Raw genomic sequence first — 57671 nt, 5'->3', positions numbered from 1 at the left:
CCCGGCAGCCCCCGCTGTCGCCCCGTCGGCGCCATTGCCGATCAGGGGGCGTCCCAGCAGCGCGTTGGTGGGGGCGTTGATCAACGCCAGCAAGCTCTGCTCCAGGCTCTGCAGCGGGGAGGCGCTCGCGGCCTCGGCCGCGGCGTATGCAACCGCACCTCCGCCCAAAACCTGCACAAATTGGCTATGAAAAAGTGACGCCTGGACGCTGATCGCTTGATATTCCGCGGCATGCAGGGCAAACAACTTTGCGATGCCCGTTGACACCTCGTCGGCGGCAGCGGAGACCAAGTTAGTCACGAGGGGTTCGGCCGCCGCGTTGGCTACGCCAAGTGTCGAATGGAGCGCGGCCAGATTTTCGGCTGCGGCACTTAGCAATTCAGGGGTGGCGACAACGTAGGACATGGCTGCTCCGATGACCTAGGACAACTCGTGCGCCCCCACCCTCGACGCATGTGCTTGCCGAATCGTATCTGCGATCGGAGCGAAATGTTAGCCCATTTCATTTGCATTTATCCGGCACCCCTAACGGGCGAGTTGGTGACCGAACAAAAGCGTAGATTTGTCAATCCCGTAGGCAATTGCGCCATATTTGGTCAATTTCGCCAGCTCAACCGATGAGCGTCGCGAGACCTGACGACGGACAAATATATAGAACGTATTTAATTTCCCAACCGGCGAAGTCGGAGGCGCTGACCCTGGTCTATGCGTATTGCGGGCGCACCGGGTCGGCCCGGCTCGAGTGGGTCCTGCGGGTGTCCTGGCAGCAGGGCGCGCGAATCGCACGCACTCCCGACAGGTGAGCCGCGTCAACGTGCTGCGCGCCCGTCGGGGCAGTCCGCGCCCAGCGTTACGTGAACGTGTGGGTCAGCGGTTCTGGAAATTGGGCTTGCGCTTTTCGGCGAACGCCCGCGGACCTTCCTTGGCGTCGTCGGACAGGAACACCTGAATACCGATCTGGGTGTCCAGCTTGAATGCCTCGTTCTCGTGCTGTCCCTCGGTTTCCCGAATGGTGCGGAGAATCGCCTGGACGGCCAGCGGTCCGTTGTTCTCGATGATCTCGGCGAGCTCGAGGGCCTTGGTCAGCGCCTGACCGTCCGGGACGACATGCCCGATCAGACCGATCTCTTTGGCCTCGGCGGCGGTGATGTGCCGTCCGGTCAACAACAGGTCGCAGGCCACCGTGTACGGGATCTGGCGCACCAGCCGCACGGCCGAGCCACCCATCGGGTAGAGGCTCCACTTGGCCTCCGAGATCCCAAACTTGGCGCTCTCGCCGGCGATGCGGATGTCGGTGCCCTGCAGGATCTCGGTGCCCCCGGCGATCGCGGGCCCTTCGACGGCGGCGATCAGCGGCTTGGTCAGCCGCCGCCCCTTGAGCAGAGCGTCGATGCGTGACGGGTCGTAGCTGCCGTCCTTGAAAGAGTCACCCGGCGGTTTCTGGGTTGCTGCCTTGAGGTCCATGCCAGCGCAGAAGTAGCCACCAGCCCCGGTGAGGATGCAGCAGCGGATGTCGGGATCGTTGTCGACGCGGTCCCATGCCTCCACCATGATTTGCATCATTTCCGTGCTCAGCGCGTTGCGCCGGTGGGGTCGGTTCATGGTCACGATCAGCGTGTGACCGCGTTGCTCGATCAGGGCGTCCGGTCCGGCGTCGTTTGCTGGAGCCTCGGTCACGGTTACCGCCTCTCGCTCGTCATTGGGCATCAGCTTGTCAAGAAATGTAACACGTTCTAATTTGGTCCCGTGGCCCTGAACATTGCCGATCTCGCCGAGCACGCCATCGACGCTGTGCCTGACCGTGTCGCCCTCATCTGCGGCGACGAGCAATTGACCTACGCCGAGTTGGAGGAGAAGGCCAATCGCCTCGCGCACTACCTGCTGGAGCAGGGCGTGCAGAAGGACGACAAGGTCGGACTCTACTGCCGAAACCGCATCGAGATCGTGATTGCGATGTTGGGCATCATCAAGGCGGGCGCCATCTTGGTGAACGTCAACTACCGCTATGTCGAGGGCGAACTTCGCTACCTGTTCGACAACTCCGACATGGTGGCGCTGGTCCACGAACGCCAGTACTCCGACCGGGTGGCCAACGTGCTGCCCGACACCCCCAAGGTCAAGACGATCCTGGTGGTGGAAGACGGCAGCGACAAGGACTACCAACGCTACGGCGGCGTGGAGTTCTACTCGGCGATCGCCGACAGTTCGCCCGAGCGCGACTTCGGTGAGCGCAGCGCCGACGCCATCTACCTGCTCTACACCGGTGGCACCACGGGCTTCCCGAAGGGAGTGATGTGGCGCCACGAAGACATCTATCGAGTGCTGTTTGGCGGAACTGACTTCGCGACAGGCGAATTCGTCAAGGATGAATACGACCTGGCCAAGGCTGCCGTGGCGAATCCGCCGATGGTCCGGTATCCGATTCCGCCAATGATCCACGGCGCCACTCAATCTGCCACCTGGATGTCGCTGTTCTCCGGCCAAACCACCGTGCTGTCGCCAGAATTCAACGCCGACGAGGTGTGGCGAACGATTCACAAGCACAAGGTGAATCTGTTGTTCTTCACCGGTGATGCGATGGCGCGGCCGCTGCTGGATGCTCTGCTGGCGCATCAGGAAGCTGGGAACGAGTACGACCTGTCTTCGCTGTTTCTTTTGGCGAGCACTGCCGCGTTGTTCTCGCCGAGCATCAAGGAGAAACTCCTTGAGCTGCTTCCGAATCGGATCATCACCGACTCGATTGGCTCGTCCGAGACCGGATTCGGTGGCACCAGCATCGTCGCCAAGGGTGCCCCGCACAGTGGCGGTCCGCGGGTGAGCATTGACCACCGCACCGTCGTCCTGGACGAAGACGGCAACGAGGTGAAGCCCGGCTCGGGCGTTCGCGGGTTCATCGCCAAGAAGGGCAACATTCCCGTCGGCTACTACAAGGACGAGAAGAAGACCGCCGAGACGTTCAAGACCATCAACGGAGTGCGGTATGCGATTCCGGGTGACTGGGCCGTGGTCGAAGAGGACGGCACCGTCACGATGCTTGGCCGTGGCTCGGTGTCGATCAACAGCGGCGGCGAGAAGATCTATCCGGAGGAGGTCGAGGCGGCGCTGAAAGGTCACCCCGACGTCTTCGACGCCCTGGTGGTCGGCGTGCCCGACCCGCGTTACGGCCAGCACGTGGCCGCCGTCGTGCAGCCCAGGGAAGGGGCGCGTCCGTCGCTGGCCGAACTCGACGCCTTCGTGCGGTCGGAGATCGCGGGATACAAGGTGCCGCGCAGCTTGTGGTTTGTCGACGAGGTGAAGCGGTCACCGGCCGGCAAGCCGGACTACCGTTGGGCGAAGGAGCAGACCGAGGCGCGGCCAGCCGACGACGTGAATGCTGCGCACGTGGCGACGGGAGCCTGACGCGATTTCGTCGGGCGGGACGGGCGTTTTCGTCAAGCAGCGTTCGGAAGCGCCCGCTGATTTCTTCGGCTGGGAAGCCGCAGGCTTGCGATGGTTGTCGAGTGTGCCCGGTGGCGTGCCGTGCGCGCAGGTTCTGTCCGTGGACGCCACCAGCCTGACCCTGCGTCGGCTCAGTGCGACGGCGCCGACCTCGGAATCGGCGTTCTTATTCGGAAGCCAATTGGCCGTCACGCATGACGCGGGCGCGGCGGCGTTCGGCGCAGGACCCGAGGGTTGGGACGGGCCGGGGTTCTTCGGACCGTTGTCGCAGCCGTTGCCGATGTCGCTTCGGCAACACCGACGTTGGGGCGACTTCTACGCTGCAGAGCGCCTTGTCCCGATGGCGCGGCTCGCGGCACCGCGGCTCGACAATTCGACCTGCACGGCGATAGACGCAGTCGTGACACGTTGCCGCGCCGGTGATTTCGACGATGATGACCCGCCGGCCCGGCTGCACGGAGATTTGTGGAGCGGCAATGTGATGTGGACGCGGGACGGTGTCGTGTTGATCGACCCGGCAGCGCACGGCGGACACCGCGAGACGGATTTGGCGATGCTGGAGCTGTTCGGCTGCCCTTATTTCGACGACGTGATTACCGGATACCAGAGGGTGCGGCGGCTGAAACCCGGCTGGCGCGAACGCGTGGGACTGCATCAGCTGTTCCCGCTCCTGGCGCACGTCGTGCTGTTCGGCGGCAGCTATGCGGGGCAGACTCATGCGGCCGCGCGGGCCGCGCTGGACGCCTGACCCCGCGACGCCCGCACCAGCCCTAGCCCGGATTTTTCGTGAAACGTTGTGAGTTTCGGGGTGTAGATATGCGAAAGTGCCTGTCCTGCAAGGAATAATTGGACTTCTCTACGGGTTCAGTCGTTCCAGCGGGAAGGCACCTCGCAGGTGAAGAATATCGCGGTCGGGTCGCGGGTGAAAGTTTCCGCCGACGGTTATGGTGTCGTGTCGCATGCCGGGATGGCCATGGTGCGTGAGCTCGCGGACCGCAGCGGGTTATCGGCGCAGGTCACCGCCGCGTTGGCAGATACCTACCGGGGCCCGTGGGTGTATGCGCCCGGGGAGGTGTTCGCTGATCTGGCTGCCGCGGTCGCCGATGGGGCGGACTGCATCGACGCGGTCGGACAACTGTGCGGCGACCGTGAGCATGTCCTGGGTGCCAAAGCCTCCACGACCACGATGTGGCGGCTAATCGATGAGCGCATCGATGCTTCGCACCTACCGCGGGTGCGTGCCGCCCGCGCAGCGGCCTGGGCCGCCGGCGCCGCCCCCGCACCGGGTGGCTGGTTGCACATCGACATCGACGCCACCCTGGTCCTCGATCATTCCGATAACAAGGAGAAGGCAGGGCGACCTGGAAAAGACCTACGGTCACCACCCGCTGCTGGCCTTCGTGGACCGCCCCGAGATCGCCGGCGGGGAAGCGCTGGCCGGCCTACTGCGCCCCGGTGGCGCGGGCTCCAACACCGCAGCTGACCACGTCAGTGTCCTAGCGCAGGCACTGGCCGGCCTGCCGGCGCGATGGCGGCCGGACCCCGATCATCGCGACGACCCCGACAAGCCGGCGGTGCTGGTGCGCTGCGACACCGCCGGGGCCACCCACGACTTCGCCGACGCCTGCCGCGCCGCGGGCGGGGTTCTCCTTCGGCTACCCCGTGGATTGGCGGGTGCAGGACGCTGTGGACACTCTCAACATCGGGCAGTGCTGGTATCCGGCGATCGACACCGACGGTGGTATCCGCGAGGGCGCCTGGGTCGCCGAGGCCACCAACCTGGTCAACCTGTCATCGTGGCCGGCGGGGACCCGGCTGATCCTGCGCAAGGAAAGGCCCCATCCGGGTGCGCAGTTGCGGTTCACCGACGCCGACGGGATGCGGGTCACCGCGTTCATCACCGACACACCGCCCGGTGTGGTCGCCGGCCAGGTGGCAGGTCTGGAACTACGCCACCGCCAACACGCCCGCGTCGAAGACCGCATCCGCGAACTCAAAGCCACCGGCCTGCGCAACCTGCCGTGTCAGGCATTCGACGCCAACGCCGCCTGGCTGGAAATCGTCTTGGCCGCAGCCGATCTGGTCACCTGGTGCCAGCTCATCGGATTCACCGGCCACCCCGGCCTGACCCGTGCCGAGATCGCTACCTTCCGCTACCGAGTCCTGCACGTCGCAGCCCGCATCACCCGCGGCGCCCGCCGAACCCGACTACGCATCGACGCCACCTGGCGATGGGCCGCAGCCATCGCCACCGCATGGCAACACATCCGCACCGCCTTCGGTTGACCGACAACCCAGCTGACCAACCGAGCACGAAAGACCACCGGCCCTGGGAAAGCCCGCCAACCCGGCGACACGGGACAACCCCAACACGCCCTAAACCACACAAACCCCAGACACCACGCACCCCATCGCCAAGTCCGACCGAAATCACCCTCGACGAAAAATCGAGGCTAGACGCCGCCACCCCCACAAGCGTCTACAGTCAGTGCGCGATGACGATCGATGTGTGGATGCAACATCCGACGCAGCGGTTCCTGCGCAGCGACATGTTGGACTCGCTGCGGCGCTGGACCGGTGGCTCGATACCCGATGCCGACATCCCCATCGACGCAACCATCGCGTCCATGGACGCGGCCAACGTCGATATCGGCCTGCTCAGCGCCTGGCGCGGCCCGAACGGCCAGGACCTGGTCTCCAACGACGAGGTCGCCGAATGGATCCGGTTGCACCCAAAGCGGTTCGCCGGGCTGGCCACGGTCGACCTGGATCGCCCGATGACGGCGGTGCGCGAGTTGCGCCGGCGTATCGCTGACGGATTCGTCGGCCTGCGCATCGTGCCGTGGCTGTGGAACGCGCCGCCCACCGACCGCCGCTACTATCCGCTGTTCGCCGAATGCGTCGAATCCGGCGTGCCGTTCTGCACCCAGGTGGGCCACACCGGCCCGCTGCGGCCGTCGGAAACCGGACGGCCAATTCCCTACATCGACCAGGTGGCCCTGGACTTTCCGGAGCTTGTCATCGTGTGCGGTCACGTCGGTTACCCGTGGACCGAGGAGATGGTGGCCGTAGCGCGCAAGCATGAAAACGTCTATATCGACACCTCTGCCTACACCATCAAGCGGTTGCCGGAAGAGCTGGTTCGCTTCATGAGAACGAGTACCGGGCAGCGCAAAGTGTTGTTCGGCACCAACTATCCGATGATCGCCCATTCGCACGCGCTGGAGGGTCTGGACGGATTGGGGCTGAGCGAGGACGCTTGTCGTGACTTTCTGCATGGCAACGCCGTGCGCGTTTTCAAGTTGACCCGTTAGCGAAAGGTGCAGAAGTGAACGGTGCGCAGGCTCTGATCAACACCCTGGTCGACGGCGGGGTCGACGTTTGCTTCGCCAATCCGGGGACCTCAGAGATGCACTTCGTGGCCGCGCTGGACACCGTCGAAAAGATGCGCGGCGTGCTCACCCTGTTCGAGGGTGTCGCGACCGGGGCGGCCGACGGCTACGCACGGATCGCCGACCGCCCGGCGGCGGTGCTGCTGCACCTTGGTCCCGGCTTGGGCAACGGTTTGGCCAATCTGCACAACGCCCGCCGCGCCCACGTGCCGATCGTGGTCGTCGTCGGCGACCACGCCACTTACCACAAGAAGTACGACGCCCCACTGGAGTCCGACATCGATGCGGTCGCCGGCACCGTTTCGGGATGGGTTCGCCGCACCGAATCCGCCGCCAACGTCGGTAGCGACACCGCCGAGGCAATCGCGGCCAGCAGGTCCGGTCCCCAGGTCGCGACGTTGATCCTGCCGGCCGATGCGTCCTGGTCCGAGGGTGGGCAGCCCGCCCCGTTCCCCGGCGCCGAGCCGGTACCTGCGGACTTCGACGTATCGGCGGCGGCCGCGCTGCTGCGATCCGGCGAGCCGGCGACAATCCTCATCGGAGGAGACGCCACTCGTGGACCGGGATTGGCCGCCGCCGCTCGCATTGCCCAGGCGACCGGAGCGCGGTTGTTGTGTGAGACCTTCCCGACGCGGCTCGAGCGCGGCGCGGGCGTGCCCGCCATCGAACGGCTGGGGTACTTCGCCGAGGCGGCCGCGGCCCAACTGGACGGGTCCAAGCACCTCTTGCTGGCGGGAGCCCGGTCACCGGTGTCGTTCTTCGCCTACCCGGACGTGGCGAGCGATCTGGTACCCGCCGGCTGCGACGTGCACACGCTGGCCGAACACCGCGGTGCCGCGGTGGCGTTGGTTGCCTTGGCCGAAGAGGTGGCGCCCGGTACGACGGCGCCGCTCGCCCCCGCATCCCGTCCGCAGTTGCCGACGGGCCCGCTGACGTCACTGAGCGCCGCCGACGTGATCGGGGCGCTGTTGCCGGAGCGGGCGATCGTTGTCGACGAGTCCAACACCTCTGGCGTGACGCTCGCGGCGTCCACCGCCGGCGCGCCTGCACACGACTGGTTGACCCTGACCGGCGGGGCGATCGGTTACGGGATTCCGACGTCAGTGGGCGCCGCCGTCGCCGCACCGGATCGTCCGGTGCTGAATCTGGAATCCGACGGCTCGGCGATGTACACGATCTCGGGCCTGTGGACCCAGGCCCGGGAGAACCTCGACGTCACCACCGTCATCTACAACAACGGCGCCTACGACATCTTGCGGATCGAGCTGCAGCGTGTCGGCGCGGGCTCCGCGCCCGGGCCCAAGGCGGTCGACCTGCTTGACATCAGCCGTCCCACAATGGATTTCGTCAAGATTGCGGAGGGCATGGGTGTTGCCGCACGTCGAGTCACCACCTGTGAAGAATTCGCCGAGGCGCTGCAGCAGGCCTTCGCCGAACCCGGACCGCACCTGATCGACGCGATCATCCCGTCGATCCTGGGCTAGTCCAGCGACGGTCCCGTGACGGCCAGCCCGTCGGAGTGGTTGAACAACCACTCCGTCAATGTGTTGAGCACTCCCACGCCGGTTTGGAAAGTATCGGCCTCGGCCGCCATGGCCACGCCCAACACGCCCAATTCTGTTGGCAATATCCCGAATTGGCGCACCAGATAGCCATCCTCCACACCTGGGCCCCAACCGCCCTTGGCGGCAACGCCTTTGGCGGCCAGTCCCCACTGTTGTTCGGCCACAAGACGGTTCATCAGGTCGAGGACAACGGCGGCATCGGGAACACCGGCCAGGTTCGCGGCGAAGCGCGCTTGGTCGCGCAAGGCCCACTGCGTTTGCCCAAATGGCGTGTAGCCGGCGCGAAGTCGCCGTGATTCGACGACGGTGGTCGAGTCGCCGCCTTCCCGAAGGACGGCTTGCACCTGCCGGGCCGCTTCCGTCGGGTCGCCCAATTGCGACCACAAGCTCTCCGATGCTGCGTTGTCGGATTGGCTGATCGCCTTGACTGCCAAGTCATCCGCTCGCGACGGGTCGTTCCGTAGTGCCGCGATGGCCAACGGGACCTTGATCGTTGACCATGCGACTCCCACCGACCAGGGGCCCAACGAGCGGACCTCATCGGGATACGCGATCGCGACGCCGATGGTGGCTGGGACTCGTGCGGAGAGCTCGTCAAAGCTCGCCTCGAGCGCACGGTGCAGGCGTGGGGCAGTCATGTCCCGCCTGAGGTTAGTACCAAGCGGGCGCGGCGCTCAGGCGGCAATCGATCGACGCCAGATCATGCAGCGCTCTTCGGGCCCGGCGACGGAATCAAGGGGTACCACCGACCCCGGCGGCGCCACCGGTACCCGCACCAGAACCGCCCGTGCCACCGGTGCTGCCGATGTTCCCGCTGCCCGTAGTAAACGTGCCGGCTCCACCTGCGGTGCCCAGGTTCCCGCTTCCGGAGGCGCCGCCGCTACCACCTTGGCCGCCGAGGCCGCTGTTGCCTCCGTCACCGCCGTCCCCATCGGTCGCACTTCCAGCGCCTGTGCCTTTGGCCCCGCCGTCACCGCCGGTACCACCGGTGCCGCCGGCGCCGCCCACACCACCGGCGCCACCGGCACCGGCGCCGCCGCCGCCTGACGCGCCGCCCGCGCCTCCGGTGCCGCCTAAGCCACCAGCGCCGCCGATGGCCCCGTTGCCGCCGTCACCGCCACTACCGGCATTGCCAGTGACTGCGCCCGAGCCGCCGTTGCCGCCGCCCCCGCCAACTCCACCGGTGGCACCCTTTCCGCCGGCCCCGCCGGCTCCCGCGTCGCCGCCCGTGCCGCCTTTGCCGCCGCCAGGGGCACCGGCGCCACCTTGGCCGCCCGCGCCACCGTTCCCGCCTGCGCCGGCAGTGAGGGAGCCAATTCCGCCGTTGCCGCCGTTGCCGCCGTTGCCGCCGATGGACGTTCCGCCGGGACCGGGTGCAAAGGCATCTCCGCCGTTGCCACCAGCTCCGCCTGCGGTGCCGTTGCCGGTGATGCCCTTGCCCTCGACGCTGAAGTTGGTCGCGTTTCCGCCGTCTCCGCCGCTACCGCCAACCGCCTTTCCGTTTTCGCCGGATGCGGTAGCGTTGCCGCCGGCGCCACCATTGCCGCCGCCGCCAAAGTTGCCGCCGTCCCCGCCGTCGCCGCCGTCTCCACCGTTGGCCGTACCACCCTTGCCGTTGGCCGTAGCCGCGCCACCCGCGCCGCCCGTGCCACCGGGGGCGAACTGCCCCCCGGTCCCGCCGTCCCCACCATTACCGGCGTTGGCCGTGGCGTTATCGGAATTGTCCGTCGCGGCGACGCCAGCTCCGCCCGTTCCGCCCTGTTGGAAGATGTTGCTGTTCGGGTCACTGACGCCCGTAGCCCCAGTTCCCCCAGGGTTACCGGGGTTAGGCAAGCCGGTGGCAGCGGTGGAGTTTGGAGTGATCGGGAAGTTGACACCGTCGGCGCCAATCCCGCCGGCCCCACCTTTGCCGCCGTTGCCGCCGTCACCGCCCTTGCCCGCATTACCTGGCAGGCCGACACCGCCGGGACCACTGCCGGGTGTACCCCCGAAGCCCTGAAAGCCGCCGTCGCTCCCGTTGCCGCCGTCACCGCCGGCCCCGCCGTTGGTTGTACCGATCGGGTTCATCGGTGTGATTTGGGTGCCGTTGGCACCGTTGGCGCCGTCGCCGCCATTGGCGCCGTTTCCGCCGTCGCCACCGTTGCCGGCGTTGCCGCCCTTGCTGTTGCCGCCGCTCCCAGCCCCGCCATTGCCCCCCATCCCGCCAGCACCTGCCTGGCCGGCATTGCCGCCATCACCGCCGGCGCCGGTTACCCCTGGTAATTCGTTGAAGTTGCCGTTAGCGGCACCAGTGCCACCGTTTCCGCCGGCACCAGCGTTGCCGCCAGTTCCGCCCTTACCTCCGGTGCCACCGTTGCCGCCGTCATTGTCGCCGCCAGTGCCGCCAGTGCCGCCGGTGCCGGCGCTGCCACCAGTACCGCCGGCGCCGCCGCTGCCGGGGCCGATGTCGATGGTGCCGGAAGCGCCGGCGCCGCCTTGACCACCTTTGCCACCGGAACCGCCAGCGCCGCCTTGGCCGCCCGTACCGGCAATACCACCGACCCCTGCAGTCCCGCCGAGCCCGCCGGTTCCACCGATTCCGCCGTTGCCGCCCGTGCCACCGGCCCCACCGTCGGGAGTGATCAAGACACCGTTGTCCGGGGTGACGGCATTGCCGCCGTTACCGGCCAGGCCGCCCGACCCTGCCGCGCCGCCCATGCCGCCGTTGCCGCCATCGCCGCCCGGGCCACCGGCATTGCCACCTGCGCCACCCGCGCCGCCGGCCGCGCCGTCACCACCGTCTTGGCCGACACCTCCAGCGGGCGCCACATTCGTGCCGGTCGCGCCAGTGGCGCCGCTGCCGCCGTTGCCACCGGCGCCGCCCGTGCCGCCGGCACCACCACTGCCACCCTTGCCGCCGTTGGCGCCGTTAGCCCCGCCCGCGCCGCCGTTGCCACCCGCACCCCCGACGACACCATTGGCGCCGGTACCGGCGGTGCCCGAAGCGCCGGACCCGCCTTGACCGCCGGTCCCGCCGTTTCCGCCGTCGCCGCCCTTGCCCAGGCTGCCCGCGGTGCCGCCGTTGGCCAGTCCGCCGGCACCGGGTGCGCCGCCCGCACCGCCATCTCCGCCGGCGCCGCCGATGGCGAGGGCGGGATTGGTGCTGTTGTTGCCGCCGTTCCCGCCGGCGCCACCGTTTGCGCCGTTGCCGCCGGTGCCCCCGGTCCCACCGGTACCGCCGGGACCGCCCGCGGCGCCGCCGTTGCCACCGGCACCACCCGCACCGCCGGTTTGGCCGGCGCCGCCCTCCGTGTCGACGTTGCCGGCGTTGTCCGTCCCGGCTGCGCCGGCACTGCCGTTGCCGCCGTTGCCGCCGTTGCCGCCGTCGCCGCCGAAGCCCTGGGCGCCCACATTGCCGCCGCCGCCAGTGCCGGCCGCGCCGCCGGCTCCGCCCACGCCGCCGTTGCCGCCGTTGCCGCCGCCGCCCCCCGCGTTGCCGTTGCCGGCGGCGTTCGCGCCGTTGCCGCCCAAACCACCTTTGCCGCCGGTGCCGCCCTGGCCGCCCGTGCCGGCGATGCCGCCGGGTACCGCGGCACCGCCCTGGCCGCCCTGTCCGCCGGCACCACCGGCGAAACCGTCTCCACCCTTGCCGCCGGCCATAGCAGCGTTGGCGCCGTCACCGCCGGCGCCGCCCGCGCCGCCGGTGCCACCGGTGCCACCGACCCCCAGGCCACCGGGGGCGCCCGCACTGGTGAGTAAGCCACGGGTGCCCGCAGCTCCACCCGCACCCGCGGTGCCGCCAATGCCGCCGGTGCCGCCAGTGCCACCGATACCGGTGGGATTGTCAGCACCATGGCCGCCCGTCCCACCGGTGCCGCCTTGGCCGCCCTGGCCACCGGCCCCGGCGTGTCCGTACAACACCGGGCCGGCACCGCCGGGTCCGCCATTGCCGCCCTTGCCGCCGGCCCCGCCGGTGCCACCAGCGACCATGGGGTTGTTGGAATCGAAGCCGGCCCCACCGTCGCCACCTTGGCCGCCGGCTCCGCCGTTGCCGCCGTTCATGAACAAACCACCGGCCCCGCCGGCGCCACCGTTACCGCCGTTGCCGGCCACGCCGCCGCCCAGCGCGCCGGGACTGCCGATCCCGCCGGCGCCCCCGTTGCCGCCCGCGCCGATGAATACCGCGCCGTTGCCGCCGTTCCCGCCTTGGCCGCCGGTACCACCTCCGGCGCCGCCGATGCCGCCGGTGCCACCCACGCCACCGCCGCCGAAGAACGTCGAACCGTTGCCGCCGTTGCCGCCCGTGCCGCCGACACCGCCCATGGCGCCGGTTCCACCCATGCCGCCCGCGCCGCCGCCGCCGAACAGTAACCCCGCATTGCCGCCGTTACCGCCCCGAGCGCCGCCGTCGCCGCCTTTGCCGCCGTGCCCGCCGTTACCCCACAGCCCCGCCGACCCACCGTTGCCACCTGGCTGTCCCGGGTCGCCGTCCGCGCCGTTGCCGCCGCTGCCGAACAACCAACCGCCGTCCCCGCCGTTGCCGCCTGGCGTTGTTGCGTTGGCGCCGTTACCGATCAGCGGGCGGGACAACAGCGTCTGCAGGGGCGCGTTGAACTGGTTCAGGAACGACTCGAGTGGCGACACGGCGGCCGCCTCGGCGGAGGAATACACCGCGGCGCCGCCGGCCAACGCCCGCACGAACTCGTTGTGGAAGGCCGCAGCCTGTCCGGCCAGCGCCTGGTAGCCCCGACCGTGCTGAGAAAACAATGCGGCGATTGCCGCCGACACTTCGTCGGCGGCTGCGCTCGCCACTGACGTCGTCGAGGCCGCCACGGCGGCGTTGTGCGTGGCCAGCGATGCACCAATTTGGCCGACATCGGAGGCAACGGATGCCACCAGCTCCGGCGCCACACTCAAGAACGACATCTGGCACCTCGCAGACGCTTTGCCGCCCGGGTGTTACTCGGACGTGGTCGATGCAATCGGTAGTCGGATCGTATCGCCGAATCGGGCGGCCAACCCAGCGAATCGGGCCGAAATATTACATAGTGTTCAGCAGTCGTCGTCAGCGGCGGATGGACCACACCGGATCAGCGCATTCGACCCCCTCGGCGGACAGTTGGCGCTTGAGCACCTTGAAAGTCACGGTGCGAGGAAGTTTCGGGCTGATCCGAACATAGGACGGCCACTGCTTGGGTCCCAGGTCGGGTTGTTCGGCCAGAAAGGCCCGAAACTTGTCGGCATCGAACTCGGCGCCCGGCGCCAAAACCATTGCGGCCATGACCTGGTCACCGACAGTTGGATCGGGCACGGCGTACACCGCCACTTCCACGGTGTCGGGGTAGCGCAGCAGCACCCGCTCGATGGGTGCGGCGCCCAGGTTCTCGCCGTCAACCCGCATCCAGTCGCCAAGTCGCCCAGCAAAATAGGCGTATCCCTTTTCGTCGCGATACGCCAGGTCGCCGCTGTGATACACCCCGCCCGCCATCCGCTCGGCCGACGCGGCCTCGTCGTTGTAATAGCCCTCGAACCGGCCCGCGCCGGCGGTATTGACCAGCTCACCGACCACCCCGACCGCGCACTGCTCGCCGGTCTCCGGGTCGACGATCTGCACTCCGTCCGGCAACGGGCCCAAAGCACCGGGCGGTGTATCCGGTGTGCGGGCGATCGCCACTCCGCCCTCGGTCGATCCGAAGCCGTCCTGGACGAGGCAGCCGAATCTGCGGCCGAACTTCTCTATGTCGCTGGGCACCCCTTCGTTCCCGTACACCGCGCGCAACGGATTGTCCGCGTCGTCGGGGAGTTCGGGCGTGGCCAGGACGTAGGACAACGGCTTGCCGACGTAGTTGGCGTAGGTCGCGCCGTAACGGCGGACGTCCGGAAGAAATTGGGACGCCGAGAATTTGCGTCGCAGCGCCAGTGAGCCCTGAGAGGCGAGCGCGACTGCCCACCCGACCAGCACCGCATTGGAGTGGAACAGCGGCATCGACACGTAACAGACGTCGTCGCGGCCAAGGTCGAAGCGCTGCGCCATGGTGGTGCCGGCGATCGCCACCTTGCTGTGGCTGCACTTCACCGCCTTGGGATCGCCGCTGGTACCAGAGGTGTAGATCAGCATGAAAAGGTCCGTCGGCGAGGCGGATTGAAACTGCAGTTCCGCATCTGGCGGTGGGGCATGTGCGGCGACCTCGTCGGCCCAGACGTTGGAGTCGACGTTCAGGTGCTCGATACCGTCCAACGGCGCCGCCGAGCCCGAGTCGGCAAGGACCACTTGGCAATCGGCGTGTTCGATATCGCGGATCAGCGCCGCGCCGCGGCGCACCGGGTTGAGGCCCACCGGCACGATGCCCGACATGCCCGCAGCCACCAGCATCGCCGAGAAGAACGGCGTGTTCTGCAGCAGCACGCCGACGTGTGGGGGACGGGCGGGGTCAAGGCGTGCGCGCAGCGCCGCGGCGATCGCCGCGCCGTGTCGCAGGTGGTCGCGCCAACTGGTGAACGAGTCCTCGAAATAGACACCGCGGTCGTCGATTTCGGCCAGCGGCACCAACAGTTGGGTGACGGTAGGGTCTGTGCTCACCGCGGCCCTTTCGTCGTATCGAGCGTCACGCTGGTGTGGCACCCGAGCCCCGCCGCCACGCTGGCGTGACGCTCGGCATCGCTCAGGCGACGCCCGCCGGCGCTCAGGCCGGCGTCTCCGCCAGTTCCCGGCCGATCTGGCGCAGCTGGCCGGTCGCGCCACCCAGCGCGAACTCGGTTTCTTTGGCTGCCAAAAAGTATCGGTGCACCGGGTGGTCGGTGTCGACGCCGACGCCGCCGTGCACGTGCACGATGGTGTGCGCCACCCGGTGTCCGGCGTCGGCCGCCCAGAACGCCGCGGACGCGACGTCGATCTCGGCCGGGATGTCCTCGGCCACCTTCCAGGCCGCCTGGGTCAACGTCAGCCGCAGGCCCTTGACGTCGATGTAGCCGTCGGCCAGCCGCTGCGCCACCGCCTGGAAGCTGCCGATGGGGCGGTCGAACTGCTCACGGGTGCGCGCGTAATCGGCCGTCATCTGTAACCCTCGCTCGAGCACCCCGAGCTGGAATGCGCTGCGGCCCAGCGTCGAAATGGTACGCAGCCAAGCAGCGACATCGGCGCCGCCGACCTTGCGCCCGGCAGCCACCTCAACACCGTCCAGTGCCAGGTGCGCGACGCTGCCCAGGCCGGTGGTGTCCAGCGCGGTCACCGTGACTCCCGGGTCGTCGGCGGCGACGAGGAAAACCGCCGTGCCGGAGTCGGTTTCGGCGGGCACCAGGAACGCATCGGCGACGGGACCGTAAAACGCCTGGGTGCGGGTGCCGCTGAGGCGGAAGCCGTCGCCGCCGGCCACGGCCTGCACCGGGCCCTCGCCCATCTCGCCGTCGATGGCGACGGTCAGGATCTTGTCGCCGGCCACGGCCGGAGCACCCCACGCCTGCTGCAAGTCCTCAGAACTGAACCGGGCCAGCGCGCCGGCCCCCAACACCACCGACTCCAAATACGGTACGGCGGCCAGTTGGTGGCCCAGCGCGACCAGAATCGCGACCTGCTCGAGCACCCCGAACCCGTCGCCGCCGACCTGGGTGGCGGCCGCGCTGGTCAGGATGTCGGAATCGACCAGCTTGCGCCACAAGTCGCGGTCGAACCGTTGGTCCAGCTTGTCGAGCTCACGCTGATGCTCCGGCGTGCACACCGCGTCCACGATGCTGTCGACCAGACCGCCCAGATCCTGTGCCGCTTCGGTCGTCGAAAAATCCATGCCTACTCCTTATTGAGGGCGGGGGCCTCTCCCGTGAGCCCGTACCGTCAGCGACTGCGAGGCAGGCCGAGCGCGACCATGCCGATGATGTCTCGCTGCACTTCGTTCGTGCCGCCACCGAAAGTCAAAATCAGGCACGCGCGGTGCATCCGCTCGACGCGGCCGCGCAGCAACGCGCCCGGCGAGTCCTGGCGCTGCGTGGCCGCGGTGCCGAGTACCTCCATGAGCAACCGGTAAGCCTCTGTGGCCAGTTCGGTGCCGAACACCTTGGCGGCGGATGCGTCGGCCGGCCCGAGCGCCTGATTCTCCGAGGACGCCAACTCCCAGTTGATCAGCTTGAGCACCTCGGCCTTGGCGTGTACCCGGGCCAGGTTGAGCTGCACCCATTCGGAGTCGATCAGCCGGGCGCCACTGGCGTCCTTGGTGTTCTGTGCCCACTCGCGAACCTCGCGCAGGCACAAGAAGATCGGCGCCGACGAGACGAGCGCCACCCGTTCGTGGTTGAGCTGGTTGGTCACCAGCTTCCAGCCGGCGTTCTCCTCGCCGACCAGATTGGTCACCGGCACGCGCACGTCGGTGTAGTAAGTGGCGCTGGTGTCCGGCCCGGCCATGGTGTGCACCGGCGTCCAGGAAAAGCCCTCGGCGGTCGTCGGCACGATCAGCACCGAGATACCGCGGTGCTTCTTGGCCTCGGTGTTGGTGCGCACCGCCAGCCAGACGTAGTCGGCGTAGGCGATCAGGCTGGTCCACATCTTCTGGCCGTTGATCACGTACTCGTCGCCGTCGCGGACGGCGGTGGTGCGCAGGTTGGCCAGGTCGGTTCCGGCGCCGGGCTCCGAATAGCCGATCGAGAAGTGCAGGTCCCCGGCGGCGATCTTGGGCAGGAAGAACTTCTTCTGCTCGTCGGTGCCGAACGCCATGATCGTCGGCGCGACGCTGTTGATGGTCAGGAACGGCACCGGGGCGCCGGCTAAGGCGGCCTCGTCGGTGAAGATCAGCGAATCCATCGGAGACCGGTCCTGGCCGCCGTACTCCTTGGGCCAGTTCAGGGTGAGCCACCCGTCCTTGCCCATCTGCGCGACGGTCTCCCGGTAAACGTTGCCGGTGCCGTATTCACCCTGGACCGAGCTCAGCGCCTCGCGACGCTCGGGAGTCATCAGCTTGTCGAAGTACGAACGCAGCTCGCGCCGCAACTCCTCCTGTTCAGGGGTGTAACTGATGCGCATGGCAGTCGCCTCCGGTCCGAGTCACGGGCGCCAATAGCTACCCATTCGTTCTCCCGGTTGTAACACGTTCTAGTCTGGGAATCCAGCGACCCTATCGTCAGCCATGCCGCAGCTCTAAGGTGGTGCTACATACTGATCCATTAGCCAACGAGTTCGGACGAGGCGTGTTTCTTACTCCCAGCCCAGGTTCAAGGAGGATGCCGTGCGAGTGAAAGTCGACCGTGACCGATGCGAAGGTAACGCCGTGTGCTTGGGAATTGCGCCGGATATCTTCGATCTGGACGACGAGGATTACGCCGTCGTGAAGACCGATCCGATTCCGCCCGACCAAGAGGATTTGGCCGAGCAGGCGATCGCCGAGTGCCCGCGCGCCGCCCTGCTCCGCGAAGACTGAACCGAAACTAGAGGTATTCATAAATTGACGAGCAGCAGTAACGCGACCGATCTGTCCGGAAAGGTCGCGGTGGTAACCGGCGCGGCCGCGGGTTTGGGCCGTGCCGAGGCCATCGGCTTGGCCCGGCTGGGTGCCACGGTGGTGGTCAACGACCTCGCCAAAGCCATCGACGCCTCCGACGTCCTCGACGAGATAGGTGCCGCCGGTTCCAAAGCGGTTGCGGTGACGGGCGATATCAGTGAGCGCTCGACGGCCGACGAACTCGTCGAAACCGCCGATGGACTGGGCGCGCTCAGCATCGTGGTGAACAACGCCGGCATCACCCGCGACCGGATGCTGTTCAACATGTCCGACGAGGAGTGGGACGCCGTCATCGCCGTACACCTGCGCGGCCATTTCCTGCTCACCCGCAACGCGGCGACCTACTGGCGCAACAAGGCAAAGGAGTCCAGCGACGGCACCGTCTACGGCCGCCTCATCAACACCTCGTCGGAGGCGGGACTGGTCGGGCCGGTGGGCCAGGCCAACTACGGCGCCGCCAAGGCGGGCATCACCGCATTGACCCTGACCGCCTCTCGAGCGCTGGGCCGGTACGGGGTTTCCGCCAACGCCATCTGCCCTCGTGCGCGCACCGCGATGACGGCTGATGTCTTCGGAGACGCTCCCGAGGTGCAAGAGGGTCAGGTCGACCCCCTGTCGCCCGACCACGTGGTCACCCTGGTCCAGTTCTTGGCCTCGCCGGCGGCGGCCGAAGTCAACGGCCAGGTGTTCATCGTCTACGGTCCCCAGGTGACCCTGGTGGCCGCCCCGACGGTCGAACAACAATTCCGCGCGGACGGCGAAGCGTGGGACCCGGGCCAGCTCAGCGCGACGCTGCAGGACTACTTTGCTGGCCGCGATCCGAACAAGAATTTTTCGGCGACCGGGCTGATGGCCTGATGTGGGCCTGATGCGGGCACGCAACGTTTCATCTACGATGCGGCCAACGCCAGAACTTGTCTCAAAGAGGTTACGAAAAGGCCCATTTACCTGCGAAATCAGCAGTCGTGATCAAGAAGTGACGTTCATTGACACGGCTAAGTCGTTCTGGGTTAATATGACTCGGCTCACACCGAGCAGCTTGTAAACCCCAAGCATGAACAGGAAATCCGTAGAGTTCGCCGTAAGCAGGAGACGGGGGTAACCACGTTGATCCAACGTCTTGCGGTCCCCGCCCGGGCTGTCGGTGGATTTTTCGAGATGTCGATGGAAACCGCTCGCGCGGCTTTCCGACGGCCCTTCCAGTTCCGCGAATTCCTGGATCAGACCTGGATGGTCGCCCGAGTTTCGCTGGTCCCGACGCTGCTGGTGTCCATACCGTTCACGGTGCTGGTGGCGTTCACCCTGAACATCCTGCTGCGCGAAATCGGTGCCGCCGACTTGTCCGGTGCCGGAACGGCATTCGGCACCATCACCCAGTTGGGCCCGGTCGTGACGGTGCTGGTGGTCGCCGGTGCCGGTGCCACCGCGATCTGCGCCGACTTGGGCGCCCGCACCATTCGCGAGGAGATCGACGCGATGCGGGTGCTCGGCATCGACCCGATCCAAAGGCTTGTCGTCCCCAGAGTTTTGGCGTCGACGCTGGTTGCGTTGCTGCTCAACGGTTTGGTCTGTGCCATCGGTCTATCCGGTGGCTATGTTTTTTCGGTGTTCCTTCAGGGCGTGAACCCGGGCGCATTCATCAACGGGCTGACGGTGCTCACCGGACTTCGCGAGCTGATCCTCGCTGAAGTCAAGGCATTGCTGTTCGGTGTGATGGCCGGGTTGGTCGGTTGCTACCGCGGTCTGACCGTCAAGGGCGGACCCAAGGGCGTCGGAAACGCGGTCAACGAAACGGTCGTGTACGCATTCATCTGCCTCTTCGTGATCAACGTCGTCATGACGGCCATCGGCGTACGAATTTCGGCCAAGTAGAGCAGGTAGAGGCGGAGTAACGAACGATGGCGGCCAAGCGATGGTGATCATGGGATGAGCTACGACACCACCTTTCGCTTCCGTCGTATTTTGTCGAGGCTGCAGGGGCCGGTCGACGGCTTTGGCGAGCAGGCGCTGTTCTACGGCGAGACCATGCGCTACATCCCCAATGCGATTACCCGCTACCGTAAGGAGACCATCCGGCTGGTTGCCGAGATGACGCTCGGTGCCGGAGCGCTGGTCATGATCGGCGGGACGGTCGGCGTGGCGGCTTTCCTGACGCTGGCTTCCGGTGGCGTCATTGCGGTGCAGGGTTATTCGTCGCTGGGCAACATCGGCATCGAAGCCCTGACCGGATTCCTGTCGGCCTTCCTCAACGTGCGGGTGGTTGCGCCCGTCATTGCCGGCATCGCGCTGGCCGCCACGATTGGCGCCGGCGCAACAGCTCAACTGGGCGCAATGCGGGTTTCCGAGGAGATCGATGCCGTCGAATGCATGGCGGTGCACTCGGTGTCGTACTTGGTGTCCACCCGGCTGATCGCGGGCCTGATCGCGATCATTCCGCTGTATTCGCTATCGGTGCTGGCGGCGTTCTTTGCCGCCCGGTTCACCACGGTTTTTGTCAACGGTCAGTCTGCGGGTCTGTACGACCACTACTTCAATACCTTCCTCATACCATCCGACCTGCTGTGGTCGTTCCTGCAAGCGATCGTGATGTCCATCGCGGTGATGCTGGTGCACACCTACTACGGCTATAACGCGACCGGCGGTTCGGTGGGCGTCGGCATCGCGGTCGGGCAAGCCGTGCGCACTTCCCTGATCGTCGTCGTGGTAATTACTCTGTTCATCTCGCTGGCGGTCTACGGCTCGCAAGGCAACTTCAATCTGTCTGGATAAGGAACGATGGCCAACACCGGATCACGACGTACCGCAGCGCGGATAGCCGCTGCGGTACTGGCCGGTCTGATCGTCGCGTTCGTGGCCATCACGTTTCTGTCGTACACCGCGGCCTTCACCCCGACGGACACCGTGACCGTCAAAACGCCGCGAGCCGGCCTGGTGATGGAGAAGGGCGCCAAGGTCAAGTTCCGTGGCGTACAGGTCGGCACGGTTGAAGAGATCAGCTACGTCGACGAGACGGCCACGCTGACTCTGGCGATCCGTAGCGGCGAGATGCGGTTCATACCGGCCAACGCCAAGGTGCACATCGGCGGAAACACCATCTTTGGGGCCAAGTCGGTCGAGTTCATCGAGCCGGACGGGGACAAGGGCAAGAATGTTCCCAAGCTGCGTCCGAATTCGACCGTGCAGGCGTCGGAGGTGCAGCTGGAAGTCAACACGTTGTTCCAGTCGCTGCTCGACGTGCTGCACAAGGTCGACCCCGTCGAACTGAACGGAACGCTGAGCGCCCTGTCCGAAGGCCTCCGCGGTCACGGCGACGACTTGGGAGCGCTGCTGTCCGGGCTGAATACCTTGACGCGGCAAGCGAACCCGAAGTTGCCCGCCTTGCAAGAGGACTTCCGCCTTGCGGGACTCGCCACCGGCTACTATGGCGATGCCGCCTCCGACCTGAACACCGTGCTGGGCAACCTGCCGACGATCAGCAAGACCCTGGTCGACCAGGAGAGCAACCTCAACGACACGTTGTTGGCCGCAATCGGCCTGGCCAACAACGGCTATGACACGTTGGCACCGGCGGAAGAGGACCTCATCGCCGCGATCCAACGGCTGCGCGCCCCGCTCAAGGTGGCTGCCGACTACTCTCCGGAATTCGGTTGCTTCTTCGGCAGTGTCGATCGCGGTATCAAGGAGTTCGCGCCGTTGATCGGTGTCCGCAAGGCGGGTCTGTTCACCTCGTCGAGCTTCGTCATCGGCGCGCCGTCCTACACCTACCCGGAGAGCCTGCCGATCGTTAACGGAACCGGCGGCCCGAACTGCCGAGGGTTGCCCAACATCCCGAACAAGCAAACCGGCGGGTCGTTCTACCGGGCTCCCTTCCTGGTCACCGACAACGCCCTGGTTCCTTACGAGCCGTACACCGAGTTGCAAGTCGATGCGCCCTCGACGCTGCAGTTCCTGTTCCACGGTGCCTTCGCAGAACGGGACGACTTCTGATGTCCGAAGGCGGTTACGAATCCAAGAGTGTGATGATGACCAAGGTCGGCATCTTCACGGTGGTGATGTTGCTGGTCAGCGCCGCCCTGGTGATCGTGTTCGGCGACTTCCGGTTCGGTCCGCAAAGCACCTACCACGCAACGTTTCTGGATGCGTCCCGGCTGAAGGGTGGCCAGAAGGTGCGCATCGCCGGTGTCCCCGTCGGCGCGGTCAAGGGGGTCAAGCTCAACCCCGACAACACCATTGACGTCGAATTCGGGATCGACAAGCGCTACCAGCTGTACACGTCGTCGCGGGCGATCATCCGCTACGAAAACCTGGTCGGCGACCGGTTTTTGGAGATCACCTCGGGTCCGGGTGAGCTGAAGAAGCTCAACCCGGGCGGCACCATCGACTCCCGGCACACCCAGCCCGCATTGGATCTCGACGCGCTGCTGGGCGGGCTCAAGCCGGTGCTGAAGGGCTTGGACGCGGACAAGATCAACACCCTGAGCAACGCCGTCATCGAGTTGCTGCAGGGCCAAGGTGGGGCACTGTCCAAGGTGCTTTCCGACACCAGCGCCTTCTCGACGTCGCTGGCCAGACGCGACCAACTCATCGGCGACGTGATCACCAACCTCAATACTGTGCTGGGGACCGTCGATTCACGCAGCGAGCAATTCGCGGCCAGCGTCGACCAGCTGCAGGAACTGATCGACGGCCTGGCCAAGAACAAGGACGTCATCGCCAGCGCGATCCCCCCGCTGGCCTCGACGACGACGGATCTGACTGAGCTGCTTCAGAATTCGCGTCGGCCGCTGCAGGGAGTGCTGGAAAACGCGCGACCGCTGGCCACCGAGCTGGACAACCGCAAGGAAGAGATCAACAACGACGTCGAGCAACTGGCCGAGGACTACCTGCGTCTTTCAGCGCTCGGCGCCTACGGATCGTTCTTCAACATCTACTTCTGCTCGGTGACGATCAAGATCAACGGTCCGGCCGGTGGTGACCTCCTGATCCCGTTCGGTGGTCCGGTGGATCCCAGCAAAGGAAGGTGCGCCTTTGCCAAATAGCAAGCGAGACACAGACCCATTACGCACCGGCACCATCGGCCTGGTCGTCGTCGTCTGCGTCGTCCTCATCTCTTTTGGGTACGCGTCGCTGCCGTTCTTCCCGCAAGGCAAGACTTACGACGCTTACTTCAGCGACGCCGCCGGCATCCGCCCCGGCAATTCGGTTCTGGTGTCGGGCTTCAAGGTGGGCAAGGTTTCCGAGGTGAGTCTGGCCGGCGACACCGCCAAGGTCAGCTTCACCGTCGACCGCAACGTCGTCATCGGCGACCAGTCATTGGCGGCGATCCGAACCGACACCATCCTGGGCGAGCGTTCCGTCTCGATCAGTCCGGCCGGCAGCGGCCGCGCGACGTCGATTCCGGTGACCCGGACGACGACGCCGTACACGCTCGCCGGGGCGCTCGACGATCTGGGTGAGGCCGCCAACGGCATTGTTGACAAGCCAACTTTCGAGCGGGCGCTGAAGGTCCTCACCGATACGTTGCACGACGCCACGCCCAACCTGCGTGGCGCCCTGGACGGCCTGACCTCCTTGTCCCGCACGTTGAACACCCGCGACGAGGCGCTACAGGGCCTGCTGGCCCACGCGAAAAATGTCACCGGAGTGCTGTCCGATCGCGCCGCCCAGGTCAACAAGCTGATCGACCAGGGCAACGAGCTGTTTGCCGCGCTCGACGAGCGGCGGGCCGCGCTGAGCGCGCTGATCGCCGGCATCGACGACCTCTCGGCCCAGCTCTCGGGTTTCGTGGCTGACAACCGCAAGGAGTTCGGCCCCGCACTGAGCAAGCTGAACCAGGTGATCGGCAACCTCAACGAGCGCAAGGAGTTCATCACCGAGGCGCTCAAGCGTTTGCCGCCGTACGCGACCTCGCTGGGTGAAGTGGTCAGCTCCGGACCGGGCTTCAACGTCAACGTCTACGGCGCCATCCCGGCACCGCTGGTCGCGTCCATGTTCGACTTCTTCTACCAGCCGGGCAAGCTGCCCGACAGCCTCGCCGACTACCTGCGCGGAATGATCCAAGAGCGCTGGACTATCAGGCCGAAGTCGCCATGACGACAAAGCAGCGTTTCGGCAGCAAAGGGCTGCGTACGGTCGCCATCGTCGTGCTGGTCGCGGCGCTGGTGGGTGGTGCCTACGTGCTGTGGTCCGCGGGCGACAGCGGCCGAAAGATCACGGCTTACTTCACCTCTGCCGTCGGGATCTATCCCGGAGACGAGGTCCGTGTCCTCGGCGTTCCGGTGGGCGAGATCGAGTCGATCGAGCCGCGCCCGAAGGACGTCAAGATCGTCATGAACGTGTCCAAAGACGTCAAGCTGCCCGCGAACGTCAAGGCCGTGATCATGTCGCCAAACCTGGTGGCGGCGCGGTTCATTCAGCTTTCGCCGACGTACAGCGGGGGAGCGTCACTGCCGGACGGCGCCAGCATCGACCTCACCCGCACCGCCGTCCCGGTGGAGTGGGACGAGGTCAAGAGGGCACTGACCAATCTGTCCAAGAAGCTCGGCCCCACCGCCGAGGGGCTGCAGGGTCCGCTGGAACAGGTGATCAACCAGGCCGCCAACACCCTTGACGGCGCGGGCGATTCGTTCCACAGCGCGTTGCAGGAGCTCTCGGTGGTCGCCGGGCGGTTGGGGGATTCGCGCAGCGACATTTTCAGCACGGTCAAGAACCTGCAGATCCTGGTCGACGCGCTGGCCGCGAGTAACGAACAGATCGTGCAGTTCGCCGGGCACGTGGCTTCGGTGTCGCAGGTGCTGGCCGACAGCTCGCAAAACCTGGACAACACACTGGGGACGCTGAACCAGGCGTTGTCGGACATCCGCGGTTTCCTGCACGAGAACAACTCGACATTGATCGAAACCGTCGATCAGCTCAGCACTTTCACCACGACGCTGTCCGACCAGAGCGAGAACATCGAGCAGGTGTTGCACGTGGCCGGCCCCGGGATCAGCAATTTCTACAACATTTATGACCCCGCGCAGGGCACTCTGAACGGTCTGCTGTCGTTGCCGAACTTCATGAACCCGGTGCAGTTCATCTGCGGCGGCTCGTTCGAGACGGCGGGCGGTCCGTCGGCCCCCGACTACTTCCGGCGCGCGGAGCTGTGCCGCGAGCGCCTCGGGCCGGTGCTGCGCCGCCTCACCGTCAACTACCCGCCGGTGATGTTCCACCCGCTCAACACCATTACCGCGTACAAGGGCCAGATCATTTACGACTCCCCGGCCACCCAGGCCAAGGCGCAGACACCGGTTCCGGAGTTGACCTGGATACCGGCGCAGGGGACCGGACAACAGCCCGCCCAGAGCAACCAGACCGACTTGCAGAGCCTGTTCGTTCCGCAGAACCCAGGATCCCCGCCCGGGTACGGTCCGGCGCCGGGTCCCGTGCCCGCGGCCCCGGCCAATGCCGGCGCCGCACCCGGGCCCGCCCACAACCCAGCGCCGTTGCCGGCCGAGCAAGGAGGTGGCGGGTGAAACGACTGTTGTTGCGGGGCAGCGTATTTGCCGCCAGCAGCGTGCTGCTCGCCGGTTGCAGTTTCGGCGGATTGAACTCGCTGTCCATGCCCGGCACCGCCGGCCATGGCAAAGGTGCGTACTCGATCACCGTCGAGCTGGAAGACATGTCGACGTTGCCGCAGAACTCGCCGGTCATGGTCGACGATGTCACCGTGGGCAGTGTCGCCGGCGTGACGGCCGAGCAGCGAGTCGACGGATCGTTCTACGCCGCGGTCAAGTTGGCGCTGGACAAGAACGTCAAGCTGCCGGAGAACTCGATCGCCGCGGTCGCCCAGACGTCGTTGTTGGGTTCGCTGCACATCGAGCTGAAAGCGCCGAAGAACAAGGGCGACTGGAAGGGCAAGCTGCACGACGGTTCGGTCATCAGAGAGGCCAACACCAGCAAGTTCCCCACCACCGAGGAGGTGTTCTCCGCCCTCGGCGTGGTGGTCAACAAGGGCAATGTCGGTGCGCTGGAAGAGATCACCGAGGAGACGTACCGGGCGGTGGCCGGGCGCACGGGTGAGTTCAAGGACTTGATACCCAGGCTCGCCGAGCTGACCGAGGGGCTCAACAAGCAGGTCAACGACATCATCGCCGCGCTCGATGGGTTGAACCGATTCTCCTCAATCCTGGCCCGCGACAAGGACAATCTGGGTCGAGCCCTGGATTCGCTGCCGGCCGCACTCAAGGTCCTCAACAGGAGCCGGAACAACATCGTCGCCGCCTTCGCCGCGCTCCGGCGGCTGGCGATGGTCACCTCGCACGTGCTTTCCCAGATCAAGTCGGACTTCGCCGCCGACCTCAAAGACGCCTACTCGGTGGTCAAGGCGCTCAACGACTCCAAGAAAGACTTTGTCACGTCGTTGCAGATATTGCTGACGTTCCCGTTCCCCAACTTCGGCATCAAGCAGGCGGTCCGCGGGGATTACTTGAACGTCTACACCACGTTCGACCTGACGCTGCGCCGGATCGGTGAAACGTTCTTCACCACGTCCTATGCGCTCGACCCGAACATGATGCACATGGACGAGATCCTCAATCCGCCAGACTGGTTGATCGGCTCGATGGCCAACCTGTCCGGGCAGGCCGCCGACCCGTTCAAGATCCCGCCCGGCACGGCGAAACAGTAGGGGGCGGGGAGATGATCGACAGACTTACCAAGATCCAGCTATCGATCTTCGCGGTGATCACCGTGATCACCCTGGCTGTCATGGGCATCTTCTATCTGCGCTTGCCCGCCACGTTCGGCATTGGCACCTACCAGGTGAGCGCGGACTTCGTCGGCGCGGGCGGCCTGTACAAGAGCGCCAACGTCACCTATCGCGGCGTCGCCGTCGGACGGGTGGAGTCGGTCGAGCTGAGCGACACCGGCGTCGTCGCCACGATGCGGCTCAACAGCGGCACTCCCATTCCGTCCAACGTCAAGGCGACGGTCAGGAGCGTGTCGGCCATCGGCGAGCAGTACATCGACCTCGTGCCGCCGGACAATCCGGCGTCTAGCAAGTTGCGCAACGGATCCAAGATCGACCTGCAAAACACCGAGATCCCCCAAGACGTTGCCGAGTTGCTCGGGCAGGCCGAAACGCTCGTCAACAGCCTGGGTAACACCAAGTTGAGCGAGCTGCTGCACGAGGCGTTCGTCGCGACCAACGGCACCGGCCCGGAACTGGCCAGGTTGGTTGAATCGGCGCGGCTGCTGGTGGACGAGGCCAACACGAATTACCCGCAGGTTGCCCAACTGATCGATCAGCTCGGTCCATTCCTGGAGACCAACGTCCGCGCCGGGGGTGACATCAAGTCGCTGGCCGATGGGTTGGCCCGGTTCACCTCCGAGCTACGGCGGGCCGACACACAGCTTCGCGACACCCTGGCCACCGCGCCGGGCGCCATCGACGAGGCCAACACCGCGTTCAGCGGGATCCGTCCGTCCTTCCCGATGCTGGCCGCCAGCCTGGCCAACCTGGGCCGAGTCGGCGTGATCTACAACAAGACGATCGAACATCTGCTGGTCACCTTCCCCGCGTTGTTCGCCGCGATCATCACCTCCGCCGGCGGCCAGCCGCAGGACGAGGGCGCCAAGCTGGACTTCAAGCTCGACCTCAACGACCCGCCACCCTGCAACACCGGCTTTCTGCCGCCGCCCTTGATGCGTACGCCCGCCGACGAGACGCTGCGTGAGCTGCCCACGGACCTGTACTGCAAGGCGGCGCAGAACGCCCCGACCGCTGTACGCGGTGCCCGCAACTACCCGTGCCAGGAGTTCCCCGGCAAACGGGCGCCGACGGTTCAGCTGTGTCGTGACCCAAGGGGCTTCGTCCCGATCGGTAGCAACCCCTGGCGCGGTCCGCCGATCCCGTACGACACCCCGGTCACCAATGGGCTGAACATCCTGCCGCCCAACCACTTCCCGTACGTTCCGCCGGAGGCTGATCCGGACCCGGGTATTCCCATCGTGGGTCCGCCACCGCCCGGCGTGACGCCCGGCCCGGGGCCGGCTCCCCATCAGCCGGCGTACGACCCGCCGCCCCCCAACGACACGCTGCCACCGGCGGGCAATCCAGCGTGGATGCCGCCCAACTATCCGCCGGTGCCTCCGCAGCTTCCGTACCCGAAGTACCTCCCGCCGCCGGGACCGCCGTTGGGCACGGGGCCGGCGGAACCCCAGGCCAGCGGCGCGCTTTTTGCGCCGTATGACCCGAAGACCGGGGAGTTCAAGGACCCGGCGGGTGGCACCGGTATCTTCGCGTCGGGGCGGGTTGGTGCATCCAGTGCCGAGAACTGGGTGGACCTTATGCTTGCCCCGCAGCCGATGTAGCGGCCTGAGTAAGAGGCGTAGTTAGTGCAAACAGAAGTGCCAGAACAGTCGGTGTCCCGACGCGTACGCAGACGGGCATCCCGTCCGGCGGGCCCGGCGAAGAGCACGTCCACCGATACGGCTGCGGCCGAATCCGAGGTCGCTGAGAACATCGAGGCCACGGTCACGGTGGAGATTCCGGCGGAGTTCAAGAGCCAAACCGCGCGGAAATCCAAGACGGCCAAGACTTCTTTGTCGGTCCGGCCGCCGGCACGGCGGCCTGCGAACCGCCGCCTGGTCGGCTGGATCTCGCTGGCGGCGGCGTTGCTGGCGATCGCCGGGCTGAGCTGGGGCGGGTTCGTGCTCGTCGAGCAGCAGCGCGACGCGACCGCTCGGCATGCGCGCGAACAGCGCTTCGTCGACACCGCGACCCAGACGGTGGTCAACATGTTCAGCTACACGCCGGACACCATCGATGAGTCGGTCAAACGGTTCGTCGACGGCACCAGTGGGCCGTTGCACGCCATGCTCAGCTCCAACAACAACGCCGAGAACCTCAAAGCCCTGTTCCGGTCGACCCAGGCGACGTCCGAGGCCGTCATCAACGGGGCCGCGCTGGAAGGGATCGACACGGTCAGCTCCACCGCGTCCGTGCTGGTCTCGGTGCGGGTGACGGTGGCCGACATCGACGGTGTCAACAAGCCGTCGATGCCGTACCGGCTCCGGGTCATCGTCCATGAGGACGACACTGGCAAGATGACCAGTTACGACCTGAAGTATCCAGACGGAGGTAACTAGGTGGGTGGCACGCGGCGGTGGTTGCGCTGGGTGATCACCGCCGCCGGTAGCCTGCTGGTCGCCATCATCATCGGGTTGTCCGCCGTCGGCGGGTGGTTCTACTGGGACCGAGTGGAGACCCGGGGCGAGGAAGCGGCGCGCGCCGTGCTGCCTCAGCTGGCGGCAAAAGAGATTCCCCAAGTCTTCGCCTACGACTACCAGACCGTCGAACGCAGCCTGAGCGCGGCGTACCCGCTGCTGACGCCCGACTACCGGCAGGAATTCCAGAAGAGCGTCAACACCCAGATCATCCCCGAGGCCAAGAAGCGCGAGGTGGTGGTCCAGGCCAACGTCGTTGGTGTGGGAGTCATTAGCGCCAACCGCAATTCGGCATCGGTGATGGTCTACATGAATCGGACCGTCACCGACAAGACGCGCCAACCGCTCTACGACGGCAGCCGCCTACGAGTCGACTTCAAGCGGATCGAAGGTAAGTGGCTGATTTCCTACATCACGCCGATCTGAGCGTCACCCGCTCAGAAGCAGATCGCAATTTCGTTGCAGCGCAACGGGTAACGCTCGATCGGAACCGGCGGAGGAGCGACCAGCTGCAACGAAAACGGTTCCTTCTTCATGTCCGGCTGAAGGCCGCACACGGCGTCGTGCAATATGGTGTGCGTCCCGGAGAGTGTCTCGTTGTCGAACGCGTAGGTTTCGACTGACTCTGCGGTACCGCCGCCCGGACAGGTGACGCCTTGGTCCTTTCTGACCTGAAATGTCCACTGCAGACCCGTGAGTCGGGCCCGGCCGGTGTAGTTCTGCACCTTGTCCTGGTTGGTGATGGGGGCGTGGGCCGTCTGGCTCACCACGTTCACGAAACAGAAGTCGGCCATGATCTCCGGGTTGTCATAGTCCTTGTAGTAACGACTCCCGTTGACCTGATCGCAGATCACCCCGATCGTCCAGGTGGCCGGTACCCCAGGCCCATTGAAGACGTAGACACCGTCTGCCGGGGGCGCGACGGCGTGTGCCGGGGTGCCCGAATTCGCTGCCATGCCCACCGCGACGGCCGAGGAAACGCCGGCAAACGCGGCCAGCCCACGACGAACCTTCACCGGCCTCTCCTTTCGAATCCCTTCGAATCCCTTCGAGACTGCCTAATCCCGGAAAGCGCTGCTTCGAGTATCACAGCCATTCGACGCGAAAACCATGGCTATTGAAGGTCTTTTAGTCTTTCGGCCGGTCAGTGGGTCGCGCCTCGGACAGTACGTCCAGGAACGACCGCGCCCAGCGGTCCACGTCGTGCGCGAGCACCTGGCGACGCAGCGCCCGCATCCGTCGCCGACCTTCTTCGGGCGACTGATTGAGGGCCGCTTCGATGGCGTCCTTGACGCCTTCGAGGTCATGCGGGTTGACCAGGTAGGCCTGACGGAGTTCGGCTGCGGCACCGGTGAACTCGCTGAGCACTAGGGCGCCGCCCAGATCGCTGCGGCAGGCGACGTACTCCTTGGCCACCAGGTTCATCCCGTCGCGCAGCGGGGTGACCAGTGCGACGTCGGCCGCGACGAAGAATGCGATGAGTTCGTCGCGGGGTACCGGGCGGTGCAGGTAATGCACCACCGGGTGACCGACCTCGGCGTACTCGCCGTTGATGTGGCCGACCTCGCGCTCGATGTCGTGACGCAACAGCTGATAGCTTTCGACGCGCTCGCGGCTGGGGGTGGCCAGCTGGATCAGCACGGTGTCGTCGCGCTTCACCCGGCCCTCGGCGAGCAGCTCGGACAGGGCCTTCAGGCGTACGTCGATGCCCTTGGTGTAGTCGAGTCGGTCGACACCGAGCATCACCTTGCGCGGGTTGCCGAGCTCTTCGCGGATCTCGCGCGCTCGGCGCCGGATTTTGCGATCGCGCGCGGTTTGGTCCAGCGCGCCGGAATCGATCGAGATCGGGAAGGCGCCCACCCGGACGGTGCGGTTCTCGAGTTGCACCTCGCCGAAGCGCGAGCGAACCCCGACCGCCCCGCGCGAAGTCTCCGCGCCGGTGAGCCGACGGGACAGGAACAGGAAGTTCTGCGCCCCGCCTGCCAGGTGGAATCCCACCAGATCCGCGCCGAGCAGGCCGTCGATGATCTCGGTACGCCACGGCAACTGCATGAACAGTTCGATCGGCGGGAAGGGGATGTGCAGGAAGAAGCCGATGGTCAGGTCGGGTCGCAGCGACCGCAGCATCTTCGGGACGAGCTGCAACTGGTAATCCTGCACCCACACCACCGCGCCCTTGGCGGCCGCCCGTGACGTGGCCTCGGCGAACCGGCGGTTGACGTCGACGTAGCGGTCCCACCACTCGCGGTGGTAGATCGGCTTGACGATCACGTCGTGATACAGCGGCCACAGCGTCGCGTTGGAGAAGCCCTCGTAGTACTGCGCGACGTCGTCGGCGGACAGGCGCACGGGCTGCAGGGTGAGCTCTTCTTGGACTATCGGCTCTTCATCGCCGTCAATGACCCCGGGCCAGCCCACCCAGGCGCCGCGCCGACGGCGTAGCAGCGGCTCTAATGCAGTGACCAGCCCCCCCGGGCTGCGCTTCCAAGTGGTGGTGCCGTCCGGGAGCCGCTCCTGATCGACCGGCAACCGATTGGCCACCACCACAAAATCGGATTGTCCGGTGGTCTTGTCGGCTTTGCCGGCCTTAGGGGTCTTGACGGCCTTGGCGGCCTTAGCGGCCTTGGCGGCCTCCGTAGCCTGGCTCCCCTTGGAAGCCATTAGCTCTCGTGCTTCGCCGGTCCAATACCGAGCATGGATAGGAAAATGCGGCACTCGTCAGCATCGTTGGCATAGGCGGCGACTACTCGCCGCGCCTGGCTCGCGGTGCTGTCCGCCACCGGCTCCACTTCGCCGATATCCCCATGGTCAGTTTTGCTTGGCATTGTTTAACTCTAAGCCAAAGCGGTGTGCAAGCGCCTGCGACCACCGGTTTTCCCGTCTTGACGTGCGCCTGCCCGGCCCGCGCAGCGGAACGGCGGATCAACCCCCAGCGTCCGATCGCTTACACACTGGCCGTAATCTGTAAACAACCGATCGGACAAATACGAGGCAGGCGCAATGACACTCTCCGAGCAGGCCGGTGCTCAAGCGAAACCGGATGACTCAGACGCTGATCAGTCGGTGACCTACGAAACCCTGGACGAGGGTCGCATCGCGCGGATCTGGCTCAACCGGCCGGAAGAGCACAATGCGCAGAATCGCACGTTGCTGGTCCAGCTTGACGAGGCGTTCTTGCGCGCCGAGGCCGACGACACCGTGCGGGTGGTGATCCTGGCGGCGCGTGGCCGGAACTTCTCCGCCGGTCACGATCTTGGCTCCGACGCGGCGCTGGCGGAACGCAAGCCCGGGCCTACCCAGCATCCGACCTTCCGCTCCCACGGCGCCACCCTCGACCCGATCGTGGAGAAGTTGTACCACCAGGAATGGCACTACTTCTTCCAAAACACCTGCCGTTGGCGCGATTTGCGCAAGATCACGATTGCCCAGGTGCAGGGTAACGCGATTTCCGCGGGGTTGATGCTGATCTGGGCCTGCGACCTGATCGTGGCCGCGGACAACGCGCGGTTCAGCGACGTGGTCGCGGTGCGGTTGGGCATGCCCGGGGTCGAATACTATGCGCATCCTTGGGAATTCGGCCCGCGCAAGGCCAAAGAGCTGCTGCTGACCGGTGATTCGCTGGACGCTGACGAGGCGTATCGACTTGGCATGGTGTCCAAGGTGTTTCCGCTGGAGGAACTGTCGGAGAAGACCCTGGAATTCGCCCGGCGTATCGCCGAGCGGCCGACGATGGCGGCTTTGTTGGTCAAGGCGTCGGTCAACGCCGCGTCCGACGCGATGGGCTTCACCGAGGCGCTGCGCCACGCATTCCATGTGCACGAGCTGGGTCACGCGCACTGGGCGGCCCACAACGAGAACAGGTTCCCGGTCGGCTTGCCGCCCGACGTCGAGGACTGGCGGACCGCTAGGCCGACCAAGGTAGCGCGCCGGGATACGCCGTAGATACGTTCGTCGAACACCACCATGTGGCCAGCGTCGGCCGCATGGTTCGATGAGGTACATGCAGCTTTCTTTCCAGGACCGGACCTACCTGGTCACCGGCGGTGGTAGCGGGATCGGCAAGGGAGTGGCGGCCGGGTTGGTCGCCGCCGGCGCGGCGGTCATGATCATCGGCCGCAATCCAGACAAGCTCGCGGCCGCGGTCGCCGAGTTGGAAGCGGTGAAAGGCCACGGCGGCGAAATCCGCTACGAGCCAGCCGATGTCACCAACGAGGACGAGACCGTCCGCGCCGTCGACGCCGCCACGGCGTGGCATGGCCGCCTGCATGGTGTCGTGCACTGCGCCGGCGGCTCCGAAACCATCGGGCCCATCACCCAGATCGACTCGGAGGCCTGGCGCCGCACCGTCGATCTCAACGTCAACGGGACGATGTACGTGCTCAAGCACTCCGCTCGCCAATTGGTGCGGGGTGGCGGCGGTTCGTTCGTCGGCATCTCGTCCATCGCGGCCAGCAACACCCATCGCTGGTTCGGCGCCTACGGCGTAACCAAGTCCGCCGTCGACCACATGATGCAGCTAGCCGCTGACGAACTCGGCCCATCATGGGTCCGGGTCAACAGCATCCGCCCCGGCCTCATCCGCACCGACCTGGTCGCGCCCATCACCGAGTCGCCGGAACTGAGCGCGGACTACCGGGCCTGCACGCCGCTGCCACGGCACGGCGAAGTCGAAGACGTCGCCAACCTCGCCATGTTCCTCCTCAGCGACGCGGCTGCCTGGATCACCGGACAGCTCATCAACGTCGACGGCGGCCACTTGCTGCGGCGCGGCCCGGACTTTTCGGCGATGCTCGAGCCCGCCTTCGGCGCCGACGGGCTGCGCGGAGTTGTTTAATTTGCACAATTCCGTGCAAATGTAAATTTCCTAGACGATCGCAATAGTCGATCGAATAGCGCACCCCTTTTTCTTCGCAATTCCGGCTGCACCGGTGTCGACGTGGTGATACGTTCCCCGGTGAACTCATCGTTATCTGTCTGAGATCTGTTCGTTATTGCGACATTGTGTCCCTGTCGGAGGATTTGATATGTCATTTGTTTTGGTCGCACCGGACGCGCTGGCGGTGACGGCGGCCGATCTCGCCGGCATTGGCTTTAACCTCACCGCTGCGAACGCCGCCGCTGCGGCACCGACGACGACAATCGCGACCGCCGCTGCGGATGAGGTGTCGGCGGCGATCACCGGGTTGTTCACGGTGCATGCCCGCGAGTATCAGCAGGTGAGCGCGCAGCTGACGCAGCAGATTCAGCTCCGATTCGTGCAGGCGCTGAACGCGGGAGCGCAGTGGTACGCCTCCGCGGAGCGGAACTTTGCGTTGTCGCTGCAGAATTTCGAGAGCCAGGTCCGCGGCGTGGTGGACTTGCTGCTCGGCCGTGCGCCAACGTCCGCCAGCCAGGTGGCTCCCACCGAGCCCACCCCGCCGACCGGGCCACCGGAAACCCCGCCCACCACGCCGCCCACTGGCAGCGGGCTCACGGCCACCTACAGCGCGTCACAGTGGGACCACGGCTTCAACGGCAAATACACGATCACCAACCCGACCGCCTCGGCGATGACCAACTGGCAGCTCCAATTCACCCTGCCGGAAAACACCTCCATCTCGAATGTGTGGAACGCGCAGGTCAGCCAGTCGGGAACGAAGTACACCCTGACGCCGATGAGCTACAACGGCACGATCGAGCCCGGCGCCTCTATCGATGTCGGCTTCCAAGGTTCGCACCCCACCGGCGGCTATTCGCCACCGACCAACGTGCTGCTCAACGGGGATCCGGTCACGACCACTCCGCCCACGACGCCGCCGACGACCCCGCCCGTCACGCCGCCGCCGGGGGCGACGGTGATTTCCACGCAGTATGGGACGACGACGGTCAACGGTGGGTATGTGGTGCAGAACAATGCGTGGAACAACCCGTCGGGGCAGACGATTGCGGTGGATCCCACGGGTGGGTTCACGATCACGCAGATGAATGGGTCGGCGTCGACCAATGGTGCGCCGTTGGGGTATCCGTCGATTTTCGAGGGGGTGCATTACGGCACGTCGTCGACGGGGACGAATCTGCCGATTCAGTTGAGTCTGATCGATACGGCGATGACCAGTATCGATTACAACTACGTGCCGACGGGGGTGTGGAACGCCTCCTACGACATCTGGCTGGATTCGAGCTACACCACTACCGGGGTCAACGATCACGAGATCATGATCTGGTTCAACCATCAGGGTCCGATTCAGCCGGTGGGTTCGCCGACGGGGAATGTGACGGTGGCGGGCAGGAACTTCACGTTGTGGATGGGCAGCAATGGTCAAAACACGGTGACGTCGTATGTGGCGACCGAGCCGATCGAGGTGTGGACCTTCGATGTGATGGATTTCGTCGACCACACCGACAGCATCGCCAGCTTGCCGGTCAACCAGAGCTGGTATCTGACCAGCATCCAAGCCGGCTTCGAACCCTGGCAGGGCGGCGTGGGCCTGGCCGTCGAATCCTTCGACGCCAAGGTCACCACGACCACTTGAGGCGGGAAGGCCCCCGAATTGGCCTGCCGTCACCCTTGCGATGATGGTCACGCCGAGTGCCCGCATGCATAGGGGGAGAAGCCGATGAACCGACTCGACGGCCAGCGGATCTTGGTCACCGGCGCTGCCTCGGGAATCGGGCAGTCCACCGCCCTGCGGCTCCTGGCCGAGGGCGCATCGGTGGTCGGTGTCGACATCATCGCCGACGGGCTGGCCAAGACCCAGGCCCGGGCCGACGAAAGTGCAACCGGTGATCGGTTCACCGCCTACGAGCTGAACGTGGCCGACGAGCAGTCGGTGGTCGCGGGGGTGCGCCGGGCCGTCGAGACGTTGGGCGGCCTGGATTCGCTGGTCAACGCCGCCGGCATCCTGCGCGCCGCGCACACCCACCAAACCAGCACCGAGCTGTGGAACCAGATCATCGCCGTGAACCTGACCGGCACCTTCCTTGTGGTCCGCGAAGCGCTGCCGGCACTACTGGAGAACCAGCGCAGCACGATCGTGAATTTCAGCTCCACGTCGGCGTCCTTCGCGCACCCGTACATGGGCGCCTACGCGGCCAGTAAGGGTGGAGTTCAGGCGTTCACCCACTCGCTGGCGCTCGAGTACGCCGGCCAGGGTCTGCGAGCGGTGTGCGTGGCGCCCGGCAGCATCAAGACCGGCCTCACCGACGCCACCGGCGGATACATTCCGCAGGACGCCAATTGGAAGCTGTTCACCAGGCTGATGCCGATCCTGCCCACCACGGAGACGTCCAGCGGCGCCGGAATGGCCGACCCGTCGGCCGTCGCCGGCGTGGTGGCCATGCTGGTTTCCGAAGACGGCGCGTTCATCACCGGCACCGAGATCCGGATCGACGGCGGAACGCACGCCTAGTTCAGTAGTTCACTACTTCACTAGTTGACACACGGCACCCCGCCGCCGTCGAGCGGCTTGCCGCGATCGGGCGTCGGGTAGGTCGTCAGGGTGCCGTTGTAGTAGTACGAGTACGGCGTGACAGATGTCGTGCTCGTGGTGGTCGTCGTGGCTTCGTCGGCCGCCGGCAGCGAGAAGTTGGTGTCCACCGTGACCCGTACATGCCCGGGCGCCAGAGTGGGGTCAGGCTGGCTGGGGGCGTCGATGTCGAGGAGGTTCGCCACGTTGTGTGCGTCGGCGTCTGCGCCGACGCCGTAGGCGATCGTCGTGGTCGAAGGGTCGCCGGATTGACGGTCGCGCACCTGGCCCGTGGTGTAGCCCTTCTTCTGCAGCGCGCTGGACACCTGGCTCGCCATGCCGCTGATGCTGCCGGAATTGATCACATCGACCACGGTCTCCGGGTTGGGCTTGACCGTCGTCGTGGTGGCGGGAGCGTCTGGTGGAGGGGCGCCGATAGCCGCGGCGATCTCAGCCTTGATCGCGACCGGGTCGATGATGTTGACGTCCTGGCCGTCGATGTTGTCGTAACGGACCACCGGCAGCGTCCGGAACTCCACGTTGCCGTTCCCGGAGTCGCCCGCCAGATCGCCCATGCGTCGGAACAGGTTCTCGTCCCAACCGGCGGACAACACGACGTCTTTGCGCGCGACGGCCATCAGGTTGCTGAGCCGGTCCAGGTTGGTAAACGTGCCGGACGCCTTGAGATCGCGCATCACCGACGACAGAAACGCCTGCTGCCGGTGGGTGCGGTCCAGGTCCCCGTTGTCCAGGCCGTGCCGCTGCCGCACGAACGCCAGGGCCTGCGACGCGTTCAACCGCTGCCGCCCGGCGGGGAAGTCGGCGCCGGAGTACGAGTCGTAGACGGGTTGGTTCAGGCACACCTCGACGCCGCCCAGCGTCTGGGCCAGGTCATAGAAGCCCGCCAGATTGACCTCGGCGAAGTAGTCGATAGGAAGCCCCGTCAGGCTGCGCACCGCCCGCAGGGTGGCGGCGCGACCGGCCTCGCGGCCCCGCGTCTCGAGCTCACGCTGAGAGGTGACGCCCTGGTTGATCAGTTGCTGCGCGACGTACTGCTTGGTCAGCCCGTAAGCCTCTTTGATCTTGATGTGGTTGTATCCGGGCACTCCGTTGAAGGGCACCCAGTCGTCACGGGGGATCGAGAAGGCGACGACCTTCCCGTCGGCGCCTACGTGCACCAGGATCAGCGTGTTCGTGTTGTAACCGCCCTGGTCGGAGTCGCCGGCGTGCAGTTGATTCAGGATTGACTGCGGCAGGTCGTTGCCGTCTTGGTCCTTACGCGAATCCAACCCGATGAGCAGGATGTTCATGTTGTTGCCGGTGGATCGCGGGTCCTCGGCGGTCAGCGCCTGCGAGATCGTGATGCCGCCCAGCGCGCCGTGGGCCACCCAATAGCCCGCGCCGGTCAGCACCAGCGCGACCAGCGACACCAGCGTCATCAGGACGCGGGTCACCCGCCGCCGCAAGCGCGACGGCTGCGGCGTTGCCCGCCGTCGGTGACGGCCTTTGCTGGCTGCTCCCATTTAGCAGCCCCGGCCCGCCATCCGCGCAGCACCCAGCACCGAACCGGCCGGCACTCGGCCGTCGGTTTGCGGTGATGTCGCTTGCTGCATGACGTCCAGTATGCGGTAAATTGCTGCGCGCCCCCTAGCCTCGTTGCTCGGATGTGGGCAGTCTCACCTGTGGAAATGGCTGAAGTAAAGCGCCGCGTTATTTCCGCTACCAGCACGTTCTGGCTACAATTCGCCAATCTGGGGATGACCGGGGGAGTAAGCGAGACGTTTATCCGGAGAGGTCTGTAGCAGTGGCAGCTGAGCAGGTCGACCAGGTCGACCCCAACTGGCCGCCGCCGGCTTATGACCCGTCTGACGACATCGATACGACGCCGCCGACGGAAGCTGCCCGGCCCACGCCCTCCCGCTGGCTGGTTGCCGCCGGTGCGCTCGCCATAGGCATCGGCGCCGCCGCCGTCTTCATCTTCGTGGGCAAGGATTCGGATGCACCGAGCGCTTCGTCAACGCCGCCGTCAGCCACCGGTTCGTCGGCTACCGCATCCACGCCGGCCACCTCGGGTGCCACCGCGGGCACGTGCGGACCGGACGAGGCGGCCGCGCTGGCGGCCACGTTGCCCCAGCTTCCGCCGGACAAGCGGACCGGCAAGCCGTGGGACAGCAAACCCCAGTCCAGCAACTACAACCCCTGCGCCGATCTGTCCGCAGTGGTGTTGACGGTGCAGGGCGCGACTGCCAGTTCACCCGACCTGGCGTTGCTCTTTCACCGGGGGACGTACGTGGGGACCGCGACGCCCAGCACTTACGCGTTCACCGAACTGGAGGCGCCGGCCTCGACCAACGACACCGTCGTCCTCACCTATCGCACCCGGCAGAGCTGCAGCACCTGCTTGGACGGCACGCTGACGGTCGTCGGCTTCAAATGGGACGGCGACCGCGTGCAGATGCTCGATCGGCCGCCAGAGCCGCTAGAAACGCCGCCGTGAACCCACGGCTCACCAGCGCGACCCCAAACGTGACGAACCCTCACGAGCGGAACGGAGCATGACGGTGCCGACTTCGCCCCCGGCAGGATGGTTTGCCGATCCTGACGGATCAGGGGGGCAGCGATACTGGGACGGCGCGAAGTGGACCACGCATCGTCGGGCAGCGGAATCGACGTCCGCGCGCCCGTCGGGTGGGGTTCGTCAGCGCTGGCTGGCGCTGCCCACGGCGCTGCGGTTCCTGATTCCCACCGCGTTGGTAGTGATCGTGGGTGTTATCGGCTTGATCGCTTGGACGACGTCACCGACGGACTATTGGGCGCGGCTGCCGAAGCGTCTGAGTTGCCAGACCCAGGACGGACCCCGGCCCCCCACCAGCATCACCGTGGCGACGGTCGAGGCCAAGCGTCCCCGAAAGGGCGTGCTGGAGTTGCTGATTCGGTTCGAGCAGCCGCTGCCGCAGTCTCCTTCGGGTTCCCGTGCCAAGGGATTCGTCGGTTACGTGCTGACCTACAGCGTCGCCAACAACGGCAAGAAATTCGCCGAACTGGGTCCGGAGCAAGACACCGACGACCTTGCCATCATTGACACGCTAGGCCCCAATGCCGGGGAAACGTCGATGCGGCCGGACCGAGACACCACTGCCCGCCGGACCTCCTCGGACACCGTGCAGGTCTACCTCGAACTCAAGCGGTTTGGCATTGAGAACGAAGTGGTGAACCCGTCACTCACCCTGGATGCCCAATTCAACACCCCGTCGACCACCACGGTGAAGTTCGCGCCGCAGCTCTGCCAGTAGCGTCAGCAGCGAAAGCCGTTCTCGCGGAAGGTCCTCAGCAGTACGGGTAGGCGATGTTCCAGTGGCCGTTGACGTAATCGGCGACGAAGCGGCCACCCAGCCGAGGATCGGCATCGTTGATATTTCCGGTTCCGCCGACGTTCGGCGCGAACCCGGGCGGATCCCAGGTCACCGACTGCGGGTTGGCGGGTAGGTCGGGTGTGCAGTCGGCCTGTTTGTTGACGTAACCCTCGACCACGCGTTGCTCGGCGGTGGATTGGTCACCGGCATCGGGTGCTGGATCGGCCGGGTAAAAATGCGTTGCGGGGCTGATGCTTTGGCTGGCGGTGGCCGAGGCGACCGCGGTCGTGACCGGCGTTGAGGCCAGTGCGGTTGCAGCAACCACGATGATGGTGATGCGGCGGGGCATATCAGCCACCTTTCACGATTTCTTCGCCATACGTGTAGTACACCGGAACATTGGAACCCAGCACAGTCTCCATTAGGAAGATGGCGAGCGCCTCCGCCTCATAGGAGCGGTGCACTTTGCCCTGGGCGTCCTGCCTCGTCGAAGGCCACAATCCGCATGGTCGGTGCCACCCATTGCAATGACAACCTCGCTCCGTCGCCGATGTGTCAGCCTCCGCAGTGTAGGTGACTCGGTGTAACGCCTTGACCCAGATCCCTTCGCCCCGCACCATGTGCGTACCCACGCGACACTGACCCCCTGAACCTCATCGTGGAGGTGAGTCGGTTTGAACGGCGCCGCAACGGATTACGGCTGCTATGTTTGTTGACCACATGACGACCGACCACGTCCTGGGCCTTCGTGACGGACGGACACTCAGCTACGCGGAATACGGAGACCGGCAAGGGTTTCCAATCATCAATGCGCACGGCGGGCTGGCCTGTCGCTTAGATGTCGAGGCCGCCGCGGCGATGGCGAGCGAGCGCGGGGTGCGGCTGATCTCTCCCGATCGACCGGGCGTCGGACGGTCTGACCCCAAGCCCGGCCGCACCATCCGCGATTGGGCCAGCGATGTCGTCGAACTGATAAACGCCCTCGATATCGACCGGTTTGCGGCGATGGGTTGGTCGCTCGGCGGCCAATATGCCGCGGCGCTCGCTTGCGTGTTGCCGGCTCGCGTGACACGCGTCGCGATCGTCGCCGGCATGGTGCCACTGACCGAGCCGGGGGCTGTCGAGGCTCTGCCGGCCATCGACCGGACATACCTCAAGCTGTCCCAGCGTGCACCCTGGCTGGCCCGACAGTGCCTCTACGCCACCGGATTTGCCGCGATGTGCGCCCCGCCGTTGTATGGCCGGCTAGCCGCCCGGAGTCTCGGCGCGGCCGATGCGGCGGTATTGCGGGCACAGGGCTATGGCACGTTCGCCAGGATGTCCCGGGAGGCGCTGCGGCAACCCGGGGGCGTCGTGGAAGAGTACCGGGCGATGGTCCGGCCGTGGGGTTTTGAGCTCGAAGATCTGCAGGTGCCGGTGGACGTGTGGGCGGGAACCGAGGACCAGCTACTGGATGCAAAGTGGACCCAGCGGCTTGCAGAGCGGATCCCCAACGCCACAATGCATTTGGTGTCCGGCGGGCACTTCCTTGCCCACCACCACTACCCAGAGATCTTTGAGAGCCTGAAGCGGTGACGGATCAGTGACGGGTCGGCAAGGCACAGGAGCCGGTCAAAGCCAGCGTCTAAGCCGGCGTCAAAGCCGGCAGGGACACGCTGCATTGAGTGCACGCTTACCTCGGCGTCAATGGGAGGATTGCTGCCCGTGACAGGAAATTGGGGCCCGGTGCTGGCCAGTTTGGTTCCGCTGGCACTCGTCATCGCCGTCTCGCCGCTGACCATCATCCCGGCGGTCCTCGTCTTGCAGGCGCCACGACCACGGCCGGCCAGTCTGGCGTTTCTTACCGGTTGGGTACTGGGGCTGGCCGCGCTCACCGCGATCTTCGTAGTCGGCTCCGGCGCACTCGGCGACCTGAACACAGCGCCCCCGGCCTGGGCCTCGTGGCTGCGGATCGTCCTCGGGTCGGCCCTTATCTTGTTCGGCATCTACCGCTGGGTCAGCCGGAAAGGGCACAGCGAGTCACCGCGCTGGATGCGCTCGTTTGCCACCATCACCCCGCAGCGCGCGGGGATCGTCGGCGCGGTGCTGGTCGTGGTACGGCTCGAGGTGTCGGCTCTTGTCCTGGCCGCCGGGTTGGACATTGGCACCAGCCGCCTCGGCACGGTGGGTCAGTGGCTGGCCGCCGCGATATTTGTCGGTCTGTCCGCCTCCACGGTGGCAATTCCCATCCTTGCTTACGCGGCCGCGGGGGACCGTCTCGACGACCAGCTCAATCGACTCAAAGACTGGATGGAAAAGAACCACGCCGCGATGCTTGCGGCCGTCCTGGTCCTGATCGGGCTGATGGTGTTGTCCAAAGGGATCGAAGCTGTCTGAAGATGCGGCCCGGGGTTGTCACCGTGGCGTCCGTCCTTGCGAACTGCGGTGGGCGGCGCCGGCGCCACCGACGCATTGAACCCGGCCTGCAATAAATGAGTGCCTTCGCCCGCCTCCGATGCGAGGATTACCGGCCGTGACGGCAAGTTGGGGATCAGAGCTGACCAGGTTGACCGCGCTCGCGTTGGTGATCGCGACTTCGCCGATAACGGTCATCCCCGCGGTGCTGGTCTTGCATGCACCGCGGCCGCGGCCTACCGGTCTGGCCTTCCTGGGCGGCTGGCTGCTCGGCCTGGGCGCGGCGACCGCGGCGTTCATCTCTGTTTCGGACAAATTCAGCGGGTTGACCCACTCACCGCCGACATGGGCATCCTGGCTGCGAGTGGTGCTCGGTTCGGCGCTCATCGTGTTCGGTATCTACCGGTGGGTGACGCGGCGCAACCACGCGCACGTTCCGGCCTGGATGAGTTCGTTCAGTCGGCTGACGCCACCGCGCGCGGGCGTGACGGGCGCGGTACTCGCAGTGGTACGCCCCGAGGTGCTGATCATTTGTGCGGTGGCCGGTTTGGGCATCGGCACCAACGGCCTGGGCGCGGCGAGCGATTGGATATCCGGCGTGTTCTTCGTCGTCATGTCCTCGTTGACGGTCATCATTCCCATCGTCGCGTATGCGGGTGCCGGTGCGCGGCTTGATGATCCGTTGGAACGACTCAAGGTGTGGATGGAGGAGAACAGCGCCGCGCTCGTCGCCGTCGTTCTGGTTCTCATCGGCTTGATGGTGCTGTACAACGGCGTTCGCGCCCTGTAGCCGGCCCTGTAGTCGGCCGCTAGCGCTTGGGCTTGGTCGCGCCGATCAGCGCCATGACCATGACGATTCCGCCGACGATGGCCAGTCGGATCCACCACCGTAAGTCCGGCAAGTGCGCGTCACCGCCGAACAGGGCGTGGTTGATCGCCAGGGAAAGCCCCGCGCCGACAAGGAATGACGGCAACAGGACCCAGAGCAATGCGTTGGACGACCACCATGCCCTGCGCACGATGAGATAGCCACCGGCCACCGCGACCAGCACACCGATCACCCCGAGTGCCGTTGCCGGTTGAAGTGCCGCCGCAACGCCCAAGGCCAGGAGTAACGCGGCGCCAATGGTCAGCCTGACGGTGCTTCTCGCCCAGGACACAAGCTGATACCCAGCGAGTGCCAGCGCTCGGACAATACCCACCAGCGGTCGAGCGGCCGCGGGCAACTTTCGGATGGACCGGACCGCCCCGGCGCCGGTAGCCGCGGTTTTGGCCACGGTACTTGTCATCAGCGGCGAGCCCCAGTCGCCGCCCAGGGTTTCCTTGGCGACTGGATTGTCGTTCAGCAACCCGTATTTGGCGTCGGGGGATGTCGCCGTCAGCACCTCTTTGGCCCAGGCTTGTGAGGTCTGTGGACTCCAATCCGGCCGTTGTTGCTCACCCGGGTCGATCACGGTGTTCGCCAGCGCATCGAGTTCCTCGTCCAGGACGTGTTGCTGCCACGCCTGGGCCAGCCACATCGACGTCTTGGGCAGGCTGGGCGGCATCTCCGCCTTCGGGTCGTCGAGGAAGGCTAGCTCGCTAAGCAGTTCATCGACTGTGTGCTGGCCGGAGGATGGAAAGTCCAGTTGTGCAATCCCTTTGAGCCTACGCAGGAACCACTGCGCGCCGCTCTCCCGGCCGTCGGCGGATTGGCGACGTTCGTCCCGGCGTGCCTCAACCACCCACCGCACCCGACGCGGGTCCAGCAGCACGTGAACCAGCCAGCCGGCCCCGTCGAGTCGGCCCCACATCCAGTCATTGGCCCGCCACGAACGCTTGTAGAAGGCGCCGAAATGGTGAAGCTGCATACCGGTGAGCTTCTGTTGCGCCGTCTCGTATACCGGCGCAAGGAGACTTCGGGTGTCCGCGCTCACCTGCACCAGCTCCACGGACTGGTCGATGTCGTCCTCTGCCGGCAGCATCGCGCGCTGCGTGGTCGCCAGGTCGAACAGCTTCCCCGCCATGGCTGACGGATCGGCCTCCGGCCCCAGGTAGCGCAGATACGTCGCCAGCTGACCGGCGGCGGTATGCCTCCGTTGCAGCAGTGAACCGCGTTGTGCCCCAGCGCTATCGGCAAGCCCGTCGGCAAGTCGCTGCAATGTGCGGTAACCGCGGGACAAGACCCCGCCGAGTTTGTGCCACGACTCCTCCTGCACCCGCGCGTGCTCCAGGTATGTCTCGGCAAGTTGGTGCGCGGCGTCGCCAATCGAGCCTTGGCGAATGGCCTTGTCGGTGCATACGTTTCGCACCAGCCGAACCAGATCGACGGGTTCGGGCGGTGGGCACGCGGCGTGGATTCCGTAGGTCAGATTCGTCAATTCGGTGATTTGCGCTGGGGATTGGGCAAGTTGGTACGCCGCACTGACGACGGCGATCGCACACCCCTTTGCCAGGTCGTAGGCCGGTTGGCCGTACCGGGCGAATTCGGCTGGACTGTCGGGAAGCGGGCGGCCAGGCGCGGACCAACGACTCAGAACCGACCCCGCTACGCGCCGGCGGCACACCTTCTCGGCATCGCCGCCGATCTTGAGTTCGTCTTGCCAGTGCTCCGGAATGCTCTCGGCCAGCGCGCTCGACGCCGGCGGCCAGGTGCCGAGCTGGCGCAGCAGCGCGTCGGTGAGTTGGTGCGCATGGTTGGTCGCCTCGCGCGTTTCATAGTCGGCCAACAGCGACGAGGTGAGCAGCCGCCCGTCGTTCCGCAGGTTCGCGGCAAGCTCGGCGAGGCGCAGTTTGGTTTCCGTTCGCGCCTCCATGCGGTCCTGGTGGGAGCGGATCGCTCGCAGGTCGGCCGCGATGGATTGGGTGGTGAGTGCCCCCAGGTTCTTCAGCAGTGCTTCGACCAGTCCGAGCGGCGCGTCGATGTCGTCCGCCGGCGGCTCTTCCGCCGGGTCTGGCGACGGGCCCGCCGACGGGACCACGAACAGCAACACCCGGCGCACCTGTCGTCCGGCGCGACGATCGAAGATGCGCCTGAGCAGAACGCCGATCGGGCGGTTGTCCAGCAAGCCGCCGTCGGCCACCCAATGCGCCCGGGTGGTGTTGGCGTAGGGCTGCATCGGCGGCCGGGCCGGCACCTTGTCGGTGGCGGGCGTTCCCTCGGTAAACGGCACGAAGGAGGGCTCGAAGGCGACGGGGAACGAAGCCGAGCTGCGTGCCGCCAATGCCAGCGCCAACACCGGTGCCGTGCCCGTCTCGGTGAGTTGGCTGTCGGTGAAGGTGAAGACACCCCGGCGGTCGACGTCTTGCACCAACGTCCCGAACGAGTCGGTGAATCTGCTTGTCTCTCCGTCGAGCAGCGTGGTGGTGACATACAAGGTCGTTGAGATGTGGGCTTCTTCGGAAAACACGGTCGGGGGGAACGGCCCGGGCCGGAGTCGCGGAATCTCCTCCGCCAGTGACTTGAACATCCTTTCGTCGCCGTACAACAGCGAAGGGGTGTAGTCGTCTCGCGGGTTTCGGATCAAATCGGACAGTGCGCCGAGATCGAGCCAGAGGTCGCGAAGACCGCCCAGGTCGGCACCCGAAACTCGGGACGACGCAAGCAATGCCGCGTTGATGCCGCCCGCGCTGGTTCCGGACAACACGTCGACGTCGACGATCGTGTCCAGCATTTCGAGGAGTTCCAAGTACAGCCGCAGGGAGGCTTCCGCTGGTGGACTCAGTTCTGTCTGTGTGGTGCGTTCCCCGGCCCGACGCCACTGCGACGCCTGCGCGAGCAGGTTGATCTCCCGGGCCACCCCGGCCATCCAGATTGCAAGGCTGACCCCGCCGGTCATGGTCGTGGCCAGTCGGAGTTCCATTGTCGATTGGGTCGGCCGGGACGGGTTTGCCGCCGCCTGATCGAACGCCATCTAGCGCCCCCTTAGCTAACAGCCGCTACGCCGGGGCCGGTCGCGCTTCCACCAACTTCTTAGGGAAGACCCGTCCAGGAGGCTCGTTGCCACCACATAGCGGCAAAATCCGAGACTATCGCCAAATGGTCCGCTGGCGCCGGTACATGCTTGGCTTCAGAATTCTTTTAGCGCTGGGGAGGTGAGCGGACTTATTGTAAGTTTGCTAACTATTTTCGACTCTCGCTGAGGGGGGCGGAGTGGATGGGACGCCGTTCGGCCGATATCGGCTGATCGAGCTGATTGGTCGCGGTGGCATGGGCGAGGTGTGGCGCGCCTATGACACCGAGACCCAGCGCGTCGTCGCCGTAAAAGTGCTGCCGGTGAACCTGGCCAACGACCCAACCTTTATAGAGCGTTTTCGGCGGGAGGCTCTGGCGGCGGCCGGGCTCAACGACCCCCATGTGGTACCGATTCACCATTTCGGTGAAATCGACGGCCGTCTTTATGTGGACATGCGACTCGTCCACGGCCGGGATTTGCAGGCGATCATCGCCAACGGGGTGCTGGACCCGGAACGTGCGGTGAACATCATTACCCAGGTGGCGTCGGCGCTGCGATCCGCTCACCGGATCGGGTTGGTGCACCGCGACGTCAAACCGTCCAACATCCTGGTCACCGAGGACGACTTTGCCTACCTGATCGATTTCGGCATCGCCCGGGCACAGGGTGAAGCGTCGATGACCGGCACCGGCAACGTGATCGGCACCTGGGCATACATGCCGCCGGAGCGAGTCACCACCGGCCAAACCGACCCGCGCGGAGACACCTACGCGTTGGGATGCGTTCTGCACGAGTGCCTTACCGGTAGCCATCCCTTCCCCGGCGACAGTCTTGAACAACAGATCGGGGGGCACCTGTCGAAACCGCCGCCCCGGCCGTCGGTCATGCGACGCGGCCTGCCGCGCGAGATCGACGACGTCATTGCCAAGGCCATGGCCAAGAACCCCGAAGACCGCTACGCGACGGTGACCGAGATGGCCGCCGCGGCAAAGGATGCGATCTCGGGTACCGGGACGCGCAAGGCGCCTGCGGTCCGGTCCGATCCCATCAAACGCCCCCCGCCGCAACGGATTCCGCCTGGCCGGCCGCAGAACGTCTTGCCGCCGGGGGGTCCGCGCCGTCCCCCCACCGACCCGAATCAGTACCCGCCGACCACCAGACGTCGTCATCCTTCCGACCCGAGTCAGTACCCACCGCCTGGGTCGCCGCAATCGTCCCGTCGGCCGTCGTCGGATCCGAATCAGTACGTCCCGCCGCAACCGCCGCCGCCCGGGTCGCCGCAATCGCCCCGGCGGCCGTCGTCGGATCCGAATCAGTACGTCCCGCCGCAACCGCCGCCGCCCGGGTCATCGCCCCGGAGGCCGGCCTCCGACCCGAACCAGTACGTCCCGCACTCGGAACGACGCCCGCCCACCGATCCGAACCAGTACGCTCCGCCCACTGTGCGTCGGCCGTCGAGCGATCCGAACCAGTTCGCTCCGCCGACGATGCGCCGGCCGGCGAGCGATCCGAATCATTTCACTCCGCTGGCCAGCCCGTCTTCGAGCGAACCGACCGTGTTCCGTCCGTCGGGTGACGATCCCGCCAGCGACCCGACGTTGTATCGGCCACCCGACGACCAGGTGACGCCGGTCCCATGGCCCGGGCCTGACGGCGTCCCAGAAGATGCGTCTCAAACTCCGCCGCCCGCCAAGGATGGCCGCCGCGCCTGGCTGATGGTGGTGGGCGCGGCCGCCCTGGTTACGGTCGTCGGCGTTGTCATCGCTTTCCTGCTGACGAGCGGCGGCGGTGATTCCGTCCCGTCGGCGGCCAGCCCGACGACGACTTCCCAGGCGAACCAGAATGCCGGAACATTCACCGGTCTTTACGCGGCTGACTTCGGCCCGAAGCTCTCGTTGTCCGGGAAGGAAGTGCCCAACTCCGATCCCCCGAGTAAAGAGACGTGGGTGGTCCGCTCATCGTGCAACCACGCGGGGTGCGTCGCCACCGCATCGAGAAAGGGTGGGGGCTACAACCACACACCCAATCTGACCTTCGACGACGTACGAGGACGCTGGATCGCGATCGTCCTGGAGGGCGGGACCTGCAACAACAAGGCGATAGAGAAATGGAACTACGTCTGGCTGCAACCACGGGCTGACGGCAAGTTGGAAGGCGAATGGATAACGGATTCGCTGGACTGCTACAGCAAGCGAAAGGTGACGTTCACCCGCACTGGCGACGCCGGTGTGGCCAGCCTGGGCAATCCGGACGACCAGCCGCCCCGTGTGGTGTCCCCGGCGCAAGGACTGCACGGCAATTACCATTTGCTGACGACCTATACCGGCCCGTCAGCGCCTCGGCCGCAGGAGGCGGACTACACCGTCGACACCATCTGCGTACGTTCCGGCGAACGTTGCTTGAGTCGGTTCGTCAGGAGTGGCGGAGAAGGGACTCAGCTGCTGCAATTCGCCAACAATGTCTGGACGAGAGATGACGAGTACGACGCATCATGCCCGGCCGGCGGAACGTCCCATGTCAAAATCACCGGAACCTTCCCGCTTCCCGAACCGCATGCGGACCCGATCACGGAGCTCAAAGGCTCCGGCTTCAAAGATGAGACCGGTAGCGCGTGCAAGGGTGGCGACTACCAGATGACATTCACCCGCACGGGTGGCTGAACGCGAATCTCAGTACGCGACGCCGATTTCGACCATGGTCATCATGCCGTCCGTGCAGCCGCGGAAGAAGTCCGCCCTGTCCAATCCCAGCCCCTGCACTTCCGCCGCCTCCCTGGCGCACCACGCCGGAATGCGTCTGGAGATGACGATGTCGGCCAGATCGAAACCCTCCGCCCGCATATGGGCGGCGGTGTCTTGAACTTCGGCGACGGCGTGCGAGTAGCCGAGTTCGTAGGAAGCATTGGTTACCTCAGCGCGCGCATTACCTGCCGTCAGGGTCGCCGCTCCCAACGCCGCCGCTGTCGCGGCGCTGATCACCAGGCTCGAGAGCGACCGAGTGGCTGAATGTGGTGGGTGCGTCATGGCGTCTCCTGGTGGCCGGATCCGCTCGGGTCGGGGCTCCTTCATGCGTCCCTGCGTGCCGTTTGAATCCTCCAGGTCAGAATTTTAGTTCTTTGGTTCCTAAAATGAAGCCGTGATGCGCAACACGCGTTCTGTTGATCAAGATCGGCATGATTGACTGTTAGATGCTTGCCAACTACTGTGTGTGGAATGTCACGTCGGAATCGTGCTGGTAAGGATCTGGCACGTGTTCTTGAGTGGCTGCTGAACCGCGATGTTCCAGACAGTGAAATCGGTTCCGCCCTGAACTTGGCAAAAGCGACCTACTCCCGTCGGAAGGACGCGGACGACTTCCCCAACTATGCCGAGTTGAGCGCGCTGGCCGAGTCCCTTGGGTTGTCCGCACGCGTCCTGCAAATCGCCTTCGGCTGGCGCGGAGAGGACGAACTGATCCTGCTCGACCTCGCCGAAATGCGCCAATACATGGAGCAGGCCGGATCGGCGATGCTGGGCAACGAAGGGGTGCGGCGCTACATCGACTCGCGGGAGCCCGACACGCCCTGGGCTAGCGCGATCCTGCAGATGTCGGCGGTCCCGGCGCCGGCCAACTGAAGTCGTCGTCAAGGCCTCGCGGCCCGCGGATCGATCACGTTTTCCCTCGGAGTCTGACGGGTATCAGGACTGTTAGTCTCGCTCCGAGACCGATAGTCTCGTTTGGTTCCTCGGTAGCGCCAAGGGGAGGGTCGATGCCCGGTATCGCGGTCAGGGCTGCCAAGCGTTTCGAACAGTCGACCACCGACACCTTTGCGCACGGGTCCGCGGCGCGCCGAGGCTGGACTCTGTTCATTGCTTGCGCCGGGGTGGCCCTCGTCATCGCCTCGATGGTCGCCCTGAATACGGCGCTGAGCGGCATCGCCGCAGCGACATCGGCGACTCAGACCCAGCTGACCTGGATCGTCGATAGCTACACCCTGCTGCTGGCGTGCTTGGTGTTGCCGGCCGGTGCCATCGGCGACCGATACGGGCGCCGCAGCGCGCTGCTCGTCGGCCTCGCCATATTCTCGGTCGCTTCGGCGGCGCCGCTGCTCCTGGACAGCCCCAGCCAGATCATTGCCGCCCGAGCGATGGCGGGCGCGGGTGCGGCGTTCGTCATGCCCGCGACGTTGTCGTTGTTGACGGCCGCGTACCCGCCCGCCGAGCGCACGAAGGCGGTCGGGGTGTGGGCCGGGGTCGCGGGGTCTGGAGGCGTGTTCGGCCTGGTCGGCACCGGTTTGCTGATTGAGGTCTTCGACTGGAGGTCGATTTTCTGGACGCTCTCGATCGCCGGATTGGTGCTGTTGTTGCTGACCCTGACGATTGCCGAGTCGCGCGACAGCACGGCGCCACGACTGGACGTGCCCGGCGCCGCAACAATTGGGGCGGCGCTCGCGGTGTTCGTGTTCGGCATCCTAGAGGCGCCCGCCCACGGCTGGGCCGACCCGCGCGTGCTCGCCTGCCTCGTCGGGGGAGTGGTGCTCGCGGTGGTTTTCGGCGTCATCGAGCTTCGCCGCCGCCATCCGCTACTGGACATCCGCCTGTTCCGCGACCCGTACTTTGGCACCGGCTCCGCGGTCATCACCGTGGTCTATCTGGCCACGTTCGCGTTGTTCTTTCTCGTCACGCAGTACCTGCAGCAGGTGCTCGGCTACTCGGCGCTTGCCGCGGCAGTTGCGTTGAGTCCCATGGCGATCCCGCTGCTGAGCCTTTCCGCGCTGTCATCGTGGTACCTGCCGAAACTCGGGCTGCGGACGGTGGTGTTCGCCAGCATGGTGCTGGTTGCGGCCGGCTTCTTGTGCATGCGCACGCTGACGGCCGACTCGTCGTATCTCGAGGTGTGCTGGCCGCTGCTGGTGATCAGTACCGGTTTCGGATTATGCACGGCGCCAACAACATCGGCGATCATGACCGCAGCGCCCGACCAGAAGCAGGGTGTCGCGTCCGCGGTCAACGACGCCACCCGGGAGGTCGGCGGCGCGATGGGCATCGCCTTGGCCGGTTCGATACTCGCCAGCAGCTACCACCATCACGTCGCGGGAGCGCTGGTCGGCCTGCCCGAACCGGTGCGTGGTCCGGCGTCCGACTCGTTGGCGAAAGCCCTTGCCGTCGCCCATCAACTCGGTCCGGATGGACTGCAACTCGCCGAGCGAAGCAAGGAGGCGTTCGTCGCCGCCACCAACAACTCCTACCTGGTGATGGCCGTCATCGTTGCGGTGGCATCGGTTTTCGTCACGATCCTTGCCCCCGGCCGCGACGGAGAGCAACTGGACTTGGTGCGTCGGCGTAGAGGCCGCGGCGCTAGCGGCGCTAAATCTGTTGCGGGTCCGGGTAATACAATTCCACCGGTCTCGCAGGACGAGTCGGTGGGTACCGCGCGCGGATAGCCGCCGTGACCACGCCCGTGGCGACGGCCGGTTTTAATCCGCGGCTTCGGTGGGTAGGCAACCAACCGTGACTGACCCGCAAACACCGCAACGAGGCACGCCGGCAGAGACGCCAGAACGGCTGACACCCGCGGAAACGCCCGAGCGTCTGACGCCGGCCGAGCCGCCGGAGCGGCCGACGCCCGGCGAGTCACCTGAGCGTCTCGATCCGGCATAACCGACGAAGGGAGTCAGACATGCGCGCCGAAGAAGGCGACGAAACGGTCAACGACTACGCCGAAGAGGCCAAGCACACCAAGAGCAAGATCGATAGCGCCCGAAGCCGCGCCGAAATCCGCCCACGGACGCTCGCCAGGCGATTCTTCCGGCTTTGGCGAGGTGAGCACGGTTCCCACTAGCGCGTCCCGTTAGCGGTCGGGCTCTAAGATCAGCCCTTGATGACGATCGAGCCTGCAACGTTTTCTACCCAGGGGGTGGGTGGCGTCCGTATCGTCTGCGACCGCTTGGGCGACCCACAGGCACGCGCCGTGGTGTTCCTGCATGGCGGTGGTCAGACCCGACGCTCCTGGGGTCGCGCCGCCGCGGCGGTCGCCAAGCGCGGGTGGCAGGCCGTCACCGTCGACTTTCGGGGGCACGGCGAATCGGACTGGGCGAGCGACGGGGACTATCGCGTATCCAGCTTCGCCGCCGACGTCATCGAGGTCCTGCGTGGTCTGCCGCCAAAGCCGGTGCTGGTCGGCGCCTCGCTGGGCGGATTCACCTCGATGCTGCTGTTGGGCGAGATCGCGCCCGACATCGCCAGCGCCGTGGTGCTGGTCGACATCGTCCCCAACATGGAGCAGTCCGGCGCCAACCGCATACACGCCTTCATGACCGAGCGGGTGGAATCGGGCTTCGGTTCGCTTGACGAGGTCGCCGACGCCATCGCCGAATACAACCCGCACCGCCCGCGCCCCACCGATCTCGAGGGCCTGACCACCAACCTGCGCCGCCGCGGCGACCGCTGGTACTGGCACTGGGATCCCCAATTCATCAGTGGCACAGCGAAGTTCCCGCCAATCGAGGTCACCGAGGTGGACCGGATGCACGCGGCGGTCGAGTCGATCTTGGGCAACGGCGTGCCCATGTTGCTCATTCGAGGGCAGATGAGCGACCTGGTCAGTCAGGCGCGCGCCGACGAATTTCTCGCCCGCTTCCCGCAGGTCGAGTTCACCGATGTGCGCGGCGCCGGTCACATGGTCGCCGGCGACCGCAACGACATCTTCGCCGACGCTGTGCTGGACTTCCTCGCCCGCCGCGTCGAGGCGGACACATAGTCCGCTCTAACGGCGGGCACAGGATCTGCCCACGTCAGCGCGACATAGTTCGTAACTAGACCCACGTGTTTCGCAATTTGGCTTGAGGGGTATCCCGCCCGCGGCGGTGCGTGGTGAAATCAGAAATGCCGACGGCATAAGGGGGATGCGGTGGCGAAGCGTGTGATCGTGGTCGGGGTGGCCAGCGCGGCGATTGTGGTTGCGGGCTGCATCGGTTGTTCAGACAAGAAGTCGAATCAGGGCCAGGGCGGACAGCCCGGTCAACCGGCCGCGCCTGCCGGCCCGGTGCTGATCATCGACGGCAAGAAGCAGGACGTCGCCGGTGCGGTGACCTGCACTCCGGTCGGCGACAACGTCAACATCGGAATCGGTGACGTATCAAGCGGAATCGGTGCAGTAGTGAGCAACGCCGATCCGCCCATCGTCCATTCGGTCGGACTCGGCAACTTCGACAACATCGCGTTGGGCTTTTCTGACGCCGCCCCCGATCAAGCGACCAACGCCGGGGCCGTGAAGAAAGACAAGAGCTACGCCATCAAGGGCACCGCCTCCGGCGTGGACATGTCCAACCCGGACCAACCGCAGACGGTGACCAAGTCATTTGAAATGCAAGTGACCTGCCCGTAGGCGCTTGTCATCGGACCGTCGGAAGAAGCTTCAGGAGGGGGACCCAGCGATGTCAGTGAAACGTGTAGTCGGCGCGGCCGCGGTCGCGGCCAGTGTCGGCCTTGTCGCGGCGACGGTGGAGGCCGGTTCGGCCCACTCGGCGCCGTACCCGCCGCCACCGCTGGATCCGACGTCGGCGCCTCCCGCCCCGCCCGGAGGGGGCCAGGCGCCCCAGCCCCAGCCCACCCGCGCTCCCCAGCCCACGCAAGCGCCCCAGCCGACCCAGGCGCCTCAACCCACTCGGGCTCCGCAGCCCACCGAGGCTCCCCAGCCGACTCAGGTCCCCCAAACCACTGTGGCGCCCAAGCCGACGACGCAAAGCCCGCAGCCCACCGACACCTCGGCTCCGCCGACGGCCACGACGACAGCCGCGCCGAGTACCACTCCTGCACCGACCGGCACGACCACGCCGCAGTCGACGCCCTCGTCGACACCGCCGCCCAGTGACGCGACGACGACCACCTCGTCGACCGGTGGGACCACCACGCCGGGTGGGGCGACCACAACGCAGTCCAGCGGCGAGAGCACCACGGTGCCCGCCGGGTCGACGAGCACGACGCCTTCCCCGGCCCAACCGGGAATCACGGTGGTTCTCAACCCGCCGAGCATTCAGCCACCGCACCCGCCCTACATCCCGCGGGTCGCGTTGGTGCTGCCGGGTCTGGAGATCGGCGGTCCCATCGATACGCCGGCGGGCTTTAGCATCGCCGCGCGGGTGCCCCCGCCGCCGCCTCGAGGGTGGGGCTGGAATGACGGGCCGCCGCCCGGACATCCGCCGCCAAACTGGCAGGGTCCGCCGCCGAATGGCTCATGGGACGGTCCGCCACCGGCTGGCGGGTGGAATCGGCCGTGGAGCGGACCACCGCGTGACGTCAACTACGCCCGCAACGACTTCGGCCCGTTCAACTACAACACCTTCACCGTTGTCCCGGTCTTCAACTGGCAGTACGGCGGTTGGGGCTACTGGTTCTTCGGGGTGTGGGTGCCCCTGTACTGATAGTTGCTGGCTCGCTGGCTCGCTCGCTGGCGTTGAGTCTGCGCTTTGGGCGGTGTCTTCTCGAACTTTCCCGCCAAATCTGCAGTCTCACCGCGGCGGGCTTGCTCGTTGGCGTTGAGTCTGCGCTTTTGGCGGTGTCTTCTCGAACTTTCCCGCCAAATCTGCAGTCTCACCGCGCCGCGGCGGCTCAGCTGGCTTTGGCGTGGTTTGCTTCCAATTCGTCATAGATCGCTTGCTGGGCCTTTGGCGGCAGGTAATGCATCATCTCCCGAACCCGGGCCCGCCGGCGCTCGACGGCCTTGCGTTCCGGCATTCCAGGCGTCGCATTGATCTGTGGCGGGACGCCCTCGATATCCTCCACGCCGCCGGCATGCTGACCCGCGTCGACCATGGCCTGTTCTTCGGCCATCGTGGCCTCGTCCTTTTCCTCCGACATGCCGATGGGGCCGATGCGGCGTCCGTTGAGGAACTGCCCAACCACCGGCTCCTCACTGGTCAACAGGATCTCGCGCGGGCCGAACATGACCAGGCGCTTACGGAACAGCATGCCGATGTTGTCTGGCACGGTGCGGGCGATGTTGATGTTGTGCGTCACGATCAGGATGGTGCAGTCGATTTGGGCGTTGATGTCGATCAGCAGCTGGCTCAAGTAGGAGGTGCGCACCGGGTCCAGACCGGAGTCGGGCTCGTCGCACAGAATGATCTGAGGGTCCATCACCAGCGAACGGGCAAGGCCGGCACGCTTTTTCATCCCGCCGGAGATTTCGCCGGGCAGCTTGTGCTCGTCGCCGATCAAGCCGACCATCTCGAGCTTCTCCATGACGATGTCGTGGATCTTGCTCTCGCTCATCTTGGTGTGCTCGCGCAGCGGAAAGGCGGTGTTCTCGTAGATGCTCATCGAGCCGAACAGTGCGCCGTCCTGGAACATGACGCCGAACATCTGGCGGATCTCGTACATTTCCTTCGTCGAGCACTCGGTGAGGTCGGTGCCGTCGATGATGATCGAGCCACGCTCGGGCTTGAGCAGCCCGATCAGCGACTTCAGAAACACCGACTTGCCCGTCCCGGACGGGCCGATCAACCCGCTGACCTCGCCGGCCGGAATGTCCATGGTGACGTCCTGCCAGACGTTGGTAGCTCCGAATGATTTGCTGAGGTTCTGGACCGAAATTCCAATACCCACCTTCAACGACCTTCCCGCTCAGTGCCAGCCCACCACAAAGGCGGTCTTTGACCACGGGTAGCCGCATCAATCGATATGCAACCTCATGGCGCGAAATTTGCCGAAATTGGATAACGACGATCACACCGTCGGTTCGGCCACCATCTCGAAGAAGGCGGCGCCGGAGTCCGGGATGCGGTTCTGCTTGAAGACATTGACCGCATAGGACACCAGGATCAGCGAATACAGCAGGTGCATCAGCCGGGCCGCTTCCGGTGGCAGGTCGTTGATGTCGAGTTCGTCGAGGTAGGCGATCGCCCGCTCGGCGTGTGGCGCGACCGCGTCGTGGAACGCCACCAACTCCGGGTATGGCCGCTGCAGTCGCGCCGCGTAGCGTTCGGCCCGGGTGGGCAACGCCCAGTCCGAAACCCACGGCTCCAGTTCCGAAAATCCTTCCGGGAGTTGATGTTCAATCATGGTTGGGCTGTCTCCGACTGGTACTGGGTCACGGTGTCGCGGATGACCCGGTGAAACTGCCGGATAAGCAGTTCCTGGTCGGACAGGTGAAAGGTGTTCTGCGCCCGGGTCTTTAGTGCCGAGTGCGTGGCCTCGATGGTGTTGACGTCCTGCATGGCGAACTCGATGGTGCTGTCCACCACCAGTTCTTGGGCCAGGCGTTCGTGCGCGTTGGCCGGCGGCACGAAGTACATGTCGATCTCGTAGATGTGGCTGTCGACGGATTCGGGCCAATACGTGTAGGTGATGTAGTAGTTGCGCGCCCAGATCTGGATCGAGATGTTCGGAAAGATCCAGAACTGGTCGTTGCCCCAGGAGGCGATGTTGCCCCGGTTGAGGAACCCGGGCAGCGGCCCGATGTCGGGGACGTCGTCTGGGCCGAAAAGGCCTGCGCGGAACAGCTTGTACACCCAGCGCTGGTCTTGGCGTGCCTCGCCGGCGGTGCCCGCTTCGCGTGGTGGCAACACAGGCGGGCCGGGCACCGAGGTCAGCATGTGCGGGCGGAACAACTCGTAGTGGTAGGCGTCCACCGGTGGCACCATCTTCTCCGCTTTGGCGACGTCGGGGTGGATGAAGCGCCCGTGCACGTAGGGCGGGTGGTACCACTCGCACACCGAGTCGACGGCCAGTTTCCAGTCGCCGTTGATCCGGGTGGCGAACCCGTAGCGCTGCGTCATCAAGTGGAACGGATACGCCTCCAGCCCAAGCAGGCCTTCGCCGAAAGGTTCGCAGCGGCGCCGGGGGGCCGTCCTTCTCGGGCGTCAGATTGATGAAGATGAAGCCCGCCCACACCTCGCAGTGCACCGGCGGCATGCGCAGTTTGCTCTTGTCCAAGTCGAAGAACTGGTCCTCGTTGGTGACGTGGTTGACCACGCCGTCGAGGCCGTACCGCCAGCCGTGGTACTTGCAGGCAAACGCGCGGCAGTTGCCCGACGACTCCTGCTGCGGGTGCTCCTGCCAGACCACCTTGTTGCCACGGTGTGCGCACACGTTGTGGAACGCGTAGATGTTGTCGTCCAGATCGCGGGTGATCACAATCGACGCCAGCCGGGTCGGCGGCTCGCGGGTGAAGTAGGAACCCTTGCGCGGCAGGCGTTCCAGTCGGCCAACGCACAGCCAAGAGCGCTCGAAGACCGCCTTGCGTTCGGCGGCGAAGAACTCCTCGGATATCGAGTCCTCATAGTCCACCGGACCGGTGCCCAGCTCGGGATATTCGGGGGTGAACTTGCCGCGGCCGGTGGCCAGCTTCTGCTGGATGCTCGTCACGACTTCGCTCCTTGGTTCTCTTCGTGTCGTCAGGTGTCCGTCAGCTGTGCGACGACCGGTGCGAACTTCTCCGCGTGCCGTTGCGGCACGGTCACGTAGTTGGTGCCGTAGCTCTCGCGGCGTTCCTGCAGGGTC

Annotated in this window: 51 protein-coding genes and 2 pseudogenes (2 of these 53 only partly in view); 34 read left to right on the top strand and 19 right to left on the bottom strand. The window is 65.9% G+C overall.

Going from position 1 to position 57671, the window contains the following annotated elements; genetic code table 11:
• Positions 1–405 carry the beginning of a PE family protein gene (locus G6N68_RS25010; RefSeq protein WP_163717951.1) on the bottom strand. 2085 nt of this gene lie to the left of the window's left edge, so only the first 405 of its 2490 coding nucleotides appear in the window; the start codon lies at positions 403–405; its stop codon lies beyond the left edge, outside the window.
• 462 nt (positions 406–867) lie between these two features.
• Positions 868–1707: a crotonase/enoyl-CoA hydratase family protein gene (locus tag G6N68_RS25005; protein WP_163717949.1), complete on the bottom strand. Its 840-nt coding sequence runs from the start codon at positions 1705–1707 to the stop codon at positions 868–870.
• 39 nt (positions 1708–1746) lie between these two features.
• On the opposite strand from G6N68_RS25005, the gene G6N68_RS25000 reads away from it, so the two are divergent.
• The 5 genes and pseudogenes from G6N68_RS25000 (at position 1747) to G6N68_RS24980 (ending at position 8314) form a co-directional block, all read left to right on the top strand.
• Positions 1747–3399, top strand: a complete 1653-nt coding sequence (locus tag G6N68_RS25000; RefSeq protein ID WP_163717947.1) for an acyl-CoA synthetase — start codon at positions 1747–1749, stop codon at positions 3397–3399.
• Entirely contained in the window at positions 3371–4186 is an 816-nt protein-coding gene (locus G6N68_RS24995) for a fructosamine kinase family protein (RefSeq protein ID WP_163717945.1), read from the top strand. The genes G6N68_RS25000 and G6N68_RS24995 overlap by 29 nt, the downstream gene beginning before the upstream one ends.
• A 147-nt stretch (positions 4187–4333) precedes the next feature.
• Positions 4334–5724 (top strand): annotated as a pseudogene (locus G6N68_RS24990) (IS1380 family transposase).
• A 209-nt stretch (positions 5725–5933) separates the two neighbouring features.
• Positions 5934–6752 (top strand): amidohydrolase family protein, encoded by an 819-nt coding sequence (locus G6N68_RS24985; protein WP_163717943.1) that lies wholly within the window; start codon positions 5934–5936, stop codon positions 6750–6752.
• Positions 6753–6766: 14 nt separating this feature from the next.
• Positions 6767–8314: an acetolactate synthase large subunit gene (locus G6N68_RS24980; RefSeq protein WP_163717941.1), complete on the top strand. Its 1548-nt coding sequence runs from the start codon at positions 6767–6769 to the stop codon at positions 8312–8314.
• On the opposite strand, the gene G6N68_RS24975 is transcribed toward G6N68_RS24980, so the two are convergent.
• The 5 genes from G6N68_RS24975 to G6N68_RS24955 all read right to left on the bottom strand — a co-directional run bounded on the left by G6N68_RS24975 (position 8311) and on the right by G6N68_RS24955 (position 17381).
• Complete coding sequence (locus G6N68_RS24975) at positions 8311–9033, bottom strand: serine hydrolase (RefSeq protein WP_163717939.1); 723 nt, start codon at positions 9031–9033, stop codon at positions 8311–8313. The two genes, G6N68_RS24980 and G6N68_RS24975, sit on opposite strands and share 4 nt — an antisense overlap.
• 94 nt (positions 9034–9127) lie before the next feature.
• Positions 9128–13300: a PE family protein gene (locus tag G6N68_RS24970; protein ID WP_163717937.1), complete on the bottom strand. Its 4173-nt coding sequence runs from the start codon at positions 13298–13300 to the stop codon at positions 9128–9130.
• Between the two features lie 139 nt (positions 13301–13439).
• Positions 13440–14954: a long-chain-fatty-acid--CoA ligase FadD17 gene (fadD17, locus tag G6N68_RS24965; protein ID WP_163717934.1), complete on the bottom strand. Its 1515-nt coding sequence runs from the start codon at positions 14952–14954 to the stop codon at positions 13440–13442.
• A 103-nt stretch (positions 14955–15057) separates the two neighbouring features.
• On the bottom strand, positions 15058–16155 hold the full coding sequence (locus G6N68_RS24960; protein WP_163717932.1) for an acyl-CoA dehydrogenase family protein: 1098 nt from the start codon (positions 16153–16155) through the stop codon (positions 15058–15060).
• Between the two features lie 47 nt (positions 16156–16202).
• A complete protein-coding gene (locus G6N68_RS24955; protein WP_163717930.1) occupies positions 16203–17381 on the bottom strand; it encodes an acyl-CoA dehydrogenase in 1179 nt (392 codons plus the stop codon).
• 202 nt (positions 17382–17583) lie between these two features.
• On the opposite strand from G6N68_RS24955, the gene G6N68_RS24950 reads away from it, so the two are divergent.
• From G6N68_RS24950 to G6N68_RS24895, 12 genes are all read left to right on the top strand, one after another.
• Positions 17584–17775, top strand: coding sequence for a ferredoxin (locus G6N68_RS24950; RefSeq protein ID WP_163717928.1), 192 nt, complete (start codon positions 17584–17586; stop codon positions 17773–17775).
• A gap of 24 nt (positions 17776–17799) precedes the next feature.
• Positions 17800–18714 (top strand): 3-oxoacyl-ACP reductase, encoded by a 915-nt coding sequence (locus G6N68_RS24945; protein ID WP_163717927.1) that lies wholly within the window; start codon positions 17800–17802, stop codon positions 18712–18714.
• Between the two features lie 249 nt (positions 18715–18963).
• Positions 18964–19728: an MlaE family ABC transporter permease gene (locus G6N68_RS24940; RefSeq protein WP_069421303.1), complete on the top strand. Its 765-nt coding sequence runs from the start codon at positions 18964–18966 to the stop codon at positions 19726–19728.
• Positions 19729–19782: 54 nt separating this feature from the next.
• Entirely contained in the window at positions 19783–20625 is an 843-nt protein-coding gene (locus tag G6N68_RS24935) for an MlaE family ABC transporter permease (RefSeq protein ID WP_163717925.1), read from the top strand.
• 6 nt (positions 20626–20631) lie between these two features.
• Positions 20632–21843: an MCE family protein gene (locus G6N68_RS24930; protein ID WP_163717923.1), complete on the top strand. Its 1212-nt coding sequence runs from the start codon at positions 20632–20634 to the stop codon at positions 21841–21843.
• Positions 21843–22895 carry an MCE family protein gene (locus G6N68_RS24925; protein WP_163717921.1) on the top strand — a complete coding sequence of 351 codons (1053 nt, stop codon included), beginning with the start codon at positions 21843–21845 and terminating at the stop codon, positions 22893–22895. The genes G6N68_RS24930 and G6N68_RS24925 overlap by 1 nt, the downstream gene beginning before the upstream one ends.
• Positions 22885–23949 carry an MCE family protein gene (locus G6N68_RS24920; RefSeq protein WP_163717919.1) on the top strand — a complete coding sequence of 355 codons (1065 nt, stop codon included), beginning with the start codon at positions 22885–22887 and terminating at the stop codon, positions 23947–23949. The genes G6N68_RS24925 and G6N68_RS24920 overlap by 11 nt, the downstream gene beginning before the upstream one ends.
• Positions 23946–25370 (top strand): virulence factor Mce family protein, encoded by a 1425-nt coding sequence (locus G6N68_RS24915; protein ID WP_163717916.1) that lies wholly within the window; start codon positions 23946–23948, stop codon positions 25368–25370. Before G6N68_RS24920 ends, G6N68_RS24915 begins: the two co-directional genes overlap by 4 nt.
• A complete protein-coding gene (locus tag G6N68_RS24910; RefSeq protein WP_163717914.1) occupies positions 25367–26524 on the top strand; it encodes an MCE family protein in 1158 nt (385 codons plus the stop codon). Before G6N68_RS24915 ends, G6N68_RS24910 begins: the two co-directional genes overlap by 4 nt.
• Positions 26525–26535: 11 nt before the next feature.
• Entirely contained in the window at positions 26536–28209 is a 1674-nt protein-coding gene (locus G6N68_RS24905) for a virulence factor Mce family protein (RefSeq protein WP_163717912.1), read from the top strand.
• Between the two features lie 24 nt (positions 28210–28233).
• Positions 28234–28986: an Rv1363c family protein gene (locus G6N68_RS24900; protein WP_163717910.1), complete on the top strand. Its 753-nt coding sequence runs from the start codon at positions 28234–28236 to the stop codon at positions 28984–28986.
• A 21-nt stretch (positions 28987–29007) separates the two neighbouring features.
• Entirely contained in the window at positions 29008–29490 is a 483-nt protein-coding gene (locus tag G6N68_RS24895) for a mammalian cell entry protein (protein ID WP_163718931.1), read from the top strand.
• 11 nt (positions 29491–29501) lie between these two features.
• On the opposite strand, the gene G6N68_RS24890 is transcribed toward G6N68_RS24895, so the two are convergent.
• From G6N68_RS24890 to G6N68_RS24880, 3 genes are all read right to left on the bottom strand, one after another.
• Positions 29502–30080 (bottom strand): hypothetical protein, encoded by a 579-nt coding sequence (locus tag G6N68_RS24890; RefSeq protein WP_163717908.1) that lies wholly within the window; start codon positions 30078–30080, stop codon positions 29502–29504.
• Positions 30081–30192: 112 nt separating this feature from the next.
• Complete coding sequence (locus G6N68_RS24885) at positions 30193–31725, bottom strand: alpha,alpha-trehalose-phosphate synthase (UDP-forming) (protein WP_240355619.1); 1533 nt, start codon at positions 31723–31725, stop codon at positions 30193–30195.
• Positions 31725–31889: a hypothetical protein gene (locus G6N68_RS24880; RefSeq protein ID WP_163717906.1), complete on the bottom strand. Its 165-nt coding sequence runs from the start codon at positions 31887–31889 to the stop codon at positions 31725–31727. Before G6N68_RS24880 ends, G6N68_RS24885 begins: the two co-directional genes overlap by 1 nt.
• A gap of 175 nt (positions 31890–32064) precedes the next feature.
• Between G6N68_RS24880 and G6N68_RS24875 the strand changes: the two genes are divergently transcribed.
• The 4 genes from G6N68_RS24875 (at position 32065) to G6N68_RS24860 (ending at position 36452) form a co-directional block, all read left to right on the top strand.
• The gene (locus tag G6N68_RS24875) at positions 32065–33006 is read left to right on the top strand and encodes an enoyl-CoA hydratase (RefSeq protein WP_163717904.1); all 942 of its coding nucleotides are present in this window, start codon (positions 32065–32067) and stop codon (positions 33004–33006) included.
• A gap of 58 nt (positions 33007–33064) precedes the next feature.
• Complete coding sequence (locus G6N68_RS24870; protein WP_163717902.1) at positions 33065–33898, top strand: SDR family oxidoreductase; 834 nt, start codon at positions 33065–33067, stop codon at positions 33896–33898.
• A gap of 190 nt (positions 33899–34088) precedes the next feature.
• The gene (locus G6N68_RS32405) at positions 34089–35576 is read left to right on the top strand and encodes a GH12 family glycosyl hydrolase domain-containing protein (protein WP_163717900.1); all 1488 of its coding nucleotides are present in this window, start codon (positions 34089–34091) and stop codon (positions 35574–35576) included.
• Positions 35577–35660: 84 nt separating this feature from the next.
• Complete coding sequence (locus G6N68_RS24860; RefSeq protein WP_163717898.1) at positions 35661–36452, top strand: SDR family NAD(P)-dependent oxidoreductase; 792 nt, start codon at positions 35661–35663, stop codon at positions 36450–36452.
• A gap of 20 nt (positions 36453–36472) precedes the next feature.
• On the opposite strand, the gene G6N68_RS24855 is transcribed toward G6N68_RS24860, so the two are convergent.
• Positions 36473–38032 (bottom strand): LCP family protein, encoded by a 1560-nt coding sequence (locus G6N68_RS24855; protein WP_163717895.1) that lies wholly within the window; start codon positions 38030–38032, stop codon positions 36473–36475.
• A 281-nt stretch (positions 38033–38313) separates the two neighbouring features.
• Between G6N68_RS24855 and G6N68_RS24850 the strand changes: the two genes are divergently transcribed.
• Both G6N68_RS24850 and G6N68_RS24845 read left to right on the top strand, forming a co-directional pair.
• Positions 38314–39006: an LppP/LprE family lipoprotein gene (locus G6N68_RS24850; RefSeq protein WP_163717893.1), complete on the top strand. Its 693-nt coding sequence runs from the start codon at positions 38314–38316 to the stop codon at positions 39004–39006.
• 58 nt (positions 39007–39064) lie between these two features.
• The gene (locus tag G6N68_RS24845; protein ID WP_163717892.1) at positions 39065–39802 is read left to right on the top strand and encodes a DUF2510 domain-containing protein; all 738 of its coding nucleotides are present in this window, start codon (positions 39065–39067) and stop codon (positions 39800–39802) included.
• A 34-nt stretch (positions 39803–39836) separates the two neighbouring features.
• Here the strand turns inward: G6N68_RS24845 and G6N68_RS24840 are convergent, their stop codons facing one another.
• On the bottom strand, positions 39837–40211 hold the full coding sequence (locus G6N68_RS24840; RefSeq protein WP_163717890.1) for an integrase: 375 nt from the start codon (positions 40209–40211) through the stop codon (positions 39837–39839).
• A gap of 371 nt (positions 40212–40582) precedes the next feature.
• On the opposite strand from G6N68_RS24840, the gene G6N68_RS24835 reads away from it, so the two are divergent.
• The 3 genes from G6N68_RS24835 to G6N68_RS24825 all read left to right on the top strand — a co-directional run bounded on the left by G6N68_RS24835 (position 40583) and on the right by G6N68_RS24825 (position 43046).
• Positions 40583–41437: an alpha/beta fold hydrolase gene (locus G6N68_RS24835; protein ID WP_163717888.1), complete on the top strand. Its 855-nt coding sequence runs from the start codon at positions 40583–40585 to the stop codon at positions 41435–41437.
• A 111-nt stretch (positions 41438–41548) separates the two neighbouring features.
• A complete protein-coding gene (locus tag G6N68_RS24830) occupies positions 41549–42238 on the top strand; it encodes a GAP family protein (protein WP_163717886.1) in 690 nt (229 codons plus the stop codon).
• A gap of 118 nt (positions 42239–42356) precedes the next feature.
• Complete coding sequence (locus tag G6N68_RS24825) at positions 42357–43046, top strand: GAP family protein (protein ID WP_163717884.1); 690 nt, start codon at positions 42357–42359, stop codon at positions 43044–43046.
• A 19-nt stretch (positions 43047–43065) separates the two neighbouring features.
• Here the strand turns inward: G6N68_RS24825 and G6N68_RS24820 are convergent, their stop codons facing one another.
• The gene (locus G6N68_RS24820; RefSeq protein WP_163717882.1) at positions 43066–46149 is read right to left on the bottom strand and encodes a patatin-like protein; all 3084 of its coding nucleotides are present in this window, start codon (positions 46147–46149) and stop codon (positions 43066–43068) included.
• 239 nt (positions 46150–46388) lie between these two features.
• On the opposite strand from G6N68_RS24820, the gene G6N68_RS32255 reads away from it, so the two are divergent.
• A complete protein-coding gene (locus G6N68_RS32255) occupies positions 46389–48851 on the top strand; it encodes a serine/threonine-protein kinase (protein WP_163717880.1) in 2463 nt (820 codons plus the stop codon).
• Between the two features lie 9 nt (positions 48852–48860).
• Here the strand turns inward: G6N68_RS32255 and G6N68_RS24810 are convergent, their stop codons facing one another.
• A complete protein-coding gene (locus tag G6N68_RS24810; protein ID WP_163717878.1) occupies positions 48861–49214 on the bottom strand; it encodes a hypothetical protein in 354 nt (117 codons plus the stop codon).
• Between the two features lie 189 nt (positions 49215–49403).
• On the opposite strand from G6N68_RS24810, the gene G6N68_RS24805 reads away from it, so the two are divergent.
• The 6 genes from G6N68_RS24805 to G6N68_RS32250 all read left to right on the top strand — a co-directional run bounded on the left by G6N68_RS24805 (position 49404) and on the right by G6N68_RS32250 (position 54592).
• On the top strand, positions 49404–49805 hold the full coding sequence (locus G6N68_RS24805) for a hypothetical protein (protein ID WP_240355617.1): 402 nt from the start codon (positions 49404–49406) through the stop codon (positions 49803–49805).
• A gap of 134 nt (positions 49806–49939) precedes the next feature.
• Entirely contained in the window at positions 49940–51613 is a 1674-nt protein-coding gene (locus tag G6N68_RS24800; RefSeq protein ID WP_163717876.1) for an MFS transporter, read from the top strand.
• 236 nt (positions 51614–51849) lie between these two features.
• Positions 51850–52011, top strand: coding sequence for a hypothetical protein (locus G6N68_RS30310; RefSeq protein ID WP_205351434.1), 162 nt, complete (start codon positions 51850–51852; stop codon positions 52009–52011).
• Between the two features lie 39 nt (positions 52012–52050).
• On the top strand, positions 52051–52929 hold the full coding sequence (locus G6N68_RS24795; RefSeq protein WP_205351433.1) for an alpha/beta fold hydrolase: 879 nt from the start codon (positions 52051–52053) through the stop codon (positions 52927–52929).
• Between the two features lie 150 nt (positions 52930–53079).
• A complete protein-coding gene (locus G6N68_RS24790) occupies positions 53080–53556 on the top strand; it encodes a lipoprotein LpqH (RefSeq protein ID WP_205351432.1) in 477 nt (158 codons plus the stop codon).
• Positions 53557–53605: 49 nt separating this feature from the next.
• On the top strand, positions 53606–54592 hold the full coding sequence (locus tag G6N68_RS32250) for an MAP_0585 family protein (protein ID WP_371871661.1): 987 nt from the start codon (positions 53606–53608) through the stop codon (positions 54590–54592).
• A gap of 187 nt (positions 54593–54779) precedes the next feature.
• Here G6N68_RS32250 and G6N68_RS24770 read toward each other — a convergent pair whose 3' ends face one another.
• The 3 genes from G6N68_RS24770 to G6N68_RS31155 all read right to left on the bottom strand — a co-directional run bounded on the left by G6N68_RS24770 (position 54780) and on the right by G6N68_RS31155 (position 56947).
• A complete protein-coding gene (locus tag G6N68_RS24770) occupies positions 54780–55775 on the bottom strand; it encodes an ABC transporter ATP-binding protein (protein ID WP_163717870.1) in 996 nt (331 codons plus the stop codon).
• 120 nt (positions 55776–55895) lie between these two features.
• Positions 55896–56231: a hypothetical protein gene (locus G6N68_RS24765; RefSeq protein ID WP_163717868.1), complete on the bottom strand. Its 336-nt coding sequence runs from the start codon at positions 56229–56231 to the stop codon at positions 55896–55898.
• Positions 56228–56947, bottom strand: a complete 720-nt coding sequence (locus G6N68_RS31155) for an RHO alpha subunit C-terminal catalytic domain-containing protein (protein ID WP_240355613.1) — start codon at positions 56945–56947, stop codon at positions 56228–56230. The genes G6N68_RS24765 and G6N68_RS31155 overlap by 4 nt, the downstream gene beginning before the upstream one ends.
• 98 nt (positions 56948–57045) lie before the next feature.
• Here G6N68_RS31155 and G6N68_RS31150 point away from each other — a divergent pair, with 98 nt between their 5' ends.
• Positions 57046–57276 (top strand): hypothetical protein, encoded by a 231-nt coding sequence (locus G6N68_RS31150; protein WP_240355611.1) that lies wholly within the window; start codon positions 57046–57048, stop codon positions 57274–57276.
• Here G6N68_RS31150 and G6N68_RS31145 read toward each other — a convergent pair.
• Positions 57177–57458, bottom strand: a pseudogene (locus G6N68_RS31145) (Rieske 2Fe-2S domain-containing protein); the annotation flags it as partial. The gene G6N68_RS31150 and the pseudogene G6N68_RS31145 overlap by 100 nt on opposite strands.
• A 107-nt stretch (positions 57459–57565) precedes the next feature.
• Positions 57566–57671, bottom strand: partial view of a TIGR03621 family F420-dependent LLM class oxidoreductase gene (locus tag G6N68_RS24755; protein WP_163717866.1) — the final stretch only. It continues 869 nt past the right edge of the window; only the last 106 of its 975 coding nucleotides appear in the window; the start codon falls outside the window, past its right edge; its stop codon occupies positions 57566–57568.

This window comes from Mycobacterium bourgelatii, from assembly GCF_010723575.1.
Classification (GTDB): domain Bacteria; phylum Actinomycetota; class Actinomycetes; order Mycobacteriales; family Mycobacteriaceae; genus Mycobacterium; species Mycobacterium bourgelatii.
The sequence above is the reverse complement of the archived record's forward strand: the minus strand, read 5'-3'. Positions and strand labels throughout refer to the sequence as shown.

Excerpts from the sequence above, each read along its gene's own strand:
- G6N68_RS25005 (WP_163717949.1), bottom strand. The coding sequence starts at position 1,707 with ATGCCCAATGACGAGCGAGAGGCGGTAACCGTGACCGAGGCTCCAGCA.
- G6N68_RS24995 (WP_163717945.1), top strand. The coding sequence starts at position 3,371 with ATGCTGCGCACGTGGCGACGGGAGCCTGACGCGATTTCGTCGGGCGGG.
- G6N68_RS24985 (WP_163717943.1), top strand. The coding sequence starts at position 5,934 with ATGACGATCGATGTGTGGATGCAACATCCGACGCAGCGGTTCCTGCGC.
- G6N68_RS24975 (WP_163717939.1), bottom strand. The coding sequence starts at position 9,033 with ATGACTGCCCCACGCCTGCACCGTGCGCTCGAGGCGAGCTTTGACGAG.
- G6N68_RS24970 (WP_163717937.1), bottom strand. The coding sequence starts at position 13,300 with ATGTCGTTCTTGAGTGTGGCGCCGGAGCTGGTGGCATCCGTTGCCTCC.
- G6N68_RS24960 (WP_163717932.1), bottom strand. The coding sequence starts at position 16,155 with ATGGATTTTTCGACGACCGAAGCGGCACAGGATCTGGGCGGTCTGGTC.
- G6N68_RS24955 (WP_163717930.1), bottom strand. The coding sequence starts at position 17,381 with ATGCGCATCAGTTACACCCCTGAACAGGAGGAGTTGCGGCGCGAGCTG.
- G6N68_RS24935 (WP_163717925.1), top strand. The coding sequence starts at position 19,783 with ATGAGCTACGACACCACCTTTCGCTTCCGTCGTATTTTGTCGAGGCTG.
- G6N68_RS24930 (WP_163717923.1), top strand. The coding sequence starts at position 20,632 with ATGGCCAACACCGGATCACGACGTACCGCAGCGCGGATAGCCGCTGCG.
- G6N68_RS24925 (WP_163717921.1), top strand. The coding sequence starts at position 21,843 with ATGTCCGAAGGCGGTTACGAATCCAAGAGTGTGATGATGACCAAGGTC.
- G6N68_RS24915 (WP_163717916.1), top strand. The coding sequence starts at position 23,946 with ATGACGACAAAGCAGCGTTTCGGCAGCAAAGGGCTGCGTACGGTCGCC.
- G6N68_RS24905 (WP_163717912.1), top strand. The coding sequence starts at position 26,536 with ATGATCGACAGACTTACCAAGATCCAGCTATCGATCTTCGCGGTGATC.
- G6N68_RS24885 (WP_240355619.1), bottom strand. The coding sequence starts at position 31,725 with ATGGCTTCCAAGGGGAGCCAGGCTACGGAGGCCGCCAAGGCCGCTAAG.
- G6N68_RS24880 (WP_163717906.1), bottom strand. The coding sequence starts at position 31,889 with ATGCCAAGCAAAACTGACCATGGGGATATCGGCGAAGTGGAGCCGGTG.
- G6N68_RS24875 (WP_163717904.1), top strand. The coding sequence starts at position 32,065 with ATGACACTCTCCGAGCAGGCCGGTGCTCAAGCGAAACCGGATGACTCA.
- G6N68_RS24870 (WP_163717902.1), top strand. The coding sequence starts at position 33,065 with ATGCAGCTTTCTTTCCAGGACCGGACCTACCTGGTCACCGGCGGTGGT.
- G6N68_RS32405 (WP_163717900.1), top strand. The coding sequence starts at position 34,089 with ATGTCATTTGTTTTGGTCGCACCGGACGCGCTGGCGGTGACGGCGGCC.
- G6N68_RS24860 (WP_163717898.1), top strand. The coding sequence starts at position 35,661 with ATGAACCGACTCGACGGCCAGCGGATCTTGGTCACCGGCGCTGCCTCG.
- G6N68_RS24855 (WP_163717895.1), bottom strand. The coding sequence starts at position 38,032 with ATGGGAGCAGCCAGCAAAGGCCGTCACCGACGGCGGGCAACGCCGCAG.
- G6N68_RS24845 (WP_163717892.1), top strand. The coding sequence starts at position 39,065 with ATGACGGTGCCGACTTCGCCCCCGGCAGGATGGTTTGCCGATCCTGAC.
- G6N68_RS24840 (WP_163717890.1), bottom strand. The coding sequence starts at position 40,211 with ATGCCCCGCCGCATCACCATCATCGTGGTTGCTGCAACCGCACTGGCC.
- G6N68_RS24835 (WP_163717888.1), top strand. The coding sequence starts at position 40,583 with ATGACGACCGACCACGTCCTGGGCCTTCGTGACGGACGGACACTCAGC.
- G6N68_RS24830 (WP_163717886.1), top strand. The coding sequence starts at position 41,549 with ATGGGAGGATTGCTGCCCGTGACAGGAAATTGGGGCCCGGTGCTGGCC.
- G6N68_RS24825 (WP_163717884.1), top strand. The coding sequence starts at position 42,357 with ATGCGAGGATTACCGGCCGTGACGGCAAGTTGGGGATCAGAGCTGACC.
- G6N68_RS24820 (WP_163717882.1), bottom strand. The coding sequence starts at position 46,149 with ATGGCGTTCGATCAGGCGGCGGCAAACCCGTCCCGGCCGACCCAATCG.
- G6N68_RS24810 (WP_163717878.1), bottom strand. The coding sequence starts at position 49,214 with ATGACGCACCCACCACATTCAGCCACTCGGTCGCTCTCGAGCCTGGTG.
- G6N68_RS24805 (WP_240355617.1), top strand. The coding sequence starts at position 49,404 with ATGTCACGTCGGAATCGTGCTGGTAAGGATCTGGCACGTGTTCTTGAG.
- G6N68_RS24800 (WP_163717876.1), top strand. The coding sequence starts at position 49,940 with ATGCCCGGTATCGCGGTCAGGGCTGCCAAGCGTTTCGAACAGTCGACC.
- G6N68_RS30310 (WP_205351434.1), top strand. The coding sequence starts at position 51,850 with ATGCGCGCCGAAGAAGGCGACGAAACGGTCAACGACTACGCCGAAGAG.
- G6N68_RS24795 (WP_205351433.1), top strand. The coding sequence starts at position 52,051 with ATGACGATCGAGCCTGCAACGTTTTCTACCCAGGGGGTGGGTGGCGTC.
- G6N68_RS32250 (WP_371871661.1), top strand. The coding sequence starts at position 53,606 with ATGTCAGTGAAACGTGTAGTCGGCGCGGCCGCGGTCGCGGCCAGTGTC.
- G6N68_RS24765 (WP_163717868.1), bottom strand. The coding sequence starts at position 56,231 with ATGATTGAACATCAACTCCCGGAAGGATTTTCGGAACTGGAGCCGTGG.
- G6N68_RS31155 (WP_240355613.1), bottom strand. The coding sequence starts at position 56,947 with ATGACGCAGCGCTACGGGTTCGCCACCCGGATCAACGGCGACTGGAAA.
- G6N68_RS31150 (WP_240355611.1), top strand. The coding sequence starts at position 57,046 with ATGAAGCCCGCCCACACCTCGCAGTGCACCGGCGGCATGCGCAGTTTG.